Source organism: Cupriavidus sp., from assembly GCF_057315035.1.
Genome location: NZ_DBHKYV010000028.1, coordinates 57,486 through 103,680, shown reverse-complemented (window position 1 = coordinate 103,680; position 46,195 = coordinate 57,486). Strand labels below are relative to the sequence as shown.

The window sequence follows — 46,195 nt, the reverse complement described above, 5'->3', positions numbered from 1 at the left end:
CACGTAGACCGGTGCCGGGGCAACCACGACAGGGGCTGGGGCGATGGGTACGCCAAGGTTCACGTCGACATCGACGCGCGCCATGGCGGCAGTGGAGGCGGCCAACGCGGCGGCGCCGGCAACAAACAGCGAAACGGACAGGTAGAGGGGGCGCTTGCTCATGTGGATCACCAGTGGGTGAGATGACATGACTCCACTCTACCCATCTGGCGTATTACCGATTGCACGCCTTTGTAACTGCACTTCGTGTTTGTGTAAGAAACGTGCGCGCTACTTGTGTGCTACTTATACACTATGCCAGTGGCGGTTTCGATACTCGACTGCTGGCAGTCAGGGCACAGGCCGTACAACACCAGCATGTGCTCGCGAAGCACGAAATCGTTCCGCGCAGCCACCTGCTTCTGGCGTTGCTCGATGTCCTCGTCACGAAACTCCTCAACGATGCCGCAGCTCACGCAGATCAGATGGTCGTGATGGCCGCCCTCATTGAGTTCGAACACCGCATGGTCGGCTTCAAAGCTGTGGCGCAGCAGGATGTTGGCTTGCACCAGCTGGTTCAGCACGCGATACACGGTCGACAAGCCGGCGTCGACATCGAGATCGAGCAGAATCCGGTAGACATCTTCCGCGCTGAGGTGCCGACGATCGCTGTTGCGAAACGCTTCCAGCACATGCATGCGCGGCGACGTGGCTTTCAGGCCCGCGCGCTTGAGAGGGACGGCATCGGCATTCACGGTGGACGTAGGCATGCGGAATTTCGCGCCCGAAGCGGGCACTCGGTTAATACTCCAGGTCGGTGGATCCGGGCGGAGGGTGAGGGCCGACGCATATCTGGTCAGCCTACCCACCCGCCAAGGCTTGGCGGAATCAGGCGGGAAGCGACCGGACCGTGCGCTGCTGCGACACGTCCCGGGCGGCGCGCCGTGCCTGGACGGCGCGCGGAATAAAAAGGTGGCCTGGCTTGTTGCTGGATGACGCGATCGGGAAAACGGGGTCTGGATGTTTTCCCGATCTTCCTGCAACTGGCTACTACCAAACGCTCCGTGTCTCGGAGCGGTCCCCACAAAAGACGGTATCGGGCGCCGTAGCGTTCTGACTTGCTGCTGTAAATCAGCGTTCGATCTTCGCTACCACGTCCTGCAATCAGGTGAATCTGCTACTGGTACCAAGTTCTGTTGCTGGTGCCGCTGTCCGGTTTCGGCAGTGCCGTGCGTCAGACAGTGGTTGCATAGTAAATGGGAATCGATCTCATTTCAAGAGGTTTTTTTGTCCACATTGGGTTGAGTGTTTTTACGTGAGTTCGTACGCGGGGTCATCAGCTTGCATCGCCAGCTTGTAAGACCTGCCGGGCAGGGGCAGTTCCTTCTCATCGCTCTACGTCCTGAGAGTTGATCAGATTGCGCCGCGCACGTCGGTCCAGTAAGGATCGCGGTCGTAGTAGCGGTAGACGTCGGCGGCCCATTGCGGGTCAGCCATGCGTGGCCAGCTGTCCTTGTTGAAGCCGGGCGCATCCTTGATGCGATCGGCCGTCAGTCCGAGCCGGAAACACTTGGCATCGGTATCCATCACCAGTGCGCTCCAGGGAATCGCATGCAGGGTGTCGCCGATACCAAGAAAGCCGCCGGTCGTCAGCACCGCATAGGCAACGCGGCCGGCCTGCACGTCGATCATTACCTCCTTGATCTCGCCGACATGCTCGCCATCGGAGGCATAGACCTTGGTATCGTCGAGGCTCGATGCAGCCATGACTTCGGGGCCCGGGCCTTCGCCCACGCCGCTGCCCACGATGGCCGCGCCCTGGTTCGAAGTGAGAGTGGGGTCGTTCGGATTCATTGCAGTCTCCAGTTCATGCAAGGAACCCGAAGTCGCGCAACAAACATGCCCGCGTGAACCTGCGATCCAGAGCACTCACGCAGGAATCCGGCTCGCGTCGGCACGTTGCCACCAGCGATGCTGACCCACCGCTTCCAGAAACTCGCGATGATGCTTGCCGTTCTCACCCTTGCCGACGACCAGGCCTGGGCCTGCAAATCCGCCATCGATGCCCGCGCGCCGCGCGGCCTCCGATACCAGCATCGCGCCGCTGCCGCCTGCGCCAATCGCCTTGTAGTGCTTGTACGCCTCGCTGACGAATAGCAGGGCGGCGGGATCAGGGTCGGCGGGTGGGTTCTTGCCATCGGGAACATAGACCGCGTCGAACAGTACCGAGCCGACCGAGGCCAGTGCGTGATCGACGGCAAGTGTTCCACCGCCGGCCGTAGTCACGCTGCTCGCGCGTGGCCCGATGATCCGGATGTTTGCCTGCGCAGCCTTGGCCAATTTCCTGAGCGAAGCGACGGCTGCCTCGTCCACGCCGTCGTTAACCAGTACGGCCACGTTGCGGCCGGTAATGGCGCCCTTGGGCTGCGCATCGAGGCTCAGTGCCGGGGAACTGTCGATACCGTAGGTATCGATCTGGATATCCGGGCCCACTGGTTCCACGTCGATGCCGAGCTTGCTAGCCACACCATCGGCCAGTTCCTGCGCGATATGCACGATTTGGCCAACCACGCGTGCGCGGATCGTCGGGTCCGTGACCTTCGACAACTCGAACGCATATGCCGCGATGATCTGCTGCTGCTCGACCTCGGACTGGCTGCGCCAGAACAGGTTGGCCTGCGAGAAGTGGTCGGCAAACGTCTGGCTGCGTACACGCGCCTTGACCGCACCGTCTTCGGCGGGCGCGGCAAAATGCTGGTAGCCGTCCATCTCGCCAGCCAGGAACGGGCAGCCGCCACTGACCGAGTTGGGCTGGTAGCTTTCGCGCCCCCGCACCACGGTCTGCCGCATAAAGCCATCGCGCTGGTTGTTATGCACCGGGCAAAGCGGTCGATTGATCGGCAGCTCGTGGAAGTTGGGACCGCCGAGCCGCGTAATCTGCGTATCGATGTAGGAGAACAGCCGTGCGTGGAGCAGCGGGTCGTTGGTAAAGTCCATGCCCGGCACCAGATGCCCCGGATGGAAGGCCACCTGCTCGGTCTCGGCGAAGAAATTGTCGGGATTGCGGTTCAACACCATCCGGCCAATCCGCCGCACCGGTACCAGTTCTTCGGGAATCAGCTTGGTCGGGTCCTGCAGGTCGAAGCCGAACTTGAGCATTTCGGCCTCGGGTATCAACTGCACCCCGAATTCGTATTCGGGAAACTGTCCAGCCTCGATCGATTCCCACAAGTCGCGTCGATGGAAATCTGGGTCCTTGCCATTGATCTTGAGCGCTTCGTCCCACACCAGCGAATGTGCGCCGCCTACCGGCTTCCAGTGGTATTTGACTAGCGTGCTGGCGCCCTCGGCATTGATCAGGCGGAACGTATGCACGCCAAAGCCTTCCATGGTGCGGAAGCTGCGTGGCAGTGCGCGTCCCGACATGGTCCACAACACCATGTGCATCGATTCGGGCTGCAGCGAAACAAAGTCCCAGAACGTATCGTGCGCGGATGCCGCCTGCGGCATCTCGTTGTGCGGCTCGGGTTTGACCGAGTGCACGAAGTCCGGAAACTTGATGCCGTCCTGGATAAAGAACACCGGCATATTGTTGCCCACCAGATCGAAATTGCCTTGCCGCGTGTAGAACTTGGTGGCGAAGCCGCGCACATCGCGCGCGAGATCGGCGGAACCGCGCGAGCCGGCCACCGTGGAGAACCGCACGAATACAGGTGTCTTTTCGCCCACACGCGTCAGCAGGTCGGCGGTCGTGAATTCTTCCAGCGATTCGCTCAGTTCGAAATAGCCGTGGGCCGCAGCACCACGCGCATGGACCACCCGCTCGGGAATCCGCTCGTGGTCGAAGTGCGTAATCTTTTCACGAAGGTGGAAATCTTCCAGCAACGTGGGGCCGCGCAGACCGAGCTTCAGCGAGTCGTCATCCTGCGGAATCGGCAGGCCCTGATTGGTGGTCAGTGTCTTGCCTGCATTCGATACCACGTTACCGACGCTTGGCGAGCCTAGTCGCGCAGGTTGCCGCGCCAAGCGATCGGCGACAGCCTTCTCGTACGTGCCGTCATGGTTATTGCCGGCGGCGGTTTGCTGGCTGGGATTGGGATCGTGCTGATGCACCGCGTCGCGCCGGGATTGCTTGGCTGACGGGGCGGTAGAGGACGCGGTTGTACGGGCCTTTGCTCCAGCGGTAGGTGGCTTGTCTTTTTGTGGCGGTTGCTTCGGCATGGCAGTGTCTCCTGTGCGATGACGGACGTGTGAAACCGTCCGTTCCGCAGGATGCATGCCATGCGTACTCTTATGCAGTGACGCGTACCGCGATGGGTCCCGCCTGCATCGTGCCAAATACCGCCGCGTGACCGAAGCCTTCCTTCCTGAATACGCCGATTACCGCCTCCACGGCTTCCGGCGCACATGCAACCAGCAATCCTCCACTGGTCTGCGGATCGGTCAGCAACGCCTGCTGTACCGGCGAGACGCCAAGATCGAGCGTGACCTCGTGGCCGTAGCTGGCCCAGTTGCGCTTTGACGCACCGGTCACGGCCCCGCGCTCGGCCAATGCCGCTACGCCGGGCAGCAACGGTATGCGCGTTATGTCGAGCGTCGCACCGAGTCCGCTGCCGCGGCACATTTCCAGCAAATGGCCGAGCAGTCCGAAACCCGTAACATCGGTCATCGCATGCACGCCGTCCAATTCAGACAATGCCTTGCCCGGGGTGTTGAGCTTGGTCGTGCTTGCGATCATCTGCCCATAGCCATATGCATCGAGCAGATCCTTCTTGATGGCTGCCGAATACACGCCTACGCCCAATGGCTTGCCTAGCACGAGCACGTCGCCGGCGCGCGCATCGCGATTGCGCCTGACGCGATCCGGATGCACGAGCCCCATCACCACCAGGCCATAGATCGGTTCCACCGAGTCTATCGAGTGCCCACCGGCGATCGGGATGCCCGCTTCGGCGCAGACCGCTTCGCCGCCTTCAAGGATCTTGCCAATGGTGGCTGGCGACAGCTTGTCGATCGGCATGCCAACCAGCGCCAGCGCCATGATCGGCGTGCCGCCCATGGCATAGACATCGGAGATCGCATTGGTAGCCGCGATCCGGCCGAAATCATAGGGATCGTCGACCACTGGCATGAAGAAATCGGTCGTGGCCACCAGCGCCTGCGTATCGTTGATCCGATACACCGCGGCATCGTCGCTGGTCTCGATACCGACCAGCAGCGCGGGCGGTGCCGGGAAATGACGCGCATTGCGCAGGATTTCATTCAGCACGCCCGGTGCGATCTTGCAACCGCAGCCACCGCCGTGGGCCAGCGAGGTCAGGCGAACCTCGCCATCACATAAAGTTGCCTCCATCGTCAGGCAACCCTGCGCGACGTAATGCGATAGCCAAACGCTGCCGGATCCAGACTATCGAGCGTGCCGCTTGCAGTCTTGCCATTGGGATACATCAGGAATGGCACGGGTGTAGTGTCAATGCCGGGCAGGCGGACATCATGGCCATGGTTATAGGCCACCCAGTTGCCTTCCCATGCGCCCAACAACATGGCGCGAGCCGCGCGAACCTTGCTGTCGTTCATCGGCAGTCCGCCAGGGACCTCTTCGAGCGCCACCTTGCGGACGTCGGCAGGGTCCGCGGGAATCCAGCCGTAACCGGCTGCGTAGAATTCCGAGCGGCAATGCTGCGCCTTCGAAATATCGCCGGACTTGCCCAGCGCCTTGAAGCCAAGTTGGGAGTCGTCGACACGTACGCCGTAGGCATCGCGTGCGGGGATGCCGGCCGCGCGCGCCAGTGCCACGAACAGGCCATTGATATCGGCACACTTGCCGTTCATCAGGCCGCCAGTCTTCAGCATCGTCACCACGTCACCGGTGCCGCAGCCACGCACGCTGGCATCGCGGCAGGTATGGTCCACCACCCACTGGTAAATGGCGCGTGCCTTTGTCATGTCGTCGGTCATGCCGGCCGTGATGGAAAGCGCGGTCTTGCGTACGATGCCATCGGTCGGCATCAGCCGGGTCGGGCGTACATACTCGCGCAAGGCAGCAGCCGACTCGCGTGGTGCATTGGCCGACGGTGCTGCCCCGAGGTCGACGTCGCGGTCACGCAATGCAACATTGCTCGTGAGACGGGCCGTCAACGGCGCGCCGTGGGTAGGCGTGGGCCAGTCGATTACCAGCATGTCGACGCCATAGCGTCCGGTACGCGTGGCATTGGCCTGTGCACCGGGTGCGCGCCAGTCATTGGAAAGCGTACGCTGGTAATCGCCCAGTTGTGAGGCTGTGATGGGTAGCCAGACCGTGGCCGGGGCTGAAGTGGCTGGCAGGGTGACCTGCGTGGTGATCTCGTAGACGCGCCAGCCAGCCGATGCCGGCACTGCGTCTGCGGTTGCTGCAAATGCCGGCGCGATGCCCGTGGCGCCAACGGAAACGGGTACGGCGGCGCCAAGCCGCAGGAATGTGCGTCTATCCATGATACTCCCCTGGATGAGTAGTTCGACACTCGAAACTTGCCCAACCGCTGCTCATGCATGGTAGGTCACGTACGTCGAAACGGGAAATCGAGACAGGAAATCCGGACCGGAAATATGGGATGGGGGAGGGAATGGCGGAAAGCAGCAGGAGTCGAACCTACCTGGGAACGTCTGGCGCCCCCAACCGGGTTTGAAGCCCGGCCGCATCACCGGATACGGATGCCTTCCGTGGATCTTGCGTCTTGCAACGTCGATGATGCCTGCGGCTAATTGGCTGCCGCCAGTGGCCGCCATTCGCTGTCGGGGCGCAGCATGCGTGCATTGCCCACGCGGCGAGTGTATCCCGCGCGATCAAAGAACTCCAGAACCTGGATCGAGCGCTTGCGGCCCAGTCCCACTGCATCGCGAAATGCGATTACCTCAACCCGGCCGTGCGCGGCGGCCAGCGTACCGAACACCTTGGCCAGTGTTTCCACGCTGTGTTCAGCGTAGAACAGGTCGCGCACCACCTGGTGCACCGCACCTTGCCGCGCGAGCTTGCGCAATAGCTGCCGTATCTGTTCCTCAGGCACGTTCAGTGCCACCGCGTGTTCGCGTACCCAGGGCGGATCGAAGCCGCCTGCCGCCACGCGAGGGAGCAGCCGGGTGGCCAGCGCCTGCTCATTATCGGTCAGCGTGACTTCATGTCCGGGCAGACGCAGCCAGCCGCCGCGGCGCTCCACCGCGTGCTGCTGCACCAGCGTATCGAGCAAGGCCGACCACAGCGTATCGGGCACCGGCGCACCGGCAAACGCCAGCCGGCGCAGCGAGCCCGCGCCCAGGCCCGGCTCGTCGGGCATGCGCGCGTGGAATGCGGTCAGGGTGTCGATCACCCGCACCCGCAGCGTGTCGAGATACGGCGACAGGATCAGGCTGTCACCGATCCGTGCTACCGCGTCGGCTGCGTCGGGCAGCGTCCATTCATCCTGCTTCAGGCCGGTCAATCGTACGATCCGCTCAGCAGAGACGCCATGTGGTGCGCGTTCCAGCAATGGCAACAGGCCCTCACCATCAAGCATGCGTTCGACGCCGTGCAGCCAGCCCAGCCGTTCAGGCGTACGCCGATAGCGCTCGGGTGCCACGTTGTCGAGCACCACGCCGCCGCCGACGGTCTGCGTAGCCTGGGCGTTGCGGACGATAAAACGGTCACCGGCCAGCGCGCAGACCGGAGCCTTGAATACGAGTTGCGCGAGCGCCGACACGCCGGCTTCCAGTGTCTCGCAATCCAGCAGCACCACGTTTGCCACGCGATGTGCGGCACCCAGATGCACATGCAGCGGGGTCCAGTGGCCAATGCGGAAATCTGCGCCGCGTTGCAATGTGAGCCGCACGTCGATGCGCGTGACCGGTGCCATCAGCGCGGGATCCACGATCCAGTCACCACGCCGGATCTGCTCCTTGTCGATACCAGCCAGATTGAGCGCACAGCGCTGGCCCGCGACGCCGGTCTCGGCGGGCCGCTGCTGTGCATGGATGCTGCGCACGCGTGCCGCCAGGCCGGACGGCGCGACCTGCATGACATCCCCCACGTGCACCCGCCCATTGAATACCGTGCCGGTGACCACCGTGCCATGCCCCGCCAGCGTGAATACACGATCCACGGCCAGCCGGAACAAGCCACCGGTGCGATGTTCGGGCAAATGCTGCGCGGCATCGTGCAACCATGTACGTAGATCGACCACGCCCGGATCGGCCGGGGCGGTGGCGTTGAGCGGGAAAATGGGGGCGCCGGCATAGCGCGTGCTGGCCAGCAGTGCATCGATATCGCCGCGCACGGCTTCAAGCTGCCTCGCGTCGGCGCGGTCGGCCTTGCTCAGTGCCACCACCGCACGCGTGACGCCGAGCTGTTCGAGGATTGCCAGATGCTCGCGCGTTTGAGGCATCACGCCATCGTCGGCGGCGATAACCAGCAGCGCAAGGTCGATACCGCTGGCGCCGGCGGCCATCGTATGGATCAGGCGCTCGTGTCCAGGTACATCGATATAGCCGAGCACGTCGCCATTGGGCAGCGGCGTATAGGCATAGCCGAGTTCAATCGAAATGCCGCGTGCCTTCTCTTCCTTGAGCCGGTCCGTGTCGACACCGGTCAGCGCACGTACCAGCGTGGTCTTGCCATGGTCGATATGCCCGGCCGTGCCGACGATCATGGGCGCAGCGCCTCCGCGAGCAACGGCCATTGCGCAACGAAGGCGGCTTCGTCAGCGGCCTCCAGGCAGCGCAGGTCCAGCCACAGTGTCTGTTCGGCAATGCGTCCGATGACCGGACGTGGCAGATTGCGCAGCGCGGCCTCCAGTTGCTGGAGCTTGCGTCCCGTACGTCGGGACGCATCGCCTGTGCCGACCACCAGCCCATGGCTCGGCAACTGCCCACCAGGCATTGCGCCGCTGCCGATCTGGCTGACCATCGGCACGGACGTTACCTGCCATGCTTCGCCCAGCGCGGCCTGTAGCCCGGGCAGCAAGCGTTCTGCAAGCTCGGCAATCTCGGTCGCCGGACGGGTCAGCAGCCGCAACGTCGGCAGTGCGGCTGCCAGCGTATCCGGATCTCGATACAGCTGCAGCACCGGCTCCAGCGCCGCCAGCGTCAGCTTGCCCACGCGCAGCGCGCGTTTGAGCGGATTTTTCTTGATCTTTGCGATCAGGTCGGCACGCCCGACGATCAGGCCAGCCTGTGGGCCACCCAGCAGCTTGTCGCCGCTGAATGTCACCAGGTCCGCGCCGGCCTCGATGGTTTCGCGCACCGTGGTTTCGCGTGGCAGACCCCATTTGGTCAGGTCGCACAAGGTGCCGCTGCCCAGATCGACCACCACCGGAATGCCATGGGGCTGGGCGATGCGTACCACCTCTGCCACGTCCACGCTGCGCGTAAATCCCGTGATCTCGTAGTTGCTGCAATGCACCTTCATCAGCAATGCCGTGCGCGAACCGATGGCGTTGGCGTAATCATGCGGATGCGTACGGTTGGTGGTGCCGATCTCGACCAGCTTCACGCCGGCGCGCTGCATGATGTCCGGAATGCGAAATGCGCCGCCAATTTCGACGAGTTCGCCGCGCGACACGATCACCTCGTGCCGCGGAGCCAGCGTACTGAGCATCAGCAGCACCGCGGCAGCGTTATTGTTGACTACGGTGGCGGCTTCGGCGCCGGTCAGCGTACACAGCAAGTCGTCGACCAGATCGTCGCGATCACCGCGTGCGCCAGTCGCGAGATCGAATTCCAGATTGGCCGGTGCGGTCATGGCGCGCATCACGGCCTGCACCGCGCTTTCTGGCAGCAGCGCGCGGCCCAGGTTGGTATGCAACACGGTGCCGGTCAGGTTGAACACGGCACGCAGGCGCGGCGCGCTGTCGCGCGCAAGCTGGGTGGCCAGCGCATCGTGCAGCGCGCTTTCGCTCAGAGCCTGGCGAGTGAGATCCCCGGCAACCGCCTGTGCGCGCAGGGTATCGAGCAGGCGACGCAAGGCTTCCGTCGTCGACGCACGGCCGTACTGGTCGAGCAAGGGCTGCAGTACTGACAGGCCGAGCAGGCGGTCGACCGAGGGAATATCTGAAGGTTGTGCCGGCATCGAAACGCTATCGTTCATCGACGGCGTGCTCCGTATCTTCATCATCGGCCAGCCATAACAGCGGATTCCCGTTGGACCGCCCGTACCCGGCTTCGCCCATCATCACATCGAGCGCCAGTGATGCGAGGTCGTCGGCCAAGGGCTCGGCCAGCGGGTCCTTCTCCATATAGCTGATCTTGCGATAGTGATGGCACTGGTCGCAGGTTTCGGCCTTGAGCGCTTCGCCCTGGCCTTCCACGGCGTAGTAGCTGATGCCTTCGGTGGTTTCGCAATGGGTGCACTTGACGCGCACCATATGCCATTCGGTCGCGCAGTGCCCGCAATGCAGGTAGCGCAGGCCCTGGAAGCGCCCGCCAATGCGGACGATGCTGGCCACCGGTGGCGTGCCGCAGACTGGACAGACCGTATGCACATCGAGAACCGGAATGTCCTGCTCGCGCAGTTGACTGGCCAGCACCGTGCGATCGAGCTGCAACGCCGCCATCAGCAGCGGGGCAAGAGTGGTATCCACCGCGGCATCGGCAACATCGGCATGAGCCAGCAAGGACAGGAGCTGGGCATGTCGCGCATCGGCGGACATGGCTTGCAGTGCAACAATTGGCTTCGTTAGTTCCGGCGCGCTGGTGGCAAGACGTTCAAACAGGGCATCGGCGCCGTATAGCGGGCCGGGCGCCGAGGGGTCCAGCACAGGCATGCAATGCGCGCCAGCGCGTTCGAGGTCGGCGGGCGAGGGGATGGGGATATCGAGCGATTGGGCTACCGCATGCTGGGCATCGGCAACGGTGGCCATCAGCAGCAGATAGGGCCCGATCGGGTTGGCTGGCGCCAGCTGGCGCAGGCGCTGGGCCCGCGCGCTGAAAATTTCGGTGCGCTCGGGCAGACGCACTCGCGCAATCGCGAGATGGTCGATCGATTCGATTTCGGCTGGCTCAAGTATGCGCTGCACCATCGTACCGTTCATCCTTTGGGGTCCCGATGGTGTCAGCCACGCGGGCCCGCCTATTTGTCTCCGGGCCGGAAGTTCTCGCGGAACCAGGCACGGTGATGTTTCCACGCCCAGCCCGGTGTCACCGTGCCACGCGTCATCGCCTGTACCGACCCCTTGACCCAGACCGCTGCATAGATGTGCACAATAATGCCGCAAATCAGCAGGAAGGCGCAAACGGCATGCACCACCGACGCCAGCCGGATACCCCAGATCGGGAAAAACGCCGAGAAATAGGTACGCCAGATAACGATGCCGCTTAGCAGCAAGAGCAGCAGGCAGGCCACCATCAAAAAGAACAGCAGCTTCTGCCCGGCGTTGTAGCGGCCTACGTCGGGCAGGTTCTCCTCGTGATTGGTCAACACATCCTTGCCGTGGCGCAGCCATTCGCGGTCGGTCCAGGTGATCAGGTTGTGATGCCAGAACTTCACTGCCAGGATCGCAAACGCCACGAACATCACGATGCCGATAAACGGGTGCAGGATGCGGGTCCACGTACCGCCGCCAAACAGGTTGCTCATCCAGAACATCGACGGATGAAACAGCGCCAGCCCCGACAGCGCCAGCAGGATGAAGGTCAGCGCGACGATCCAGTGGTTGGTGCGCTCGCCGGCGGAATAGCGGCGGATGGTTGCCTCGCGGCGCTTATCGATTCTCATCGCGGACCTCCTCGGGCGGCACGATTTCATCGGGGGTGCTGCTGGGTCGCGGGTTGTCGCGGCCCCAGCGCACGATCTCGTCTTCGGCTGCGGCCTCATCCTCGGGGCCGGTCTCGTTCGGTCCCACGCGGATGTAGTGGAAGAAGCCGGCAATTGCCGCCAACGCCATGCCTGCCACGGCCAGCGGCTTGGCGATACCCTTCCACAGGCCAACCAGCGGACTGATATGCGGGTCGTCAGGCAGGCCGTGATACAGGTTCGGCTGATCCGCGTGGTGCAAGACGTACATCACGTGCGTGCCGCCCACGCCGGCCGGGTTGTACAGGCCGGCCTTCTCGAAGCCGCGCGATTTCAGGTCGACGATGCGTTCCTCGGCATGCGCGATCATGTCGGTCTTGGTGCCGAACACGATAGCGCCGGTCGGACAGGTTTTTACGCAGGCCGGTTCCTGGCCCACGGCCACGCGGTCCGAGCAAAGCGTGCATTTGTACGCCTTGTGGTCCTGTTTCGAGATGCGCGGAATATTGAACGGGCAACCCGTGATGCAGTACCCGCAGCCGATGCAGTTTTCCTCGTGGAAATCGACGATGCCATTCGCATACTGCACGATGGCTCCCGGCGACGGGCATGCCTTCAGGCAGCCCGGGTCCTCGCAATGCATGCAGCCGTCCTTGCGGATCAGCCATTCGAGGTTGCCGTTCGGATTTTCGTACTCGGCAAACCGCATCAGCGTCCAGGTGTGCTCGTTGAGGTCGGCCGGATTGTCATAGACGCCGACATTGGTGCCCACCTCGCCGCGCAGGTCGTTCCATTCCATGCAGGCGGCCTGGCATGCCTTGCAGCCGATGCACTTGGTGGTGTCGATCAGCTTGGCCACGCTGCCGGTGACCGGTTCGCGTACGCTCGGCGACGGCGTGGTGGTGGCCGAGCGGCGCACGATATCGAGAGACTGTAGTGCCATCGCTGTCTCCTATGCCCTTTCGACCTTCACCATGAACGACTTGAACTCCGGCGTCTGGGTGTTGCCGTCGCCCACGAAGGGCGTCAGCGTGTTGATCAGGAAGCCGGGCTTGGTCAGGCCGGTAAAGCCCCAGTGCAACGGAATGCCCACCATGTGCACGGTCTTGCCGTCGATCTTGAACGGCTTGATCCGCTTGGTCACCAGCGCCACCGCCTTGATATAGCCGCGCGTCGACGACACTTTGACGCGGTCGCCAGCCTTTACGCCCACCTGTTTGGCCAGGTCCTCGCCAATCTCCACGAACTGTTCCGGCTGCAGGATCGCGTTGATGCGCGCATGCTTGGTCCAGTAGTGGAAATGCTCGGTCAGCCGATATGTGGTGGCGATTACCGGGTAGGCATCGGGCTTGCCGAACTGTGCCCAGTCTTCCTTGAACACGCGCGCCGCCGGATTGCTGACGACTTTCGATTCCTTGCCGTTGAGCGGGTTGTAGCCGAGCGGATTCTCGAACGGCTCATAGTGCTCGGGGAATGGCCCCTCCACCATGTTCTGCCGCGCAAAGAAGCGTGCCACGCCTTCGGCCTGCATGATGAATGGCCCCATGCCGTTGGCCGGGTCTTCATCGAGCTTGAAGTCTGGCGTGTCGAAGCCGGTCCAGCTCTTGCCGTTCCACGCGATCAGCTTGCGCGCCGGATTGAACGGCTTGCCGCTGACATCGCACGAGGCCCGGTTGTACAGCACGCGCCGGTTGGCCGGCCACGCCCACGACCAGTTCAGGTTCTGGCCAATGCCGGTAGGGTCGCTGTTGTCGCGCTTGGCCATCTGGTTGCCAGCCTGCGTCCAGGATCCGCAATAGATCCAGCAGCCGCTCATGGTGCTGCCGTCGGCCTGCAACTCGCCAAAGCTGTTCAGCTGTTCGCCGGCCTTGCGCACCACCTTGGTGGCATCCTTGGGGTCCGCCAGGTCGGTCAGTGCCCGGCCCGAATACTCCTTGGCCAGTTCTTCCGGCGTGGGCGAATCGGGCACGGCATATGGCCACCACAGGTTGACGATCGGATCGGGGTACCTGCCGCCATCCTTCTGGTACATCTGCCGGATCTTGAGGAACAGCGCCGACATGATCTCGATATCGCTGCGCGCCTCGCCCGGTGGATCGGCGCCTTGCCAGTGCCATTGCAGCCAGCGCGACGAATTGACCAGCGCACCGTTCTCCTCGGCAAAACACGTGGTGGGTAGCCGGAACACCTCGGTCTGGATCGACTTCGGATCGACGTTGTTCGACTCGCCCACATTGCGCCAGAACTCGGAGGTCTCGGTGGCCAGCGGGTCCATGACCACCATGAACTTGAGCTGGCTCAGGCCCTTGAGCAGCTTGGCCTTGTTCGGGGCCGCGGCCAGCGGGTTGAAACCCTGCAGGATGTAGCCGTTGATGCGGCCGGCGTTCATCAGCTCGAACACCTGCAACATGTCATAGGGCTTGTCGAGCTTGGGCAGGTAGTCGAACGCCCAGTTGTTCTCGGCCGTGGCGGCCGGGCCCCACCAGGCCTTCATCAGGCTGACGTGGAACTTGGCATAGTTCTGCCAGTAGCTGAGCTGGTTGGGCCGCAGTGGCTTGAACGCGCGTGCCTCGATGTACTTGGCGTAGTCCTGCTCGCTATCCCCGGGCAGTGTCAGGTAGCCCGGCAGCAGGTTGGTCATCAGCCCCAGGTCGGTCAGGCCCTGGATGTTCGAGTGGCCGCGCAACGCGTTCATGCCGCCACCGGCGATGCCGATATTGCCCAGTAGCAACTGCACCATGGCACCGGTGCGGATCATCTGCGAGCCAACCGAATGCTGCGTCCAGCCGAGCGCGTACATGATGGTCATGGCGCGTGTGGGCGTGGCCGTGGTCGCCATCATCTCGCACACCTTCAGGAACTTGTCCTGCGGCGTGCCGCAGACGCGCTCCACCATCTCCGGCGTATAGCGCGCGTAGTGCGCCTTCAGCAGGTTGTAGACGCATCGCGGATGCGCCAGCGTGGGATCAGTCTTTACAAAGCCGTCGTCGCCGCGCTCGTAGTCCCAGGTTTCCTTGAGGTAGTGACGCTTGTCGGCGTCGTAGCCCGAGAAGATGCCGTCCTTGAACTGGTAGTCCTCGCGCACGATAAACGTGAAGTCCGTGTAGTTCTTCACGTACTCGTGCTGGATCTTGTCGTTCTCCAGCAGCCAGCGGATCACGCCGCCCAGGAACACGATATCGGTACCGGTGCGGATCTGCACGTAATAGTCCGCCACGGACGCCGAGCGCGTGAAGCGCGGGTCCACCACGATCAGCCGCGCCTTGTTGTGCGCCTTGGCCTCGGTGACCCATTTGAAACCACACGGGTGTGCCTCGGCGGCATTGCCGCCCATGATCAGGATTACGTCCGCGTTCTTGATGTCGACCCAATGGTTCGTCATCGCTCCACGGCCAAACGTCGGGGCAAGACCTGCCACCGTCGGGCCATGTCAGACACGTGCCTGGTTGTCGAACCCCAGCATGCCAAGACTGCGGATCGTCTTGTGCGTGATGTAACCCACCTCGTTGCTGCTGGCGGAAGCCGCGAGCATGGCGGTGGACAGCCATCGGTTGACCGTCTGCCCCTTTTCATCCTTGTCGATGAAATTGGCGTCGCGGTCCTGCTTCATCAGCTTGGCAATGCGGTCCAGCGCGTCATCCCATGACATGCGCTGCCACTTGTCCGATCCCGCGGCGCGGTATTCGGGGTATTGCAGGCGGTTGGGACTGTGGATGAAGTCGATCAGCGCCGCGCCCTTGGGGCACAGCGTGCCACGATTGACCGGATGGTCGGGGTCGCCCTCGATATGGATGATGCTGGCCTTGGCGTTCTTGGCCTTGTCACCAAGGCTGTACATCAGCAGGCCGCACGCCACCGAACAGTAGGGGCATGTATTGCGGGTTTCGGTGGTGCGCGCCAGCTTGTAGGCCCGCACCTCTGCCAGCGCCACGTCGGGCGCGAACCCGATCAGCGCAAGGCTCGACCCCGCCAGCGACGCTCCCGAAAATTTCAGGAACTGTCGGCGGTTCATCGTAACCATGGGGACACCTCCTTGTACCGGACCGCCGTCCGGTCATGGATTTTCTGCAGGGACAGAGACGAGTATAGGCATTAGTGGCGTTTTAGCTATGTGCGCTGCGGCTTTGTGATGGGGACCCCCTGTTTTCTCCCCTCTCCCGCGTTGCGGGAGAGGGGAGCCAACCATCGGGTAGGCATTTGTATCGCAAAGATGTCAAATCTGACATTTGTCAATGCCCCTGTTGTGGGTTATCCGGCGCATTGGAGTTGCGACACACTCCACGCCGCCTGTCATTGGCCCGTGCGGCCATGCCAGCGGCGCGCATGCCAGCAGATGGAGCGGACCGGGGTCGGCCGCCCAGCATGCGCGATGCAAGCCAATCAAAAAAAAGAGATACAGGGATGAAATCGAAACTGATTCTTACGGGCCTTACGGGTCTGACGGTGGCCGTGCTGGCTGCTTGCGGCGGTGGCGACGGTGGTAGCAGCACTAGCACTAGCACTAGCACTGGCGACTCGACCAAGACGGTTGCTTCCACCAAGGTCAGTGGCACCGCCGCGACCGGTGCCGCGCTGGCGGGTGCGACGGTGTCGGCAAAATGCGCATCGGGTAGTGGTAGCGCCACAACGGCCGCCGACGGTACGTTCACGATCAATATTGAAAACGCCCAGCGCCCCTGCGTGCTGAGCGTCACGACGCCAGACGGCACGACGCTGCATTCGGTGGTGGAAGCCGGCAGCGAAAACAGCGTGGTGGCCAACGTCACGCCGTTCACGGAACTGATCACGGCCGCGCTGGCCCAGGGCAGCACCAAGACGTTCTTCGAGCAGTTTGACGCCAATGCGCAAGCGCGCCTGACGTCGGCCAACCTGGCTACGTCGACCCAAACCGTGCGGACCACGCTGACCGGCCTGGTGGACCTGACCGGCTTCGACCCGCTCAAGGGCGCGCTGGTGGCTGCCAACAATGGCAAGACCGGCAATGCGCTGGATCAGCTGCTGGACCAACTGGGCGCCCGCCTGAAGTCGTCCGGCGCCACCGTGGGCGACCTGTCGACGGCCATCGGCAGCAATGCCGGCACCGTCGCCATCGGCACGATCCTGCAAAAGGCATCGGCGACCTGCGCCGGCCTGCGTACGGGCGACTATTTCTTGATGGGTCCCGGTGGCGGTGGTTTCCCGGCGAGCATCGACGCCGACACACTTACGTTGACGCCTAAGCTGGTCTTGGTCAATGTGGTGTCGCCGAGCGCATCGATTGCTGCGATTCCGCTGATCGCCAACGCCACTGAAGCCTGCCGCTTCGACATCACTGGCGCAAGCAGCATGCTGGTCTCGAAGTCGGGCTTGGGCATGCTGATTCCGGCCGCCGGCACGGTGGCTACGGGCGCCTTGCCGAACCTGATCGTACCGGCACAGAAGCTGACGCTGGCCGAACTGGCTGGCGACTGGAACGCGCTGACGTTCGAGACGGGTGGCAGCGGCGCGCCGACCTCCGCACGTGTATCGTTCACGCTGGACGCCAACGGCAAGATGACGGCCGCACAGACGTGCAATGACGACAATGTGTGCGCCGCGTGGACTGCCGGCGAGCTGGCAACGCTGACGCAGCAAGCCGACGGCTCCTATCTGGCCGTCGATGCTATTCACACCAGTTTTGCGGTGGGCTTCAAGAGCACCGATGGCGTGATTTCCGCGGTGATCAGCAAGTACGACGGCATCATGGTGGCTGCCAAGCAGAATGTGCGCGCGTTGCCGGTGGTGGGTTCCACTAACGCTTACTGGGACTTCGTGGCATTCAACGATACGTCCGCGCAGTTCAACCGCGCGTCGACCACCATCCTGAGCGTCGATGCCGTCAACAACATGTACACGCGCAAGCGTAACGAAGACGGCCGTCTGGATACCTGGAAGCAGAATTTCCCGACCAATGGCCTGCGCTACCGCGCGAAGAGCGCCGGCGCGGACGAAGCGTTCCAGTTGACGCTGGGTAACACCGGCGTGGGCGTAAACGTTGGCCTGCATGTATCGAAGCCGTACTTCGATATCTCGGTGGGTCGTCCGTGATGGAAGCCTGACGACGCGTCATGACGTAGAAAAAAAGCCCGCGGGTGCATAAGCACCCGCGGGCTTTTTCACATCAGAAATCCATCTTCTGCCCCGGTTCCGGCACGATCACGGCGGTGGTGGCCGCCGTCCCCATTGCGGTCTTCAGTTCCGCCGGCGTGCCACGCGCCATCGGACTGGTGCCGTAGTGCATCGGGATCGCGTACTTCGGCTTGATAAAGTCGCGCAGCGCTACAGCGGCATCCTGCGGACCCATCGTGAAATGGTCGCCGATCGGGATCATTACCAGGTCGGGCTTGTAGCGATCGGCCACCATGATCATGTCGCCGAACAGGGCGGTATCGCCCATATGCCAGATCTTGAAGCCGTTCTCCATCTCGATGATGTAGCCCACCGGCTCGCCGCCGTAGTGAACCTCATCCTTGCCGGTGGCCGGGTTCTTCCACGACAGCTCCGAGGCATGTTCGGCATGCACCGCCGTGATCTTGGGGCCGTTGGCACCAAATGGCAGGATGGTGCCACCCTTGCCAAAGCTCTGCGCCAGGTTGGCCGGCACAATGCCCAGGCTTATCAGTTGTCGACCCATGCCGCCGGCGTTCCAGATTGGCGCGTTGTTGAGCTTGGCCAGATCCGGCGCATCGCCAAGGTGATCGCCATGGGCATGCGTGACCAGGATCAGGTCGACCTTGCCCAGCGCCGACAATTGCTTGAAGGCTGCCGGTGTCTTCGGATTGCCGGTCAACCACGGATCGACCACGATCACCTTGCCACCGGGCGTGGTGATGCGGATGGCGGACTGGCCCAGCCAGAGCACCTCGGTTTTCCCGGCGGCGGTTGGGGCCGGCGTGGTGGCCGGCTGCGAGGGCACCGGTGGATTGGCAACCTGCGATGCGCAGGCGCTGAGCGCGGCAACGGCGCAGGCCAGCAACAGGTGGTGCAGGCGAACCGGTGAGCGTGGGGAGTCAGTGAGACGAGGAGGGTGAGAGGGGTGAGAGGGGCGGTGTTTGAGCATGCTGGTCCCTGGTTGAAGTGGTATCGACAGCGGAGCCGCACCGCTTCAGGGGTATCACGCAGGCACTGAGGCGTTGCGTTGGGAAGTATTTGCAGGTCGAACCGCGCTGTCAACTGGCGATATCGCTCGGCTCCCGATTCGAACTTGTAACGCCGGATTCCAGAAATGACCCGCCAGCGCCGTTGCCAGGCCGTTACTGGCGCGGCGTGCTTACATCTGCTCACCATCACGTAAACCAATGTAATCGTTCGACGTCCATCATGTATTCCGTAGAGAGGGCCAAGGTTGGCCCGACAAGGAGTCAAAGATGCGCAAGTCGATTCGTTACGCTGGTATTGCTGTCCTGAGTGCCACCATGCTGGTCGCGGGGACCGCCTCGGCGCGCGACCGCTACCACGGCGGTGGCGGCGGATCGGCGGGTGCCGCAATTGCGATAGCCGCCGTGGCCGGCCTGGCGCTTGGTGCGCTGGTTGTCAGCCAGCCTGTGGTAGCCGCGCCCGCGCCGGTCTATGCGCCGCCGCAACCCGTGTATGCACCGCAACCGGTCAGCTATGCCGCGCCGGCTGTGCCGCCGGGCTACTGCTATAGCCGCTACGACGGCGCCTATGTACCTTGCGGCCGTCCGGCACCGGTCCAGTATGCCCCGCAGCCGTATTACGGGTATTGAGTATTTCGGGTTTGATGTTCCGCTGCATGGGGTCCGGCCCGCAGGGCAGGACCCCATATTGAGGGAATCCCGGGCTGCGGCCTAGAATGGCCGTTTTCCGCCGCGCACCGCGTGGCGTGGTCCCGGGAACCCCGTCCATGAAGCTACACCAGTTGCGCGCGCTGGCCGCCGTTTCCGAAACCGGCAGCATCCAGGAAGCGTCGCGCCTGCTGCATGTCACCCAGCCGGCCCTGAGCAAGGCCATCAAGGAACTGGAAACCAGTGTTGGCGCCACGTTGTTCGTGCGCACCAGCAAGGGCGTGCAATTGACCGCCCATGGCCAACGGCTGGTCAGCCATGCACGCCTGATAAGCGAAAACGTGCGTCGCGCCCGCCAGGACATGGAAGACATGAAGGGCACCGTGGTCAGCGACATCGTGGTGGGCGTGACGCCCGTCAGCGCGCTGCTGCGATCCGTGGGCACCTGCATGATGTCGTTCCGGCATGATTTTCCCCACGCCCGACTCCGTGTCCAGGAAATGCGCCCGGCCCAGTTGCTGGAGCAGGTGCGCGAAGGCATGCTGGATTTCGCGCTGACTTCGCAAGCGCTACCCGTGGACCGAGCGCTCGATTGCACCCAGGCTTGCCGCGTTCCGACGCTGATTGCCGGCCGCAGGGGCCATCCGCTGCGCGGCGCAACCTCCCTGAGTGCGTTGCAGCAGGCCGACTGGATGGTGCTCGATCCGCTGGCCGATCCCTCCACACCATTTCATCAGCTGTTCAGCGCCAATGGGCTGGAATTGCCGGAGCGCGTGGTGGAGTGCAACTCGATGACACTGGCGCTGGAAATGAGCCGGCTTGGCGATATCCTGCTGCTGCTGTCGGAAGAGTCGCGCCGCAGCCGCTTCCTGGTGGAAACCATGGACTTTCTCGACATCGTCGAGCCGGTGCCCGATCGCATCATCTCGCTGGTCTCGCGTGACCGGCATACGATGACGGTGGCCGCAGCGCGCCTGCATGACGAACTGCTCGCGGCGCTACGCGCCGATTTTCCCGCCGCCCTGTAATTGCCGAAGGATTCGCCAGACCTTCGTGATTACCAACGTTTATACCCATGAAAAAAAGCCGCGTGCTTTGTGGGTACACCGCTCCTAAGATCGTCCGCACCAGCACAAGACCATAACAACTGGCAGCGCAGACGGGCGACTGCCGTGACGTGCCACCACGAGGAGCCTCATGCACGAAGCCAGTCTTCCGCTGCGCAGCGATGCCGCAGCAGATATTGTCACGCCCGCGGCCAGCACTGCCGCGCGCCATCCCGGCAAACACCGCGCCGTGATTGCCGCCGCCATCGGCAACGGTCTCGAAATCTACGACTTCACGGTCTACAGCTTTTTTGCAGCCATTATCGGCCGGCTGTTTTTTCCGGCCAGCAGTCCTACAGCATCTCTATTGCTGTCATTCGCCACGTTTGGCGCCGGCTTCGTGATGCGGCCGCTGGGAGCCGTGCTGATTGGCAACCTGGCCGATCGCCGGGGCCGCAAGGCCGCTCTGACACTCACTATTGCGCTGATGACCGTGGGCACCGCGTTGATCGCGTTTACACCGTCATATGCCAGCATCGGCGTGACGGCAACCGTGCTGGTGGTGTTCGGCCGCCTGCTGCAGGGTTTGTCCGCCGGCGGTGAAGTAGGCGCGGCGTCGGCATTGCTGATGGAATCGGCCAGCAAGAACCGGCGTTGCTTCCTGGTGAGCTGGCAGGCCGCCACGCAGGGCGCCGCCGCCTTGCTGGGTGCGTTGACCGGTGCCGCCGTGTCGGCGTCATTGAGCGCGGAAGCCCTGCAGTCATGGGGCTGGCGCGTGCCGTTTCTGATCGGCCTGCTGATTGCGCCGGTGGGCATCTATATCCGGCGCCACCTTGAGGAAACCCATACGGAAGATACCGCGCACGCCAGCCTGCGCGCGGTGTTGCGCGAGCATGGCCGCACGCTGTTCCTCGGCGTGCTGCTGATGACCAGCAGCACGTCGTCGATGTACATCATGGTGTTCTATATGCCGACCTACCTGGTCAACACCGTGCATATGCCGCAGGCCACGGCTTTCCTGGCCGCATGCGTGGCGGGTTTGACGATGCTGGTGATGGCACCGCTGTTCGCACGCTTCGCGGACCGGCTGGGGCACCGCAAGCCGCTGCTGATCGCCAACAGCATTCTGTCGCTGTGCGTGATGCTGCCGAACTTCGCGCTGCTGTCGTCGGGACCGGGCCTGCCGCTGACGCTGTGCTGCATAGCGCTGTCGGTGACCATTGGCTCGGTCGGCAGCGGTGCCGGCACGGCGATGATGATGGAAGCGCTGCCGCGCCACCATCGCGCTACCGGCATGTCGATCATGTATAGCGTGGGCGTTACGGTATTCGGCGGTTTTGCACCGCTGATCGTGACCTGGCTGATTGCCACTACCGGCAGCCGCATGGCACCCGCCGGCTACCTGTTCTGCGCATCCATCATCAGTTTCATTGCACTGCTGCTGTTTCCCAGCCACCCGGGCCGCGACTAAACATCATCATGACCGACAACATTTCCAACCAGATCCCTGCAGCATTGGCCGCGTCCGCGGTACGTTTCGCCGAACTGCGCCATGGCATCCACGCGCATCCTGAACTTGGCGCCGAAGTACCGCGTACCGCAGGCATTGTTGCGGGCCTGTTGCGCGAATGGGGCTATGACGTGCATGCCGGCATCGGTGGCCACGGCATCGTCGCGCAACTGAAGGTCGGCAACGGGCAACGCCGTATCGGCATCCGCGCCGATATGGACGCATTGCCGCTGCAGGAGCGTACCGGGCTGGCCTACCAGAGCCAGGTGCCGGGCCGTATGCATGCCTGCGGGCACGACGGCCACACGGCAACCTTGCTGGCCGCCGCCGAATACCTGGCCAGCACGCGCAACTTCGATGGCACGCTGAACCTGATCTTCCAGCCTGATGAGGAAGGCATGACCGGCGCGCTGTCGATGATGGATGACGGCCTGTTCGAGCGTTTCCCGTGCGATGCGATCTACGCGTTCCACAATGCGCCAGGGTTGCCAGTGGGAATGGCCGTGGTGCAAGCTGGCCCGCAAGGTGGATCGTCGGATCGCGTCACCGTCACGTTCCGCGGCAAGGGTGGGCATGGGGCCATCCCGCATCGCGCGGCGGATCCTACACTGGCGCTGGCCCATACGGTAGTGGCGCTGCAGGGCATCATTGCGCGCAACGTGGCGCCGGTGGACGCGGGTGTGATCAGCGTCGGACAGATCGAGGCGGGCACCACGTACAACATCATCCCGGAAACGGCCACGCTGAAGCTAAGCGTGCGCGCCACCGTGCCCGAGGTGCGCAAACTGCTTGAGCAACGGATTCGCGAGGTGATCACGCACCAGGCCGCATCGTGCGGCGTGAGCGTCGATATCGAATACCAGCATCTGGTGCCGGCCATCTGCAATACCGCGGCCGAAGCGGCCATCGCGCGCGCGGCGGTAGCCAGCGTGCTGGGCAACGACAAGGTCTTGCAGGTGCCCCCATCCACGCAGATGGGCAGCGAGGATTTTGCGTGGATGCTGGAGAAGGTGCCCGGCTGCTACTTCGTGCTCGGCAATGGCACGGGGCAATGGGTGGGATGCTCGGTCCACAACGATGGCTACGACTTCAACGATGCCTTGATCCCGCTGGGTGCAGCATGCTGGGTGGCACTGGCTGAAGGGTACCTGAAGCGGGAGGAGTAAGACGGCGTGGCTTCAGGCTGCGGATGGGGGGCGCGCTGACGCGTCCTTCACCTCCACCTCGATCCCCCAATCGCCATGCTCGTACCAGTCGTCACCGAGCAGTTCCATCGGATGCTGCGTGCGGCTGGAGCCATTGCCACAGCCCATGGCATCGACGGCGCAATACTTGTCACAACCCCAGCAGATGCGTTCGGGGTGCTTCGGATGGAGCGGGAATTTCTTGGCCATTTGCAATGCGGCGGCGCGCAGGAAGGCGCCGTACGCATTGCATGGTAGGTCGTTCGGGTGTGAAAGTTGGCGATATTGCTACGGCGTTTGCGTTGAATCAAATGTGACGGCGTAGACCGGCGCAGGTGTGGAGGACCTGCCCTGTAACCGCTACTCTTCCTCGCCCCCCGCGGCCCACTCCTGGTCCAGTTGCTCCATGCTGTTGAGCAGCTTCAGCAAGTAGTGCAGCGCATGCGTGATGTCGTCGGTGGAAAAATTGGCGAGTAGCCGACCGTAGTACGCGCGGATCTTGGGTTGGGCCAGTTCCAGCCAGACGTGCCGGCCCTCTTGCGTCATGGTGACCACGCGTGAGCGGCGGTCGCGCGGGTCGGGGGCGATGGCTACGTGGCCGTCGCGTTCCATGCGGCTGATCACGCCCGACAGGTTCTGTCGCGTCACCATCAGGTACTTGGCCAGTTCGCCGATGCTCATGCCCGGCGCGGCCTGTTCACGCGACAGCGCGCCCAGCACGGCCCATTGCTGGGTGGTCAGGCCTTCGTCCTCCACGGCGCGGGTGCCCGTCTTGTGCAGCATGTTCGCGCATTGGTAGAGCCGAAAGAACAGCCGGTTGGCCAGTTCCATCTCCAATGGCGCGGCGGCGAGTTTGTCCGGAGATTCCATGTTCCTGTGCGGTTGACGGTGCGCCCGCGATTGTAGCGCGGCGGCTAGAGCGTGCCCTCGGCCAGTATCTCGCGCAACCTGAACTTCTGGATCTTGCCGGTCGGCGTGGCCGGCAGCGCGTCGCGCAGGATTAACCGTTCCGGGATGTATTGCAGCGCTACCTGCCGGGCTTTCAGGAAAGTCACCATCTCGTCGAAGCCGAGTGATTTCCCGCCCCTGGGTACCACCACCGCACATGCGCGTTCGCCGAGCCGGGCGTCGGGATAAGCGACGATGGCTACCTGCGCAACGGCCGGGTGCCGGTACAACAGCGCTTCGATCTCGAACACCGGAATATTCTCTCCGCCCCGGATGATGACGTCCTTGCTGCGGCCGCTGATGCGAATATAGCCGTCGATATCCAACGAAGCCAAATCGCCGCTGTCGAACCAGCCCTCGTCGTCAGTGGCGTTCAGGTGCGGACGCTTCAGGTAACCGCCGAAGTTCGACGACGACCGCACCAGCAGCCTGCCGACCTCGCCGGGCGCGGCAGCGTTGCCATCAGGCGCTGCAATCCGGACTTCAGCGCCCGGCAAGGGGCAGCCGTCAGTCGTGCAGGCGCGGTGGTCGTCGTCGTGCGGATGGATCAGCGTGACTGCGCCATTCTCGGTCATGCCCCAGGCCGAGACGATCTTGGCGCCCAGCACTTGGCGGGCCTGCTCGACGAGCGCGCCCGGGATCGGAGCCCCGGCGCAGAGAAAGGTTTTCAATGTAGGCACCGGCGCGGCGGTTTCCTGCACCTCTCGCGTGAGGTCGGTCAGGAACGGGGTCGACGCCATCGTGAATGTCACGCCCTCGGTGCGAATCACGTCGGCTGCGATGCGCGGGTCCCAGGTGTCCTGCAATATGGCGCTGGCGCGCAGCATGATTGGCATCATCAGGCCATACATAAAGCCGGTCTGGTGTGCCATTGGCGATGCCATCAACACTACGTCGTCTCGGCCCAGTTGCAAACGCTCCGCATAGGCAACGATGTTCGACATCAGCGTATTGGCTGAATGCATGACCCCCTTGGGCTCGCCAGTGGTGCCCGAGGTGAAGATGAGCTGCGTAATGTCGTCGGGACCTGGGCGATGGCGTGTGAGTATCTCGTGCGCGTCGTCGTCGGTTTCCCAGGCAGGTACGGTCAGCAGCGCATCGAAGTCGTTGGCGCCGTTGCCATCGACCACCACCACCTGCCGCAGTCCGGGTAAATCCGCCTGCAGCGATTGGGCCATGGTTTCATGATCGAAGCCGCGAAAGACTTTCGGTACGATAAGTACCTTGGCCTCACTGTGCGCCAGCATGAAGCGCAGTTCGCGCTCACGAAAGATATGCATCAGCGGGTTCAAGACCGCGCCGATACGCGAGCAGGCCAGGTACAGCGCGGTGAACTGCCAGCAGTTCGGTAACTGCATGGCCACCACGTCGTTGCGGCCCACGCCCAGCCGTGTCAGTCCCACCGCGATGCGGTCGGCCAGTGATACCAACTGGCGATAGGTAAAGCGCCGTGTCTGGCCCGACGCCACGCTGACCGCGGCCAGTGCCAGCTTGTCCGGGCACTGCGCCAGGCACGCATCGATCTCGTCATTGATCGTGCGGTCCAGCCAGTAACCGTTGGCAACGCTCCGGGCGCGTCGCGGCGCCAGCAATACTGCATCGAAATCCATGACGTGGTCTCCGTGGAACAGGGCTTAGATCGGCACCGCATCGCGGCCCGCACGGGCGCGTGCAATGATCGTCTTCATGATCTGCGCGGTGCCATCGCCAATCTGGAAGCCCAGCACATCGCGCAGCCGTTGCTCCATCGGTCCTCGGTCGTAGCCGCCGTGGCCGTGCATCAGCAGGCACTGGTGCACCACGTCATACGCCAGCTTGGGCGCCCACCACTTGCACATGGCCGCCTCGGCGCTGTGCGGTGCGCCCTGGTCCTTAAGCCACAACGCCTGGAGGCAAAGCAGCCGTGCTGCTTCAACCTGCGTGTCGAAATCGGCCAGCGGATGCGAGACCCCCTGGAATGCTGACAGCGGTTTGCCGAAGGCCTCGCGCTCAGCCACATAGGCCCAGGTTTCCTCCAATGACACGCGTGCCACGGCCAGGACCTGCAGGCCGATCAGCGCGCGCGAGAAATCGAAGCCCTGCATCACCTGAACAAAACCCTTGTTCTCTTCGCCGAGCCGATGGTCGATCGGTACGCGCACATTCTCGAAGAAGATCGAACCGCGCCCGATGGCGCGCTGGCCGTGGCAGTCGAAGCGGTTGGTGGTGACGCCGGGCAAGTCCATCGGCACCAGCAGCGCGGTCACGCCGTAGGCGGCCATTTCACGCGTGCCGGTGCGGCCGAAGACTACCGTGGCGTCGGCCTGATCGGCAGCAGAGATCGAGGTCTTCTCGCCGTTGATCACGTACTCGTCGCCAATCCGTTCGACGCGTAATTGCAGGTTGGCGGCGTCCGATCCGCCGCGCGGTTCAGTCAGGGCGATGGCCAGCAACGCTTCACCGCGCGTGAGTCGCGCGAGCCACGGGGCGACTACTTCGGGCTTGCCGTGATGCGCCAGGATTTGCCCGTTCAGCGACGCCAGCAGGTTGATATACGACAGGCTCAGATCGGCGCGTGCCACCTCTTCGTGAATTACGCCGGCCGCCAGGCACCCGAGCCCCTGGCCGCCATACTGCTCGGGCAATTCGGGCGCGATAAAGCCCATCTCGCCCATTTCGCGCATCAGCGCGCGGTCGAGCTCGCGGGTCTGGTCGCGTTGCTGGAAACCGGGTGCGATGCGGTCGGTGGCAAAGCGCCGGGCATGGTCGCCCAGCGTCACCAGGTCTTCATTGAGGTAGGGGTTCATGGTGTCTGTCTCCGGTATGACTCTGCGGCGCGCGCTGGCGAGGTGTTACTTCGCGTATTTGCGGAAGTCCGGCTTGCGCTTTTCCTTGAGCGCATTGACGCCCTCGCGCGATTCCTCGGTGTCGTAGTACAGCTTCAGCGCGTACATGCCCATGCCGGCAATGCCGCTCTGGTGCGCGGTATCCATATTGAAACTGCGCTTGGCGATGGCCAGTGCGGTGGGGCTGCGCTCGCACAGTTCCTCGCCCCATTTCTGGACTTCGGCGTCGAGCTCTTCATGGGGCACGCAGGCATTGGCCAGGCCCATTGCCACGGCTTCAGCGCCCGAATAGCGGCGGCACATGTACCAGATCTCACGGGCCTTCTTCTCGCCGACCACGCGTGCCAGGAATGCGGTGCCATAGCCTGGGTCGACCGAGCCCATCTTCGGCCCTACTTGGCCAAAGACAGCTTTCTCGGAGCAGATGGTCAGGTCGCATACGGTGCAGAGCACATTGCCGCCACCGATCGCAAAACCCTGCACGCGTGCAATCACCGGCTTCGGCACATTGCGGATGGTGTCGTGCAGTTCTTCCATGGGCAGGCCGATGGTGCCGCGTCCGTCGTAGTTGCCGTCGTGCGCGGACTGGTCGCCGCCGGTGCAGAAGGCGCGATCTCCCGCGCCCGCCAGCACGATGGCGCCTACTTCGCGGTCATAGCCGGCCCTGTTCAGCGCCTTGATCAGCTCGTCGCAGGTCTGGCCGCGGAATGCGTTCATCTTGTCCGGCCGGTTGATCGTGATCCAGGCCACGCCGTTGCGAACTTCGTACAGAATGTCTTCGAATGCCATGTCTCGCTCCTTGGAATGTTTGGGGTAGTGCTTAGCCGTTCATGGTCAGACCGCCCGACACGCTCAGGACCTGGCCCGTCACAAAGGCGGCGTCATCGCTCGCAAAGAACAGCACCGCGCCGGGCAGGTCTTCAGGCTTGCCGATGCGGCCCAGTGGAATGGCGCGCGTGAAGGCCTCCATCAACTTGTCCGGATTACCCGCGCCTTCCTTGTATTCGGCGAACAGCGCCGTATCGGTGGGACCAGGGCAGACCACATTGACCGTGATGCCGTGACGCGCATGCTCGCGCGCGATGGTCTTGGAAAACGACACCAGTCCGCCCTTGCACGCGGCATAGACCGCTTCGCCCGATGAACCGACGCGCGCCGCATCGGACGCGATATTGACGATGCGCCCGGCCTTGCGTGCCGCCATGCCCGGCAGCACTGCGTGGTGCATATGCAGTGCGCCGGTCAGGTTGATCGCGATGAGCTTGTCCCACTGCGCGGGCTCGGTCTTCGTGAATGGCTTGAACACATCCCAACCGGCGTTGTTGATCAGGATGTCGATCGGGCCGAGCTTCGCTTCAGCGGCAGCCACGGCTGCATCGACGGCCGCGCGATCAGTGATGTCGCAGGCAAATGCTTCGGCCGTGCCGTCTGCCGCGCAAATATCGGCAGCCACTTTCCGCGCGGCATCGAGGTTCATGTCGAACACGGCCACACGTGCGCCTTCGCTGGCAAAACGCCGGCAGGTGGCGCCGCCGATGCCACCGCCGCCCCCGGTGACGATGACTACCCGATCCTGGAACCGCTTCATGTCGCTCCTCCTAAATAGGTAAAGATGTTGACCTATATTAGGAGTGCGAAAGACGGACGGCAAGGAACAATCACGGTTGTGTCGTGATCGTTAACCCTAGATAAACTGGAAGGATGTGGAGTAAAGCAGAAGTGGGCTGCGATCACTTGCGGCCCATGAAGGAAAGATATTTACGTATATTGCGCTGTCGTCGGCGGGGGCGGCATTACCCAGCCGACCGTTTCAGTCGCATCGACACGGCAAAGCTGTCCGCCGGATGTACGGTCACGGAGACTTCGAAGGTGGCGCCGGTATCGTCCATATAGCGCCGCAAGATCTTGAGTACTGCGCTACCCGGCGCAAGTTGCAGGGCATCGGCAATCCGCGCATCGGCCAGTACGGACGCACGCACGTCCTGTTCGATCTCGGCAATCTGCTTGCCATGCCGGCTTTCGAGCAGCGAACTCACCAGCATGCGCGGTGACTTGCGCACCGCTTCGGCAATATCCGTGTAGACCGGATCTATATACACATCGGTCCAGGCCATTGGTGTGGCGCTGGTGGCATCGCTCATCCGCACGCTGGAGATCCGCAGCCACTTCGCTTGGTCGATGCAGCCGAGATCCTTCGCAAGATCGCCGGTTGCCGCCACGGTATCCACCGACTGCACCACGCGCCGGTGCTCCTCGCCGAACTGCATCAGGTCTTCCACCGACGCCAGCGTTGGCCGGAATACTGGCTTGGGGATCGCTGCCTCGACACGTGTGCCCACGTTCTTGCGACGCGACACCAGTCCAAGATCTTGCAGCTCCTGCAGCACAGCCCGGATCGTGTAGCGGCTGGCCTGGAACTGCTCGCACAACTCGAATTCGGTGGGCAGCAGCGCGCCGACCGGAAAGCGACCCGTGGTGATCCCATCCAGCAACTGGCGGGTGATTTCAGCGGAATTGGTTCGGCTCATACGGGCGAGACGCGCCACAACATTGCGGACGCGGATTATCCCTTACTTTTGCATATGTTCGAACATAGTAAGGGAGCGCGCGCCAACACTCAACATCGAGTTGGAAGGGCGGCCCAGATGATGCGATGCCCGGTGCCATCGAGGAACCTTTCGAGTTCGCCCGCCGGTAGAGACACCGTTGCGGTACTGTCCAATGGATGAAACAGGAAGGTTGGTTCCTTGGCCAGTTCGCTGTCCACGATCAGATTGATGGACAGCGCCTTGTCGTTGGCCAATGCCAAAGGGCTCAATGAACCGGGACGCACGCCTAGCAAGTCATGCATGCGCTCCGCCGAAGCAAACGACATGCGCTTGCTTCCCAAAGCCTTGGCGGTGCCCGCGAGGTCCAGCGACTTGTCTGCGGTCGTTACGATGAGGTAACACTGGCCTTGCTTGTCCTGTACGAGCAGGTTCTTGCAGCGTGCCCCGTGCAGCGTCAAGCGCAACGTGCCCGATTCCGCCATGTTAAGAACCCGCTCGTGTTCCTCGTAGCCGAACGTCAGCTTCTGCGCGGCCATCCAGTGCAGAAGTTCTTCCTTTCCAAGCATGTTTGTCGTCAAGTCTGATGGTTGCCGCCGCCAGTTTATCGTTGGCGGCGGCAACGCTGGGTCATTGGTTGAAGACCGGGTACGACGCCTTCTGGATGGCCTCAAGCGCCTGTTCTTTCGAAAGCAAGCCGGATTGTTCGAGGATGCTCAGCAGTGGACGTCCTTCGGCAACCGACTGTCGTGCGAGCTTGCTGACACGTGCGTACCCGATCGTGGGAACGAGTGCGGTGGCTACCGCCATCGAATCGAGCAAGTGACGTTCATTCTGGGCGACATCCGCCTGGATGCCCGCTACGCACTTCTCGGCAAAGCGCTGGATGCCGTTCTTCAGCAACGTAATGCTGTCAAACACGCGAGAGGCGACGACGGGCTCGAAATGGTTGATCTCCAGTTCGCCATACTGGACTGCCTGCGCCACGGCCACGTCGTTCCCAACCACGGCGAAGCTCAGCTGGATCATGGCCATCGGTAGCACGGGATTCACTTTGCCAGGCATGATCGAGGAGCCGGCTTGCGCCTCGGGCAGCCGGAGCTCGCCGAATCCACCAACGGGACCGGACGAAAGAACGGTAAGGTCTGCCGCAATCTTGGCAAGCGAGGTTGCACAAGTACGGAGTTCGGCCGAGACGCGTGAGAACACGTCCATATTCTGCATGGCATCGAACGAGTCAGCCGGTGCCAGATACTCCACGCCGGTAATGCGGCTCAGGTGCGGATATACGGAATCCCGGTATCCGGCCGGCGCGCCGAAGCCAGTGCCAATTGCGGTGCCGCCCAGCGGAAGCGTACGCAGCTTGTCGCGCACGGCGGCGAGTTCCTCGGCCAGCCGTCGGGTAACAGATGCGTAGCCGCCGAACACTTGCCCGAGCCGCATCGGCTGACCATCCTGCAGGCAGGTACGGCCCAGGTGCAGGACGTCTGCGAACTCCTCCGCTTTGCGGCCAAACAGCCTGGCAAGTTCTTCGACTTCAACAATCAGCGGGCCGAGCATCGCGTAAGTCGCAATCTTCATGGCGGCCGGGTAGACGTCATTGGTCGACTGCGAGATGTTCACGTGGTCGTTGGGGTGAATCAACTCGTAGTTGCCCGGCTCGCACCCGAGGTGCTGCTGGGCACGATTCGCAATGACCTCATTGAAGTTCATGTTGGTGGAGGTGCCACCAGAGCCCTCCATCAGGTCGACGATGAGGGAGTCCTTGAACTGACCGTCGACGATTTCCGCGCAGGCCTGCGCAATGGCATTGCTCTGCTCGGCAGTAATGACGCCGGTGTCGCGGTTGGCAAGTGCCGCTGCCCATTTGCACTGGGCAAACGCAGTGCTGAACTCAGGATAGTGTGCGACGGTCAACGGTGCGACGGTCAGGTTCTCGAAGCCACGGACGGAATTGACGCCGTAGAGCTTTTGCGCCGGGATGCTGACTTCGCCAACGTAGTCACGCTCGATGCGCACATCAGCATTGGACTTGCTGTTCATGGGGAATTCCTCTCGTGTAGGGTGATGAGCTTTTCGACACCATTGCTGAGGTCCCTTACGCGGGGAATGAATGATGTCTCAATAACGTCGCGTGCAATGCTGCACGCATCTTCAAAAAAGGCGCTGTATTCGTCGCGACGTGCGACAAGGTAAAGCGAGCGCTCCAGTCCCACTGGCTCCACGACGTGAATCGCTACCTGGTCGGCGTATGCCGCGGCTTGCAACAGGCACATTGGTGAAGTCAATGCCCAGCCAATGCCGGCGGCAACCATGGAGGTCAGTGCGTCTGCGTTGTCCAGCTCCAGTCGGTTCGGCATACGCAAGTCAATTCGTCTCAGGTACCGCTCGATCTGCATGCCGACCTGCGAGTTCCTGTTGAAGCGGACAATTGGCAGCGCATTCGCAAGGCGCCGCAGGTCTTCGAGCGTTTGCAGGGGCTTGTTGTTGTCGCGAGGCGTAATCACCAGGTATCGCTCGGAAAACAGCCGATACCTGACCACCTCATTGGCATCCATCAATGGGTCGCTGGTGACGATCAGGTCCAGATCTCGCCGGAGCAAGGCTTCACCTTGTTGGGGGCTCAGTCCGGTGCGAATCGACAACTGCGACGTCTTGCCGAGCAGACGCTTTGTCAGCAGAGAGCCGCAGGTTGCCGCGAATGAGTCGACCAGCCCGATACGAAGGTCGGGATTGATTCCTCGACCCGCCTCGACGACCTGAGCCTTAAGGTTTGCGATCTCCTCGGTGAGAATGGCACCGCGGTTCTTGAGCGCAATGCCATACGGGGTAAGTGCCAGGGGACGCCGGGTTCGATTCACCAGAACAACACCGAGATCATCTTCCAGCTGCCGCACAATCTGGGAGACACTCGACTGGGAAATGCCCAGTCGGGCCGCCGCCCCTGACATGGTTCCTTCTTCCACCACTGCTACAAACACCTGGACGGCATTCATGTCGATTGGCTTGGTAGAAGACATGCTTACTCCCGCAGCATTGAAGGGTTGAGGCTCAGCGCGCAACCGATGGACGAATCACCGAGGACGGTTGGCCCGCTACTGCATCGTTCTCTGGGGTGCCGCCAACATCCGCGAGATTGTCGCTGCCGGTTTCCGGCGCAAGGAAGTGACAGAAGACGCCGCCGAACACCAGAATCGCCACACACGCACCCAGGGCCGCATGCACCCCTACGTTTTGCACTGCCAGCGGTAACAGGAACGTGCTGAACGCAGAGCCAAAGCGGCTTGATGCCACGGCCAGTCCCACACCCGACGCACGCAGATGCGTTGGGAAGAGTTCTGGCGGATAAACGAACTCCAGATTGGCCGCCGCGGAGAGGATGCAAGCGAAAGCGCCGAACACCAGCATCGTGCCAATGGGGCCGAACTGTCCGAAGGTGAGGACCGCCAGCGCGATTGCACTCAAGTAGAACGTGGCAACCAGGAAGGTGCGACGTGACAACCTGTCGATAAGCAGCAGCCCGATAATGGCGCCAATGAAGAGCAGGACGTTGTAGACCGCACCGCCGACGAAGCTGTCTTTGACCTGTAGGGCTTGAAGGACCTTCGGCGCAAACGTACCCAGGGCGAAGTAGGGAATGACCTGGCAGGTGTAAAAGACGCAGGCAACAAGTGTGTTGCGACGCCAACGGGGCGAGAACAGTTGAGCCCACGCACCCTGGCGCTGCGTGGCAACCGACTCAGGCACGACAAGGTCAACTTCGGGCCCAAGTTTGCGGCGGACAATTGCCAGCGCCTCTTCGCGGCGGCCTCGCTTCATCAGCCACAGTGGGGACTCAGGTACACCCATCCGAAGCGGGAAGATCAGCAGTGCCGGAACGCCGCTGGCCATCAGCATGTATCGCCATGCATCCGGCCCCAGGTCGCGCATCTGAAAGCCGACAAGATAGGCGCCCACATAACCGGCGGCCCATGCCGCGGCCAGCACACTCAGCAGGCGGCCACGATATCGCCGCGGTGCGTACTCGGTGACCAGCGATTTGCTGACCACATAGTCCGCACCGAGGATCAGCCCGAGCAGAAGGCGAAGAACCAGCAGTTGTTCTGGCGACGTGACGAAGAACTGTGCCGCGGAAATCGCAGCGAACAGCAGCATGTCGTACGCGAAGATGGTGCGCCTGCCATGCTTGTCGGCGAAGGGGCCGGCAAAGATGCTGCCGATAAAGAGGCCGGCCAGTGACGCCGCCCCGAGCAGGCCCATCCACATTGCATTGAGTTGGAGGGGGCCGGCAGCCATGCTGACGGCAATACCGATGATGCCGAGGACAAAGCCATCACTAAACTGGCCGCCGGTGCCGCTGAACGCGACTTGTGCGTGAAACCTGCGCAATGGCAGGTCTTCCATGAGGATCCTGTTGGTCACTTCTGTCTCCTGACGTTTTTACAGCTTCGGGCCATGCAATGCGTGGTTGCATGCTTTGCGCCGAAGTGTAGTCAGCCGACTTCAAAGAAACAGCATGTGCAGCGTCACTATTACCAAACATGATAGTAGCGTGCGCCCCGCCTGAACATGCGGCGGAGTTCCAACAGGATGCGCCCCGGATTGATGGCTGGATCGAACTGGCCACGCCGCTCAGCTTGCGTCCATTTCAGCAAACAGCAGCTTGGCAACGCGCGTAGCTTCGCTACCGGCCGGAATGCCGCAGTACATCGCTGCCTGCAGGAACACTTCGCCGATTTCGGCACGCGTGACGCCGTTGTTCAGCGCGGCACGGATATGCGTCTTCAGTTCACCGGTGCGGCCTTGGGCGGTCAGGATCGACAGCACGCCGATGCTGCGGGCGCGGCGGTCCAGGCCAGGTCGGTTCCAGATGTCGCCCCACAGGTTCTTGATGGCGAACTCGCGCATCGGCTCGCTGAAGGCGTCGGTGCCTTTGGTCGACGCTACAACGTATTCATCGCCCAGTACTTCGCGGCGAATCTGCTCACCCTTGTCAAACAGTTCCTGGCTCATGCGTGCTCCCTTTGCATTGGATGTTCCGGTGGCGGATGCCAGCCGATGCGGCAAAGTCTGGAGCGCGGTGCGATAGAAGAAAAGATGCCTGCACAGTTCTCATGTTCACAAAAAGTGATTGCCGGATCGGGGTCGTCTGGTGAGAACAAGAAGTGAACATGAGAACAGAATTTGCATCTTCTGCAGCACCCGGTTCCGCTCATAGACTTGCTTCACATCGGCGGGCCGGACAGACCGGCTGCCCCTCTCGGAAGGTCATGAGCATGGAAAACACTTCGTCGGCATTCAATTCGCTGGTGCTGTCCCTGATTGGTGCCGAAGCGATTGGTTCCTACATTGCTGGCGAGATGGTGCCCGGTGATGGTGCAACGCTGACGCTGGTGGACCCGGCCAGTGAGCAGACCCTGCTTCAGTTCGCAGATACCAATGCAGAGACTGTGGGCGCGGCCGTCCGTAGCTGCCAGAGCGGACAGAAGCAATGGGCGGCATGCTCTGCGCAACGCCGTGGCGAAATCCTGGCACAGCTTGGCAAACTGATTCAACGCGATGCTGAACCGCTGGCCCGCCTGGAAGCGATTACCAGCGGCAAGGCCATCAAGGCGGCGCGTGCGCAGGTAGCCGCGGTGGCGGAGATCTTCCGGTACTACTCGGGATGGACCGACAAATTCCTGGGCAACGTCATTCCCGTTCCCGGCGGCCAATTGAACTACACGCTGCGTGAACCACTGGGTGTGGTGCTGGCCATTACGCCGTGGAATTCGCCCATCTATCTCGCCGCATGGAACGTGGCGCCCGCACTGGCAATGGGCAACAGCGTATTGCTGAAGCCTTCAGAACTCACGCCGCTGACGGCGTTGGCGATGGCCAGGCTCGCTCGCGAGGCCGGCATGCCGGCCGGGACGCTGAACGTCGTCAATGGCCTCGGCAAGACGATTGGTGATGCGGCCATCTCGAACCCCATTGTGAAGAAAGTGGTCTTCGTCGGTTCGACGCAGACGGGACGAGCGGTCAACGCGGCTGCCGCCCAACGTCCGATTTCCTGCTTGCTCGAACTTGGCGGCAAGTCGGCCAACATCGTGTTTGACGATGCGGACCTCGTGCAGGCTGCCCGTGCAGCAGTTATCGCAGCATGCGCCAACACAGGTCAGAACTGTGCTGCCGGGTCGCGCTTGCTGGTGCAGCGCGGCGTCTACGACGAGTTTGTCGAAGCGGTGGGCAAGGCAATTGCCGACTATCGCATCGGCCATCCGCTCGATGAGTCGGTAGAGGGCGGCCCGATCAACAATCGCGCCCAGTTCGACCGCATCAATCGCATGGTTGAAATGGGACTTTCCGAAGGCGCGGAGTTGGTGACCGGCGGCGTGAGCGAAGCCACGGGCCAGGGCTTCTACGTGAGGCCAACCGTGTTCAAGCATGTGACCAACGCCATGCGGATAGCGCGTGAAGAGGTGTTCGGACCCGTGGTAGTCGCGATTCCCTTCGATACCGAAGCCGAGGCTGTCGCCATTGCCAATGACAGCGAGTTCGCGCTGGCCGGTGCAGTCTGGACGCGCGATGTGGCACGCGCGCATCGCGTGGTGTCGAAGGTCAATGCGGGCCTGCTGTGGGTGAATATGTACCGGGACATGCACGTGGCCACGCCCTTCGGTGGCAATGACAGCAGCGGTTATGGCCGGTCCAGCGGCGCCGAATGCCTTTATGAATACACCAAGACCAAGAGCGTCTGGGTGCCGATTGCCGAAGGCAGCTGAAAGCCAGCCCTTCCTGTTTATTGATTCATCTATCAGGCTTCAGAAAAGGTTTCGAAATGGAAAACTTCAAGACGGTTGGTGTGATTGGCCTGGGCAATATGGGCCGTGGCATGGCGCTCACGCTGCAACGTTCGGGCTACGCAGTGCTTGGGCTGGACAAGTCCGAGCAGGTCTCCACGGTCGCACGCGAAGCCGGTATTCCGCTGGCGGCGAGTCTGCCGGAACTGGCCAAGGCTTGTTCGGCAATCGTGCTGTCGTTGCCTACCTCGGCAATCGTCCGCGCCGTACTGGAAGGCGAGCAAGGTTTGCTGGCAAGCGCTGCCCCGGGCACGCTGCTGATCGATACGACTACCGCTGACCCGCAAATCACGCGTGAGCTGGCCGGCGTGCTGAAGGAGAAGAATCTCCGCTTCGTTGATGCGCCGGTAAGCGGTGGCCCGACTGGCGCCATGAAGGGTGAGCTCACCATGTTCATTGGTGGTTCGGATGAAGACGTTGCTTATGCGAATCCGATTCTCTCGGCACTGGGCACCAAGCGCTTCCATATTGGTGGTGTCAGCGCCGGTCACGTGGCGAAGCTGATCAACAACCTGCTGACGGCATCGCACCTGGTGACCGCCAGCGAGGCATTCCGTCTGGCCAATGCCGCCGGTATCTCCACTGATCAGCTGATCGAGGCCGTCAATGCAGGCTCGGGTCGCAGCGGTGTGACGCTTTTCAACTACCCGAACCGCATCCTGAACAACACGTATAGCTCGGGCTTCACGATGCAACTGATGCGCAAGGACGTGAACCTGGCCGTTTCGCTCGGCGACGCACTAGGCCTGAGCCTGCCGGCGGTGTCGGTCATCGGTGACATCTGGAAGTCGAGCGCTGCGGCCCTTGCCGATGGCGAAGACTTCAACCGCATCGTCAATTTCGAACTCGACAAGTCACCGGCCAAGGCCTGATTGTCGACGGGGCGCGCCGGAAGAATGGTGCGCCCCAAACTTGCTTTTACTTTTGTTTTTGGCTTTTTGCTTTAGCGACGTATCCATATAGAGGTGGAAACCACCCGAGGGTACGGCGCCGATTCCCAGCGTCTCTTCCGTCAACCACGGCCTGGCCTACGCCAGCCGGATAACCCTGAAGCTCGTATGCAAGCATCATCCCACTGATATTTGGAGTGAAAGATGTCGTTCCCGCGGATTCTCATTTCCTGTGTTGGCCTCACCATCGCGATGCTGTCGAGCGGCGCTGCTCTGGCAGAGTTCCCGGACCGTCCCATCCGTCTGGTAGTGCCGTTTCCTCCGGGCGGCAGTGTCGATTCCGTCGCGCGCATGGTGTCGGTGCAGCTGGGCGAACGCCTCAAGCAGCAGGTGGTCATCGACTACAAGCCAGGTGCAGCCACGATTGTTGGCGCGGAGACCGTGGCGCGTTCGGCTCCGGATGGCTACACCTTGCTGCTGGGTACCTCCACCACCTTTGTGGTGAATCCCATCATTTATCCGAAGCTGAACTACAACCCGGATACCAGTTTCGACCCGATCGGCGTGCTGGGAAGCAATTCGTTGGTACTACTGGCCAATAGCGGTGTGGCGGCGCAGACCCTGCCCCAGCTCCTGGCTGACATCAAGGCCAAGCCGTCGACCTACTCGTACGGTTCGCACGGCACGGGATCGACCGTAAATTTCGCTGGCGAGATGCTGTGGAAAGCCGCAGGGGTGAAGGTGCTTCACGTTCCCTACAAAGGCAGTGCGCCGGCCATGACGGACATCATGGGGGGACAGATTCCGCTAAGTTTCGACGCGGTGCCGGCCTCGGTTGCGGCATTGAAGAGCGGCAAGATTCGTGCGCTGGCTGTGACCGGGCCGAAGCGAAATCCGATGTTGCCCAATGTGCCGACGGTTGCGGAAAGCGGATTCCCAGGTTTCCGGATGGATTCGTGGTTTGCGATCGTCGCGCCCAAGGGGGTGCCCGCTGCAGCCCGGCAAAAGCTGGTGACGGAACTGGCCAAGACCATGGCGGACCCTGCCTTGCAGGAGAAGCTGGTGAACCTGGGCTTCGAACCGGAGTACGGTGCGCCTGCCAAGTACACCGAGGCAGTCAAGGCTGATACGGCGACGCTTACGCCCGTGGCAAAGGCCAACAACATGATGCAGGAATGACTGGCAGGTTGCCGCCACCGTCCTGCCCCGGACGGCTATCCCTTACATCCAAGCGAGTTCGATATGTCCCGTTCAGCCGCTCTTGAATCCGCGGTCAATCATCTGGAATCTGGTCAGCTGTTTGCGGACCTCTCACGGCGCGTTTCCATTCGCTCGGAAAGCGATATGGGCGCGGACCCCGCCACGCTGGGTAACTATTTCGATGTCGAAATGGTGCCGTGGCTCCAGCGGCTTGAATTTGAAGTAGTGGTGTCCCCCAACCCCGATGCCAAGGGTGGTCCATTCCTGGTTGCCCGTCGTATCGAAGACCCTGCATCACTGACCGTGCTGACGTATGGCCATGGCGACGTGGTCAACGGCCAGGAAGGGAGCTGGCGCAAAGGGGCCGGACCGTGGACGCTGGCGGTTGACGGAGACCGCTGGTATGGCCGCGGCACAGCAGACAACAAGGGGCAGCACAGCATCAACCTCGCGGGCCTGGAGTACGCGCTGGCGGCGCGCGGCGGCAAGCTCGGCTACAACGTGATTGTGCTCATGGAGATGGGCGAGGAAGCTGGCTCACCGGGTCTGCGCGAGTTCTGCGAAGCCAATGCCGAGCAGTTGAGTGCGGATCTCTTCATCGGCTGTGATGGTCCGCGTGTCAGGGCGGACCGACCCACGCTGTTTCTCGGCTCGCGCGGCATGGTTAATTTCAGCCTGTCCGTTCAGGCGCGCGAACGTGCCTATCATTCGGGCAACTGGGGCGGTGTGATTTCCAATCCGGCCACCATGCTGGCCAACGCTCTGTCGACCATCGTCGACGCGAACGGGCAGATGCTGGTCCCCGAACTGTTTCCGCCTGCGATTCCTGCCGCAGTCAAAGCCGCATTGGCCGATATCGAACTGGGTGGTGGCAAGGATGACCCGGCATTCACCCCGGGATGGGGCGAACCGGGACTGTCACCGGCAGAGCGCCTGGTAGCGTGGAACACCATCGAGGTGCTGGCGTTGGGAGCCGGTTCCGCCCAGCGACCCGTCAACGCCATTCCGTCCGCGGCAGTCGCGCACTGTCAGTTGCGCTTCGTGGTCGGCACGCCGTGGCAGGACCTCGAAACGATTCTGCGTAGCCATCTCGATGCCCACGGCTTCTCGGAGGTCGCCATCAAAGTGACCATGAGTGGGGCTGCAACACGGCTGGACGTCGACCATCCGTGGGTAAAGTGGGTGGCTGGCTCGATTGAATCAAGCACCGGTGCTGTGCCCGCAATCCTTCCGAACCTGGCCGGCACGCTACCGAATGATGTCTTTGCCGACGTGCTCGGTCTGCCGACCATCTGGGTTCCGCACTCCTACCCGGCGTGCGCACAGCATGGGCCCGATGAACATATGCTGACGAGCGTGACGCGCGAGGGGCTGCAGATGATGGCGGGACTTTATTGGGACCTCGGCGAGCGTGTGGGCCTACCCGCCCGATAAGTTGTAGCGGGCTACCGGTCCATGGGATTGACAGGGGGATAGCGGAAAGTGTTCACTAGTCGCAATCGAACACGCTGAGATATCTCCCATCATGACGCTGGACCAGCTTCGCGCTTTCGTCGCCGTGGTCGAACACGGCAGTATCCGCGCGGCAGCGAGGTCGCTGGACCTCGCGCAGAGCGGCCTGACGCAGCAAATCAAACGCCTGGAAGCTTCGCTGGGCGCAAACCTGTTTGCGCGAGGCAACCGGGGCATTGTCTTGACCGGGCCTGGCGAGACGTTGCTGGCCCGCTCACGCATCATCCTTGGTGAATGCGAGCGCACGGAGCAGGAATTCCAAAGCTTCCAGGGCAACCCGGTCGGCTCGATGAACGTCGGCGTTTCATCCGAAGCTTTCGCGCGCGTGGTTCCCCCGGTTCTGCGAGCGTTCCGACAGAGATTCCCAAACTTCTCGGTCCATCTGGCCAGCGGTCCATCGAGTTCGCTGCTATCCGGCATTCGCGAAGGCCGACTCGATTTTGCGCTGACGCTCGTCTCGCGCAAAACCGATATGACGGACCTCACCAGCACCAGGCTGACCAGATCAGACCCCGTCATCGTCTGCCGGCTTGGACATCCCAAAGAGAAGGCACGCAGTATCAAGTCACTGGTGGATTGCGAGTGGGTCAATACCAGGCCACCGGGTCAGGCAGGGCTGCCGTCCAATCGGCTGGTCGACCTGTTCAACAACGCAGGCCTTGAAACGCCAAACATCGTCGTGACAGTGGAGTCGCTCTATGACACGCTGAATCTGGTGTCGCGGACCGACCTGTTGTTTCTCGCCCCTAGAATCGCTCTCGAACAGGAGGGATTCATGGACGCCCTGAGAGAGGTTCGGATTGGCGAGGCGATACCGTCTGCCGATGTTTGCCTGGTGCAACGGACTGCGGTGCCGCTTCCTCCCATTACCGGGGAGTTTGCGAAGATGCTGGTTTCGTATAGTCGGATGCTGCGGAAGGGGGCGGGTTAGAACGCTGCTGGCAACGTTGGTAGACATGGCACGTGTCACAGAAGGCGTGCATTGTTCCAGCGAACTCCTTGATTCGCATCCTTGGAAATTGTCTGACCGCGTACTAGGATACCGCCGGGGTATTGTAAGGATTACACCCTCCCTTTGAGGGGGCCCGACAAACCTCCACGTCTGTACGGTCGCCGATTGACCATTTCCACCCAATTCATCATGAAGATTTGCCAATTCCTTGCGGTTGCGGCAATAGTCGGCATCGCCTTGCCCGCGATGGCCCAAAGCCCTTCCTGCGTGCTTCCCGCGGCGATACCACAGGCGCATGAGCAGACGGCGTCAGAACCTGCGACTAGTTCGCGAACTGACTATCTAGCGTTGGCGTTGTCGTGGTCGCCGCAATTTTGCGCGGAAAAGGGTGGGGCGCACGCCCCGGACTTTCAGTGCAAGCTGAATCAGTTTTCGTTCGTTGTCCACGGTCTGTGGCCTCAGAACGCCAATGCAAAGGGGGCGGCAGGGCATCCCCGCTGGTGCGGTGGAGGAACTGTCGACGCCGAGACCGCCAGGAAGACGCTATGCACGGTGCCAGGTGTTTCGCTGATGCAGGGCGAATGGCAAAAGCATGGGAGCTGCTACTTTGATTCCCCGGCTACTTACTTCAACAAGGTCCGCGAAATCAATGACAAGCTCGTGAAGCCTGACGCGCGACAGCTCTCGGCCATGCTTGGAGACAAGCTGACTGCGGGAGACCTGGTGGCGGCCTTCGTTGACGCAAACAAGACGGCGGGACTCAAGCCTTCCAGCGTGGCTGTCCAGGTGACCAAGCGCGCAGCGCTGCGGGAAGTGCTGGTCTGCTACGACCTCAGCTACCGCTTCACCGACTGCAGGACAGGTCGCGCTCCCGATTCTTTGCGTATCCGCATTGCACAGTAAAGGCGCTTTTCGCACAGCTTCACTTTTCGAGAGAGCAGACCATGACCGTCGAACTGAGAGGGTACTTGTCGCCGACGTTGGTTTTGTTGGCCCTGAACTGGGAGCAGGGGAAGGACCGGAAAGATTTCCTGGGGTTCGCGATAAAGCGTGAGCCAGGATTCAGGTCACCGGATGGCAAGTCTCAAAAGCCCTTCAGTTGGTTGCCAAACCGCGTTACCTTCGACGGCCCGGTACCAGATGGCAAGCCTGACGTAGATTCAAACACGGCACCCATTCAGAAGTTCATGTGGTGGGATGCGCGTATTGATGAGCCGGACCGCGGAGCGACATTCATCTATACCGCATACCCGGTTGTCGGGACGAAAGACAGCTCGAAGCCTCTCGATAACGAAGCTGGTGTTTTCAGCGCTACGCTCCCATCGCACACAACCGACGGCATCGGCACGTGGTTCAATCGGGCCGTTCTCAGCTCTCAGGCATTCGACCGGAAGCTTCACGCGATGGGGCTAAGCCGAGGCAGTGTTCCCTCCGCTGAGCAAGCCCGTGCATTGCGCACCTGGCTTGCCAATGACCTTGAGAAGACCTTCGGTGTTGCACTGGCCGGCTCCAGTCGAGCGGCAGGCGCGGTGTACCACCTTACCGACAAGCTATGGGTCATCCCCGAACTGGTGGCCTTCGCGAAGGCGCGTGGCGAACATTCTCTGGCTATGGTTTATGACTCGCACATTATTCCTGCGGTCAAGGCCAGGCCGGCGAAAGACGGCAAGCCGGCCCGCAAGGCCGTTCCGGCCAAGCCATCGCCAAACCAGGATGTCGTTGACAGGCAAGGCAGCCTCATTACCTTCTATCCCAGAGACAAGACCAACATCATGCATCACAAGTTTCTTGTGACTGATGGTCCGACGGCGGCCGAGGTCCCGACGCGCGTGATGATGGGGTCAGCGAACTTTACGACGGAAGGAATAACCCAGCAGGCGAACCTGCTTCACGTGTTTGACTCTCCAGAGATGGCGGCCATGTACGAGGCACGTGCTTTGGCGTTGGCTTCGAATCCAACCAAGGGCGCGACATCGAAGCTGGTCAACGGTTGGTCAAAACAAATCAGCGTGGGAACAGCTCGAATACGCTTGGCGCTTTCGCCCGAACCAGAAGGGAAGACCACGCAGATCGACACCATCGTGGCCGCAATAAAGAAGGCAAGGCACTCCGTCATGTTCTGCATCTTCACGCCAACGGATAAGCGCCTTCGTGACGCATGTTTCGATGCAGCAGACCGAGGCCTGATGATGTTCGGCCTCGTGAACAACCTAAGCAAAAAGAGCGCAGCTGAAACCCAGGTGGCATTGGAAACCGGCAAGCAAGTCAACGGGACCGCGCTTGCAAACATGGAGCTATATCACCGCAGCAGGGATAAGAAGGACGTGATCGAAGGGATGTATTTTTCCGCCGCGACAGTTCCTGAAGGGTTCGAGCCGGAACTGCTCACGTTCCCAGGCGAAGACGTTCCAGGTTACGCGCCTGTCGTTATCCATCACAAATTCATCGTCATTGATGGTGAGGGCGAAAATCCCATCGTCTACACCGGGTCAGCGAACATGAGCAAGAACTCGGAGAACAACAACGATGAGAACTTGCTGGAAATCCAGGACCGGCATCTGGCTGGCATCTACCTCGCGGAGTTCATGCGCTTGTACGAGCACTACCGGGCCCGAGCGATCGCCAACGACGAGCAGCGGCACCCGAATCGCAAGCGCCGACTGATACTTACGCCGGACAGCAAATGGGCAGGCAAGTACTATAAGCCTGGCAGTCCGGAGGACCGGGCACGCAGGGCGATGGTCTACAAGCTGGGCACTTGAGCACAGTGAGGGCCACCTCACGACTGGGAGCGCCGCTGCGGAAGCGACTCCTTCGTCCCAAAATTACAGCACTGCCGTGCAATGTCAGCAATGGCGTAGCCAAGCGCGGCTTGATGCTGTTTCAGGAAGGCGGCAACGTACGTAATGCTCGGTGCAGGTGGGTCCGTATGCACGACCTGCAGCCGCTTCTGGTCGATTTCCTTCCGGAACAAGTGCAATGGCACACAGCTGACCCCAGCGCCGGCCTCCACGAGGCCCGCCAGTGCGACCAGGCTGTTGCTCCCGGAAACGCGATGTGGCTCGACGCCTGCTTGCGCATACAGGGTCTCGCACAAAGCCGTGAGCCCTGACCCGGCATCCTGCTCCACCAGCGGTAGCGTTGCCAGGTCCTGAAACGACACGGTTGCACCGGGTTCAAATCTACCGACCGGACAGATCCAGGCGAACTCTACGGATTCGAGTCGAACGGTGGCCATGGAGGAGGTGGCATAGCCTTCAGGTATCACCGCGAAATCCAGTCGTCCATCGGCGACCTTGTCGCCAAGAGCGCCAGACAGGTCTACGTCGGGTTGGAGCGCTACGTTTGGATAGATGCCATTCAGCTTTCGGACGAAAGTCGGAAACCAGGTCAGGGCTACCAGCTCGGTGATGCCGATATGCAAAATGCGCGCGACGTTTTTTGTCGAGGCCTTTACTTCCTCAAGCCTGCTTACCGCAAGCAGGAATCCTTCGCTGAGCTCCAGCAGTTCCTGACCTTTGGGTGTCAGTGCAGCCTTCCTGCCTGAGCTTTCGAAGAGCGGCGCAGCCGCAATACGTTCGAGCTCCTGGATCCGCTTGGTGGCGGCGGATTGGGTCACGTGAAGCTTGTTTGCAGCACGCTGTACGGTCCCCAGTTTCGCGGCCCAGTAGAACGCTTCGACCTGCTTGATGGTAATCACTCGGTGACTCCAGAATCCATGAACCCTCCTTCGAGTGGATAGGCATGCTCGAAGTCGCAGGCTTGCTTCGCGAGTTCGACAACGCTACGCAAGAATGGCATGGCGAGGTCGGAGCGAATCATCGTGGCGTAGCGAATGGTTGGCAGCCTGGGTGTCACGTTAAGTGCAACCAGATGTCCGGAGCTCAAAAGGCTCCGTACAGCCGCGCGCGGCAAATAGGCGACCCCGAGACCTGACGCGGCGATGCCGACGAGTGCCACGATGCTATTGCTGGGGATGGTGTTCCTCGGGACGACCCCATGTTTGCGCAGCCATTCACCAATCAGGATGCCTGAGCCGGAAAGATTGCCCTGAGTCAACAAGGTGTATTCGCCCAACTTGGCAACGGGGATTCGCGCTTTGCCCGGCATCAATCCCGGGGCGCATACCCAGTCATTGCGGACTTCGGCGAGAACGTCTTTCACGTATCCGGTAGCAGGGAATGCATCAGGAAGGATTGCCAGGTCCAGTTGGCCCGCGTGCAGACGCTCACGCAGATTCACACTCAGGTCCACTTCCGGTTCGATGGCTACGCGAGGATATGCGGCTTGAATCTGCCGAAGCAGCTTGGGCAGCCATGTCATCGCAGTCAGCTCGGTAACACCCAGCCGCAGCTTTCTGCTCAGCACCTCCTTGCTTGCTATCCGTTCCAGCAACAGGTCTCGCTGGGCAAGCACAGCTTTCGCCCGACCCAGGACTTCCACGCCTTCGATCGTGAGCCGGACTGACCGTCCACTTCGGTCCAACAACGGATAGCCAAAGCCATCCTCGAAATCCTTGATCTGTCGCGACACGGCAGAGTGCACCACGCCAAGCTTGCGGGCCGCCCCTTCGAGAGAGCCGGTTTCGGCGATAGCGGTCAGGACTTCGAGTTGTTTGAGGGTCGTCATGACCTTGTGGGTAACCCCGTTCGTTCGTCTCGTTTCTGAATGGAAGCGCCGATCGAATGGTCGCTTTTGCTCATTGTAGAGCTCCCGACGCGTTAGGGGTAACCCCCTCATATCGTCTGTTTTTGGAATGTTTTGACGGCTAAAAATGTCGCTTTAATTAATCATATCGTTCTGCAAGAATTTACTCACACACCGGGCGACAAGATGCATGTGCACCGGTAGGAGACACCAAACGTGCCGCGACGGCACACACTGGCCTGGAGAGATGATGAAAGCAACTTGCAACCTGACCTTCGCAGTTCTGACTTGTGCACTGGCGTTTGCCGCCCCCGCCGCGAAGGCGGACCAACTCGCCGACCTCAAGGCGCGCGGTACGCTGGTCTGTGGCGTACTCAGCAATCTGGAACCGTTCGGCTTCCAGGACCAGAACACCCGGGAACTGGTTGGCTACGACGTGGACTTCTGCAAGGGCGTGGCCAAGGCGCTGGGGGTGAAGCCGGAACTGAAGGTGGTTTCGCTGGAGGCTCGCATTCCTGAACTCAGTCAGGGCCGGGTCGACATTCTGGCTGCGGTACTCGGCTACACACCGGCGCGTGCCGAGCAGATTACCTTCTCCGACGCCTACTTCGTAA

The 46,195-nt window shown here is 61.9% G+C and carries 39 protein-coding genes and 1 tRNA gene (1 of these 40 running past the window's edge); 13 read left to right on the top strand and 27 right to left on the bottom strand.

Going from position 1 to position 46,195, the window contains the following annotated elements; translation table 11 throughout:
• Positions 1-281: 281 nt before the first annotated feature.
• The 12 genes from fur to fdnG form a co-directional block, all read right to left on the bottom strand.
• Complete coding sequence (gene fur / locus ACO550_RS27170; RefSeq protein WP_315595327.1) at positions 282-749, bottom strand: ferric iron uptake transcriptional regulator; 468 nt, start codon at positions 747-749, stop codon at positions 282-284.
• A gap of 643 nt (positions 750-1,392) precedes the next feature.
• Positions 1,393-1,833: a PRC-barrel domain-containing protein gene (locus tag ACO550_RS27165; RefSeq protein ID WP_315595328.1), complete on the bottom strand. Its 441-nt coding sequence runs from the start codon at positions 1,831-1,833 to the stop codon at positions 1,393-1,395.
• 75 nt (positions 1,834-1,908) lie between these two features.
• Complete coding sequence (locus ACO550_RS27160) at positions 1,909-4,200, bottom strand: catalase (protein WP_315595329.1); 2,292 nt, start codon at positions 4,198-4,200, stop codon at positions 1,909-1,911.
• A 70-nt stretch (positions 4,201-4,270) separates the two neighbouring features.
• Positions 4,271-5,332: a selenide, water dikinase SelD gene (gene selD / locus ACO550_RS27155; RefSeq protein ID WP_315595330.1), complete on the bottom strand. Its 1,062-nt coding sequence runs from the start codon at positions 5,330-5,332 to the stop codon at positions 4,271-4,273.
• 2 nt (positions 5,333-5,334) lie between these two features.
• Positions 5,335-6,450, bottom strand: coding sequence for a transglutaminase domain-containing protein (locus tag ACO550_RS27150; RefSeq protein WP_315595331.1), 1,116 nt, complete (start codon positions 6,448-6,450; stop codon positions 5,335-5,337).
• A gap of 132 nt (positions 6,451-6,582) precedes the next feature.
• Positions 6,583-6,678 (bottom strand) — tRNA-Sec (locus tag ACO550_RS27145).
• Positions 6,679-6,716: 38 nt separating this feature from the next.
• Positions 6,717-8,636, bottom strand: coding sequence for a selenocysteine-specific translation elongation factor (gene selB / locus ACO550_RS27140; RefSeq protein WP_315595332.1), 1,920 nt, complete (start codon positions 8,634-8,636; stop codon positions 6,717-6,719).
• Complete coding sequence (selA, locus tag ACO550_RS27135) at positions 8,633-10,072, bottom strand: L-seryl-tRNA(Sec) selenium transferase (protein ID WP_315595333.1); 1,440 nt, start codon at positions 10,070-10,072, stop codon at positions 8,633-8,635. The genes selB and selA overlap by 4 nt, the downstream gene beginning before the upstream one ends.
• Positions 10,062-11,003: a formate dehydrogenase accessory protein FdhE gene (gene fdhE / locus ACO550_RS27130; protein ID WP_485995028.1), complete on the bottom strand. Its 942-nt coding sequence runs from the start codon at positions 11,001-11,003 to the stop codon at positions 10,062-10,064. Before fdhE ends, selA begins: the two co-directional genes overlap by 11 nt.
• A 50-nt stretch (positions 11,004-11,053) precedes the next feature.
• Positions 11,054-11,698 (bottom strand): formate dehydrogenase subunit gamma, encoded by a 645-nt coding sequence (locus ACO550_RS27125; RefSeq protein WP_315595335.1) that lies wholly within the window; start codon positions 11,696-11,698, stop codon positions 11,054-11,056.
• Positions 11,685-12,659 (bottom strand): formate dehydrogenase subunit beta, encoded by a 975-nt coding sequence (fdxH, locus tag ACO550_RS27120; protein WP_315595336.1) that lies wholly within the window; start codon positions 12,657-12,659, stop codon positions 11,685-11,687. Before fdxH ends, ACO550_RS27125 begins: the two co-directional genes overlap by 14 nt.
• 9 nt (positions 12,660-12,668) lie before the next feature.
• Positions 12,669-15,737 (bottom strand): formate dehydrogenase-N subunit alpha, encoded by a 3,069-nt coding sequence (fdnG, locus tag ACO550_RS27115; RefSeq protein ID WP_315595337.1) that lies wholly within the window; start codon positions 15,735-15,737, stop codon positions 12,669-12,671.
• 380 nt (positions 15,738-16,117) lie between these two features.
• On the opposite strand from fdnG, the gene ACO550_RS27110 reads away from it, so the two are divergent.
• Positions 16,118-17,782 carry a hypothetical protein gene (locus tag ACO550_RS27110; protein WP_315595338.1) on the top strand — a complete coding sequence of 555 codons (1,665 nt, stop codon included), beginning with the start codon at positions 16,118-16,120 and terminating at the stop codon, positions 17,780-17,782.
• A 73-nt stretch (positions 17,783-17,855) separates the two neighbouring features.
• Here ACO550_RS27110 and ACO550_RS27105 read toward each other — a convergent pair whose 3' ends face one another.
• Complete coding sequence (locus ACO550_RS27105; protein WP_485995026.1) at positions 17,856-18,710, bottom strand: metal-dependent hydrolase; 855 nt, start codon at positions 18,708-18,710, stop codon at positions 17,856-17,858.
• 391 nt (positions 18,711-19,101) lie between these two features.
• Between ACO550_RS27105 and ACO550_RS27100 the strand changes: the two genes are divergently transcribed.
• The 4 genes from ACO550_RS27100 to ACO550_RS27085 all read left to right on the top strand — a co-directional run bounded on the left by ACO550_RS27100 (position 19,102) and on the right by ACO550_RS27085 (position 23,201).
• On the top strand, positions 19,102-19,461 hold the full coding sequence (locus tag ACO550_RS27100; protein WP_315595340.1) for a mechanosensitive ion channel protein MscS: 360 nt from the start codon (positions 19,102-19,104) through the stop codon (positions 19,459-19,461).
• Positions 19,462-19,598: 137 nt separating this feature from the next.
• Positions 19,599-20,507 carry a LysR substrate-binding domain-containing protein gene (locus ACO550_RS27095; RefSeq protein ID WP_315595341.1) on the top strand — a complete coding sequence of 303 codons (909 nt, stop codon included), beginning with the start codon at positions 19,599-19,601 and terminating at the stop codon, positions 20,505-20,507.
• A 169-nt stretch (positions 20,508-20,676) separates the two neighbouring features.
• Complete coding sequence (locus ACO550_RS27090) at positions 20,677-21,996, top strand: MFS transporter (protein WP_315595342.1); 1,320 nt, start codon at positions 20,677-20,679, stop codon at positions 21,994-21,996.
• Between the two features lie 8 nt (positions 21,997-22,004).
• Positions 22,005-23,201: a M20 aminoacylase family protein gene (locus tag ACO550_RS27085; protein ID WP_315595343.1), complete on the top strand. Its 1,197-nt coding sequence runs from the start codon at positions 22,005-22,007 to the stop codon at positions 23,199-23,201.
• Between the two features lie 12 nt (positions 23,202-23,213).
• On the opposite strand, the gene ACO550_RS27080 is transcribed toward ACO550_RS27085, so the two are convergent.
• The 12 genes from ACO550_RS27080 to ACO550_RS27025 all read right to left on the bottom strand — a co-directional run bounded on the left by ACO550_RS27080 (position 23,214) and on the right by ACO550_RS27025 (position 34,551).
• Complete coding sequence (locus ACO550_RS27080; RefSeq protein ID WP_315595344.1) at positions 23,214-23,429, bottom strand: DUF3079 domain-containing protein; 216 nt, start codon at positions 23,427-23,429, stop codon at positions 23,214-23,216.
• Positions 23,430-23,579: 150 nt separating this feature from the next.
• The gene (locus tag ACO550_RS27075; protein ID WP_315595345.1) at positions 23,580-24,089 is read right to left on the bottom strand and encodes a MarR family transcriptional regulator; all 510 of its coding nucleotides are present in this window, start codon (positions 24,087-24,089) and stop codon (positions 23,580-23,582) included.
• Positions 24,090-24,133: 44 nt separating this feature from the next.
• Complete coding sequence (aliA, locus tag ACO550_RS27070) at positions 24,134-25,777, bottom strand: cyclohexanecarboxylate-CoA ligase (RefSeq protein WP_315595346.1); 1,644 nt, start codon at positions 25,775-25,777, stop codon at positions 24,134-24,136.
• A gap of 24 nt (positions 25,778-25,801) precedes the next feature.
• Positions 25,802-26,953 carry a cyclohexanecarboxyl-CoA dehydrogenase gene (aliB, locus tag ACO550_RS27065; RefSeq protein WP_315595347.1) on the bottom strand — a complete coding sequence of 384 codons (1,152 nt, stop codon included), beginning with the start codon at positions 26,951-26,953 and terminating at the stop codon, positions 25,802-25,804.
• 45 nt (positions 26,954-26,998) lie between these two features.
• Positions 26,999-27,781 (bottom strand): 2-ketocyclohexanecarboxyl-CoA hydrolase, encoded by a 783-nt coding sequence (badI, locus tag ACO550_RS27060; RefSeq protein WP_315595348.1) that lies wholly within the window; start codon positions 27,779-27,781, stop codon positions 26,999-27,001.
• A gap of 31 nt (positions 27,782-27,812) precedes the next feature.
• A complete protein-coding gene (badH, locus tag ACO550_RS27055; protein WP_315595349.1) occupies positions 27,813-28,580 on the bottom strand; it encodes a 2-hydroxycyclohexanecarboxyl-CoA dehydrogenase in 768 nt (255 codons plus the stop codon).
• Positions 28,581-28,785: 205 nt separating this feature from the next.
• Entirely contained in the window at positions 28,786-29,520 is a 735-nt protein-coding gene (locus ACO550_RS27050) for a UTRA domain-containing protein (protein ID WP_315595350.1), read from the bottom strand.
• Positions 29,521-29,609: 89 nt separating this feature from the next.
• Entirely contained in the window at positions 29,610-30,107 is a 498-nt protein-coding gene (locus ACO550_RS27045) for a YbaK/EbsC family protein (RefSeq protein WP_485995025.1), read from the bottom strand.
• A 61-nt stretch (positions 30,108-30,168) separates the two neighbouring features.
• Positions 30,169-31,581 (bottom strand): aspartate ammonia-lyase, encoded by a 1,413-nt coding sequence (locus ACO550_RS27040; RefSeq protein WP_315595352.1) that lies wholly within the window; start codon positions 31,579-31,581, stop codon positions 30,169-30,171.
• A complete protein-coding gene (locus tag ACO550_RS27035) occupies positions 31,578-32,558 on the bottom strand; it encodes a LysR substrate-binding domain-containing protein (protein ID WP_315595353.1) in 981 nt (326 codons plus the stop codon). The genes ACO550_RS27040 and ACO550_RS27035 overlap by 4 nt, the downstream gene beginning before the upstream one ends.
• Positions 32,559-32,589: 31 nt before the next feature.
• The gene (locus tag ACO550_RS27030) at positions 32,590-33,960 is read right to left on the bottom strand and encodes an MFS transporter (protein ID WP_315595354.1); all 1,371 of its coding nucleotides are present in this window, start codon (positions 33,958-33,960) and stop codon (positions 32,590-32,592) included.
• Between the two features lie 210 nt (positions 33,961-34,170).
• Complete coding sequence (locus tag ACO550_RS27025) at positions 34,171-34,551, bottom strand: carboxymuconolactone decarboxylase family protein (RefSeq protein ID WP_315595355.1); 381 nt, start codon at positions 34,549-34,551, stop codon at positions 34,171-34,173.
• Positions 34,552-34,814: 263 nt separating this feature from the next.
• On the opposite strand from ACO550_RS27025, the gene ACO550_RS27020 reads away from it, so the two are divergent.
• The 7 genes from ACO550_RS27020 to ACO550_RS26990 all read left to right on the top strand — a co-directional run bounded on the left by ACO550_RS27020 (position 34,815) and on the right by ACO550_RS26990 (position 43,696).
• Positions 34,815-36,302: an aldehyde dehydrogenase family protein gene (locus ACO550_RS27020; RefSeq protein ID WP_315595356.1), complete on the top strand. Its 1,488-nt coding sequence runs from the start codon at positions 34,815-34,817 to the stop codon at positions 36,300-36,302.
• Positions 36,303-36,358: 56 nt separating this feature from the next.
• Positions 36,359-37,252, top strand: coding sequence for an NAD(P)-binding domain-containing protein (locus ACO550_RS27015; RefSeq protein ID WP_315595357.1), 894 nt, complete (start codon positions 36,359-36,361; stop codon positions 37,250-37,252).
• A gap of 222 nt (positions 37,253-37,474) precedes the next feature.
• Positions 37,475-38,449: a tripartite tricarboxylate transporter substrate-binding protein gene (locus ACO550_RS27010; protein WP_315595358.1), complete on the top strand. Its 975-nt coding sequence runs from the start codon at positions 37,475-37,477 to the stop codon at positions 38,447-38,449.
• A gap of 63 nt (positions 38,450-38,512) precedes the next feature.
• On the top strand, positions 38,513-39,904 hold the full coding sequence (locus tag ACO550_RS27005) for a M20/M25/M40 family metallo-hydrolase (RefSeq protein WP_315595359.1): 1,392 nt from the start codon (positions 38,513-38,515) through the stop codon (positions 39,902-39,904).
• A 91-nt stretch (positions 39,905-39,995) separates the two neighbouring features.
• The gene (locus ACO550_RS27000; RefSeq protein ID WP_315595360.1) at positions 39,996-40,913 is read left to right on the top strand and encodes a LysR substrate-binding domain-containing protein; all 918 of its coding nucleotides are present in this window, start codon (positions 39,996-39,998) and stop codon (positions 40,911-40,913) included.
• Between the two features lie 186 nt (positions 40,914-41,099).
• On the top strand, positions 41,100-41,837 hold the full coding sequence (locus ACO550_RS26995) for a ribonuclease T2 family protein (RefSeq protein WP_315595361.1): 738 nt from the start codon (positions 41,100-41,102) through the stop codon (positions 41,835-41,837).
• A gap of 41 nt (positions 41,838-41,878) precedes the next feature.
• Positions 41,879-43,696 carry a phospholipase D-like domain-containing protein gene (locus tag ACO550_RS26990; RefSeq protein WP_315595362.1) on the top strand — a complete coding sequence of 606 codons (1,818 nt, stop codon included), beginning with the start codon at positions 41,879-41,881 and terminating at the stop codon, positions 43,694-43,696.
• Between the two features lie 17 nt (positions 43,697-43,713).
• Here the strand turns inward: ACO550_RS26990 and ACO550_RS26985 are convergent, their stop codons facing one another.
• On the bottom strand, positions 43,714-44,634 hold the full coding sequence (locus ACO550_RS26985) for a LysR substrate-binding domain-containing protein (RefSeq protein WP_315595363.1): 921 nt from the start codon (positions 44,632-44,634) through the stop codon (positions 43,714-43,716).
• On the bottom strand, positions 44,631-45,563 hold the full coding sequence (locus ACO550_RS26980) for a LysR family transcriptional regulator (RefSeq protein WP_315595364.1): 933 nt from the start codon (positions 45,561-45,563) through the stop codon (positions 44,631-44,633). Before ACO550_RS26980 ends, ACO550_RS26985 begins: the two co-directional genes overlap by 4 nt.
• A 265-nt stretch (positions 45,564-45,828) precedes the next feature.
• Between ACO550_RS26980 and ACO550_RS26975 the strand changes: the two genes are divergently transcribed.
• Positions 45,829-46,195, top strand: partial view of a transporter substrate-binding domain-containing protein gene (locus tag ACO550_RS26975; RefSeq protein WP_315595365.1) — the beginning only. 464 nt of this gene lie beyond the right edge of the window; the window shows 367 of its 831 coding nt (coding positions 1-367); the start codon lies at positions 45,829-45,831; the stop codon falls past the right edge of the window.

Coding starts and splice junctions, on each gene's coding strand:
- ACO550_RS27165 (WP_315595328.1), bottom strand. CDS start 1,833: ATGAATCCGAACGACCCCACTCTCACTTCGAACCAGGGCGCGGCCATC.
- ACO550_RS27025 (WP_315595355.1), bottom strand. CDS start 34,551: ATGAGCCAGGAACTGTTTGACAAGGGTGAGCAGATTCGCCGCGAAGTA.
- ACO550_RS27125 (WP_315595335.1), bottom strand. CDS start 11,698: ATGAGAATCGATAAGCGCCGCGAGGCAACCATCCGCCGCTATTCCGCC.
- ACO550_RS27080 (WP_315595344.1), bottom strand. CDS start 23,429: ATGGCCAAGAAATTCCCGCTCCATCCGAAGCACCCCGAACGCATCTGC.
- ACO550_RS26990 (WP_315595362.1), top strand. CDS start 41,879: ATGACCGTCGAACTGAGAGGGTACTTGTCGCCGACGTTGGTTTTGTTG.
- ACO550_RS27075 (WP_315595345.1), bottom strand. CDS start 24,089: ATGGAATCTCCGGACAAACTCGCCGCCGCGCCATTGGAGATGGAACTG.
- fdxH (WP_315595336.1), bottom strand. CDS start 12,659: ATGGCACTACAGTCTCTCGATATCGTGCGCCGCTCGGCCACCACCACG.
- ACO550_RS26980 (WP_315595364.1), bottom strand. CDS start 45,563: ATGACGACCCTCAAACAACTCGAAGTCCTGACCGCTATCGCCGAAACC.
- ACO550_RS27085 (WP_315595343.1), top strand. CDS start 22,005: ATGACCGACAACATTTCCAACCAGATCCCTGCAGCATTGGCCGCGTCC.
- ACO550_RS27050 (WP_315595350.1), bottom strand. CDS start 29,520: ATGAGCCGAACCAATTCCGCTGAAATCACCCGCCAGTTGCTGGATGGG.
- ACO550_RS27160 (WP_315595329.1), bottom strand. CDS start 4,200: ATGCCGAAGCAACCGCCACAAAAAGACAAGCCACCTACCGCTGGAGCA.
- ACO550_RS27090 (WP_315595342.1), top strand. CDS start 20,677: ATGCACGAAGCCAGTCTTCCGCTGCGCAGCGATGCCGCAGCAGATATT.
- ACO550_RS27020 (WP_315595356.1), top strand. CDS start 34,815: ATGGAAAACACTTCGTCGGCATTCAATTCGCTGGTGCTGTCCCTGATT.
- aliB (WP_315595347.1), bottom strand. CDS start 26,953: ATGAACCCCTACCTCAATGAAGACCTGGTGACGCTGGGCGACCATGCC.
- ACO550_RS27015 (WP_315595357.1), top strand. CDS start 36,359: ATGGAAAACTTCAAGACGGTTGGTGTGATTGGCCTGGGCAATATGGGC.
- selA (WP_315595333.1), bottom strand. CDS start 10,072: ATGAACGATAGCGTTTCGATGCCGGCACAACCTTCAGATATTCCCTCG.
- badI (WP_315595348.1), bottom strand. CDS start 27,781: ATGGCATTCGAAGACATTCTGTACGAAGTTCGCAACGGCGTGGCCTGG.
- ACO550_RS27110 (WP_315595338.1), top strand. CDS start 16,118: ATGAAATCGAAACTGATTCTTACGGGCCTTACGGGTCTGACGGTGGCC.
- ACO550_RS27045 (WP_485995025.1), bottom strand. CDS start 30,107: ATGCTTGGAAAGGAAGAACTTCTGCACTGGATGGCCGCGCAGAAGCTG.
- ACO550_RS27000 (WP_315595360.1), top strand. CDS start 39,996: ATGACGCTGGACCAGCTTCGCGCTTTCGTCGCCGTGGTCGAACACGGC.
- ACO550_RS27035 (WP_315595353.1), bottom strand. CDS start 32,558: ATGTCTTCTACCAAGCCAATCGACATGAATGCCGTCCAGGTGTTTGTA.
- badH (WP_315595349.1), bottom strand. CDS start 28,580: ATGAAGCGGTTCCAGGATCGGGTAGTCATCGTCACCGGGGGCGGCGGT.
- fur (WP_315595327.1), bottom strand. CDS start 749: ATGCCTACGTCCACCGTGAATGCCGATGCCGTCCCTCTCAAGCGCGCG.
- fdhE (WP_485995028.1), bottom strand. CDS start 11,003: ATGGTGCAGCGCATACTTGAGCCAGCCGAAATCGAATCGATCGACCAT.
- ACO550_RS27100 (WP_315595340.1), top strand. CDS start 19,102: ATGCGCAAGTCGATTCGTTACGCTGGTATTGCTGTCCTGAGTGCCACC.
- aliA (WP_315595346.1), bottom strand. CDS start 25,777: ATGGATTTCGATGCAGTATTGCTGGCGCCGCGACGCGCCCGGAGCGTT.
- ACO550_RS27010 (WP_315595358.1), top strand. CDS start 37,475: ATGTCGTTCCCGCGGATTCTCATTTCCTGTGTTGGCCTCACCATCGCG.
- selB (WP_315595332.1), bottom strand. CDS start 8,636: ATGATCGTCGGCACGGCCGGGCATATCGACCATGGCAAGACCACGCTG.
- selD (WP_315595330.1), bottom strand. CDS start 5,332: ATGGAGGCAACTTTATGTGATGGCGAGGTTCGCCTGACCTCGCTGGCC.
- ACO550_RS27095 (WP_315595341.1), top strand. CDS start 19,599: ATGAAGCTACACCAGTTGCGCGCGCTGGCCGCCGTTTCCGAAACCGGC.
- ACO550_RS27040 (WP_315595352.1), bottom strand. CDS start 31,581: ATGAACAGCAAGTCCAATGCTGATGTGCGCATCGAGCGTGACTACGTT.
- ACO550_RS27150 (WP_315595331.1), bottom strand. CDS start 6,450: ATGGATAGACGCACATTCCTGCGGCTTGGCGCCGCCGTACCCGTTTCC.
- ACO550_RS27005 (WP_315595359.1), top strand. CDS start 38,513: ATGTCCCGTTCAGCCGCTCTTGAATCCGCGGTCAATCATCTGGAATCT.